The sequence below is a fragment of the Kitasatospora sp. NPDC052868 genome, assembly GCF_044547105.1.
In the GTDB taxonomy this organism is placed as follows: domain Bacteria; phylum Actinomycetota; class Actinomycetes; order Streptomycetales; family Streptomycetaceae; genus Kitasatospora.
On record NZ_JBITZW010000020.1, the window covers coordinates 57370 to 112624 of the forward strand.

Annotated in this window: 50 protein-coding genes (2 of these 50 running past the window's edge); 21 read left to right on the forward strand and 29 right to left on the reverse strand. The window is 73.8% G+C overall.

Annotated elements, in window-relative coordinates; all coding sequences use genetic code 11:
- The 4 genes from ACIGZJ_RS27690 to ACIGZJ_RS27705 form a co-directional block, all read left to right on the forward strand.
- On the forward strand, positions 1 to 260 hold the 3' portion of the coding sequence (locus ACIGZJ_RS27690) for a VOC family protein (protein ID WP_396459773.1). The gene continues 121 nt to the left of window position 1, outside the view; 260 of the gene's 381 nt are visible here — the last part of the coding sequence; its start codon lies beyond the left edge, outside the window; its stop codon occupies positions 258 to 260.
- Between the two features lie 107 nt (positions 261 to 367).
- On the forward strand, positions 368 to 1627 hold the full coding sequence (locus tag ACIGZJ_RS27695; RefSeq protein WP_396459774.1) for an MFS transporter: 1260 nt from the start codon (positions 368 to 370) through the stop codon (positions 1625 to 1627).
- A 289-nt stretch (positions 1628 to 1916) separates the two neighbouring features.
- On the forward strand, positions 1917 to 2879 hold the full coding sequence (locus ACIGZJ_RS27700) for a hypothetical protein (RefSeq protein WP_396459775.1): 963 nt from the start codon (positions 1917 to 1919) through the stop codon (positions 2877 to 2879).
- Between the two features lie 117 nt (positions 2880 to 2996).
- On the forward strand, positions 2997 to 3314 hold the full coding sequence (locus ACIGZJ_RS27705) for a hypothetical protein (protein ID WP_396459776.1): 318 nt from the start codon (positions 2997 to 2999) through the stop codon (positions 3312 to 3314).
- Between the two features lie 93 nt (positions 3315 to 3407).
- On the opposite strand, the gene ACIGZJ_RS27710 is transcribed toward ACIGZJ_RS27705, so the two are convergent.
- The 3 genes from ACIGZJ_RS27710 to ACIGZJ_RS27720 form a co-directional block, all read right to left on the reverse strand.
- Positions 3408 to 3875, reverse strand: coding sequence for a hypothetical protein (locus tag ACIGZJ_RS27710; RefSeq protein WP_392940999.1), 468 nt, complete (start codon positions 3873 to 3875; stop codon positions 3408 to 3410).
- Positions 3876 to 4098: 223 nt separating this feature from the next.
- Complete coding sequence (locus ACIGZJ_RS27715; RefSeq protein WP_396459777.1) at positions 4099 to 5910, reverse strand: protein kinase; 1812 nt, start codon at positions 5908 to 5910, stop codon at positions 4099 to 4101.
- A gap of 343 nt (positions 5911 to 6253) precedes the next feature.
- Positions 6254 to 7501 (reverse strand): PucR family transcriptional regulator, encoded by a 1248-nt coding sequence (locus ACIGZJ_RS27720; protein WP_396459778.1) that lies wholly within the window; start codon positions 7499 to 7501, stop codon positions 6254 to 6256.
- Between the two features lie 282 nt (positions 7502 to 7783).
- Here ACIGZJ_RS27720 and ACIGZJ_RS27725 point away from each other — a divergent pair, with 282 nt between their 5' ends.
- On the forward strand, positions 7784 to 9301 hold the full coding sequence (locus ACIGZJ_RS27725; protein WP_396459779.1) for a sodium:solute symporter: 1518 nt from the start codon (positions 7784 to 7786) through the stop codon (positions 9299 to 9301).
- A 37-nt stretch (positions 9302 to 9338) separates the two neighbouring features.
- Positions 9339 to 10310 carry an agmatinase gene (speB, locus tag ACIGZJ_RS27730; RefSeq protein WP_396459780.1) on the forward strand — a complete coding sequence of 324 codons (972 nt, stop codon included), beginning with the start codon at positions 9339 to 9341 and terminating at the stop codon, positions 10308 to 10310.
- A 141-nt stretch (positions 10311 to 10451) separates the two neighbouring features.
- Here speB and ACIGZJ_RS27735 read toward each other — a convergent pair whose 3' ends face one another.
- Both ACIGZJ_RS27735 and ACIGZJ_RS27740 read right to left on the reverse strand, forming a co-directional pair.
- Entirely contained in the window at positions 10452 to 14039 is a 3588-nt protein-coding gene (locus tag ACIGZJ_RS27735; RefSeq protein ID WP_396459781.1) for a HEAT repeat domain-containing protein, read from the reverse strand.
- A gap of 141 nt (positions 14040 to 14180) precedes the next feature.
- Entirely contained in the window at positions 14181 to 14747 is a 567-nt protein-coding gene (locus ACIGZJ_RS27740) for a hypothetical protein (RefSeq protein ID WP_396459782.1), read from the reverse strand.
- Positions 14748 to 15065: 318 nt separating this feature from the next.
- Here ACIGZJ_RS27740 and ACIGZJ_RS27745 point away from each other — a divergent pair, with 318 nt between their 5' ends.
- Positions 15066 to 16583 (forward strand): MFS transporter, encoded by a 1518-nt coding sequence (locus ACIGZJ_RS27745; protein ID WP_396459783.1) that lies wholly within the window; start codon positions 15066 to 15068, stop codon positions 16581 to 16583.
- 152 nt (positions 16584 to 16735) lie between these two features.
- On the opposite strand, the gene ACIGZJ_RS27750 is transcribed toward ACIGZJ_RS27745, so the two are convergent.
- The 3 genes from ACIGZJ_RS27750 to ACIGZJ_RS27760 are packed head-to-tail and all read right to left on the reverse strand — an operon-like array spanning position 16736 to position 21155.
- Positions 16736 to 18829 (reverse strand): PQQ-dependent sugar dehydrogenase, encoded by a 2094-nt coding sequence (locus tag ACIGZJ_RS27750; RefSeq protein WP_396459784.1) that lies wholly within the window; start codon positions 18827 to 18829, stop codon positions 16736 to 16738.
- Positions 18829 to 20118 (reverse strand): glycosyl hydrolase family 8, encoded by a 1290-nt coding sequence (locus ACIGZJ_RS27755; RefSeq protein WP_396459785.1) that lies wholly within the window; start codon positions 20116 to 20118, stop codon positions 18829 to 18831. Before ACIGZJ_RS27755 ends, ACIGZJ_RS27750 begins: the two co-directional genes overlap by 1 nt.
- An 11-nt stretch (positions 20119 to 20129) precedes the next feature.
- On the reverse strand, positions 20130 to 21155 hold the full coding sequence (locus ACIGZJ_RS27760) for a chitinase (RefSeq protein ID WP_396459786.1): 1026 nt from the start codon (positions 21153 to 21155) through the stop codon (positions 20130 to 20132).
- Between the two features lie 428 nt (positions 21156 to 21583).
- Between ACIGZJ_RS27760 and ACIGZJ_RS27765 the strand changes: the two genes are divergently transcribed.
- On the forward strand, positions 21584 to 22972 hold the full coding sequence (locus ACIGZJ_RS27765; protein ID WP_396459850.1) for an APC family permease: 1389 nt from the start codon (positions 21584 to 21586) through the stop codon (positions 22970 to 22972).
- Between the two features lie 120 nt (positions 22973 to 23092).
- Here ACIGZJ_RS27765 and ACIGZJ_RS27770 read toward each other — a convergent pair whose 3' ends face one another.
- Positions 23093 to 26218 carry an AAA family ATPase gene (locus ACIGZJ_RS27770; RefSeq protein WP_396459787.1) on the reverse strand — a complete coding sequence of 1042 codons (3126 nt, stop codon included), beginning with the start codon at positions 26216 to 26218 and terminating at the stop codon, positions 23093 to 23095.
- A 377-nt stretch (positions 26219 to 26595) separates the two neighbouring features.
- On the opposite strand from ACIGZJ_RS27770, the gene ACIGZJ_RS27775 reads away from it, so the two are divergent.
- A complete protein-coding gene (locus ACIGZJ_RS27775) occupies positions 26596 to 27936 on the forward strand; it encodes a lamin tail domain-containing protein (protein WP_396459788.1) in 1341 nt (446 codons plus the stop codon).
- Between the two features lie 101 nt (positions 27937 to 28037).
- Here ACIGZJ_RS27775 and ACIGZJ_RS27780 read toward each other — a convergent pair whose 3' ends face one another.
- Together ACIGZJ_RS27780 and ACIGZJ_RS27785 are read right to left on the reverse strand one after the other, a co-directional pair.
- Positions 28038 to 29264: an ROK family transcriptional regulator gene (locus tag ACIGZJ_RS27780; protein ID WP_396459789.1), complete on the reverse strand. Its 1227-nt coding sequence runs from the start codon at positions 29262 to 29264 to the stop codon at positions 28038 to 28040.
- Positions 29265 to 29398: 134 nt separating this feature from the next.
- Positions 29399 to 30244 (reverse strand): SDR family oxidoreductase, encoded by an 846-nt coding sequence (locus tag ACIGZJ_RS27785; RefSeq protein WP_396459790.1) that lies wholly within the window; start codon positions 30242 to 30244, stop codon positions 29399 to 29401.
- 89 nt (positions 30245 to 30333) lie between these two features.
- Here ACIGZJ_RS27785 and ACIGZJ_RS27790 point away from each other — a divergent pair, with 89 nt between their 5' ends.
- Positions 30334 to 30807 carry a MarR family winged helix-turn-helix transcriptional regulator gene (locus ACIGZJ_RS27790; RefSeq protein WP_396459791.1) on the forward strand — a complete coding sequence of 158 codons (474 nt, stop codon included), beginning with the start codon at positions 30334 to 30336 and terminating at the stop codon, positions 30805 to 30807.
- A 249-nt stretch (positions 30808 to 31056) separates the two neighbouring features.
- Positions 31057 to 32733: a SpoIIE family protein phosphatase gene (locus ACIGZJ_RS27795; protein ID WP_396459792.1), complete on the forward strand. Its 1677-nt coding sequence runs from the start codon at positions 31057 to 31059 to the stop codon at positions 32731 to 32733.
- A gap of 36 nt (positions 32734 to 32769) precedes the next feature.
- Here the strand turns inward: ACIGZJ_RS27795 and ACIGZJ_RS27800 are convergent, their stop codons facing one another.
- Positions 32770 to 33963 carry a trans-sulfuration enzyme family protein gene (locus tag ACIGZJ_RS27800; protein WP_396459793.1) on the reverse strand — a complete coding sequence of 398 codons (1194 nt, stop codon included), beginning with the start codon at positions 33961 to 33963 and terminating at the stop codon, positions 32770 to 32772.
- Positions 33964 to 34093: 130 nt separating this feature from the next.
- Entirely contained in the window at positions 34094 to 34840 is a 747-nt protein-coding gene (locus tag ACIGZJ_RS27805; RefSeq protein WP_396459794.1) for a hypothetical protein, read from the reverse strand.
- A 152-nt stretch (positions 34841 to 34992) separates the two neighbouring features.
- On the opposite strand from ACIGZJ_RS27805, the gene ACIGZJ_RS27810 reads away from it, so the two are divergent.
- Positions 34993 to 35586 carry a DUF4291 domain-containing protein gene (locus ACIGZJ_RS27810; protein WP_396459795.1) on the forward strand — a complete coding sequence of 198 codons (594 nt, stop codon included), beginning with the start codon at positions 34993 to 34995 and terminating at the stop codon, positions 35584 to 35586.
- 156 nt (positions 35587 to 35742) lie between these two features.
- On the opposite strand, the gene ACIGZJ_RS27815 is transcribed toward ACIGZJ_RS27810, so the two are convergent.
- Positions 35743 to 36504 (reverse strand): hypothetical protein, encoded by a 762-nt coding sequence (locus ACIGZJ_RS27815; RefSeq protein WP_396459796.1) that lies wholly within the window; start codon positions 36502 to 36504, stop codon positions 35743 to 35745.
- 204 nt (positions 36505 to 36708) lie between these two features.
- Positions 36709 to 37557, reverse strand: a complete 849-nt coding sequence (gene lepB / locus ACIGZJ_RS27820) for a signal peptidase I (protein WP_396459797.1) — start codon at positions 37555 to 37557, stop codon at positions 36709 to 36711.
- A 308-nt stretch (positions 37558 to 37865) separates the two neighbouring features.
- On the opposite strand from lepB, the gene ACIGZJ_RS27825 reads away from it, so the two are divergent.
- Complete coding sequence (locus ACIGZJ_RS27825) at positions 37866 to 38195, forward strand: putative quinol monooxygenase (protein ID WP_396459798.1); 330 nt, start codon at positions 37866 to 37868, stop codon at positions 38193 to 38195.
- A 125-nt stretch (positions 38196 to 38320) separates the two neighbouring features.
- Here the strand turns inward: ACIGZJ_RS27825 and ACIGZJ_RS27830 are convergent, their stop codons facing one another.
- The 6 genes from ACIGZJ_RS27830 to ACIGZJ_RS27855 all read right to left on the reverse strand — a co-directional run bounded on the left by ACIGZJ_RS27830 (position 38321) and on the right by ACIGZJ_RS27855 (position 44677).
- A complete protein-coding gene (locus tag ACIGZJ_RS27830; RefSeq protein ID WP_396459799.1) occupies positions 38321 to 39436 on the reverse strand; it encodes a YncE family protein in 1116 nt (371 codons plus the stop codon).
- Positions 39437 to 40271: 835 nt separating this feature from the next.
- The gene (locus ACIGZJ_RS27835; protein WP_396459800.1) at positions 40272 to 40499 is read right to left on the reverse strand and encodes a hypothetical protein; all 228 of its coding nucleotides are present in this window, start codon (positions 40497 to 40499) and stop codon (positions 40272 to 40274) included.
- Positions 40500 to 40583: 84 nt separating this feature from the next.
- Complete coding sequence (locus ACIGZJ_RS27840) at positions 40584 to 41096, reverse strand: hypothetical protein (RefSeq protein ID WP_396459801.1); 513 nt, start codon at positions 41094 to 41096, stop codon at positions 40584 to 40586.
- Between the two features lie 154 nt (positions 41097 to 41250).
- Entirely contained in the window at positions 41251 to 41460 is a 210-nt protein-coding gene (locus ACIGZJ_RS27845; protein ID WP_396459802.1) for a hypothetical protein, read from the reverse strand.
- 96 nt (positions 41461 to 41556) lie between these two features.
- The gene (rho, locus tag ACIGZJ_RS27850; protein ID WP_396459803.1) at positions 41557 to 42978 is read right to left on the reverse strand and encodes a transcription termination factor Rho; all 1422 of its coding nucleotides are present in this window, start codon (positions 42976 to 42978) and stop codon (positions 41557 to 41559) included.
- 628 nt (positions 42979 to 43606) lie between these two features.
- Positions 43607 to 44677, reverse strand: coding sequence for a LuxR C-terminal-related transcriptional regulator (locus ACIGZJ_RS27855; RefSeq protein WP_396459804.1), 1071 nt, complete (start codon positions 44675 to 44677; stop codon positions 43607 to 43609).
- A gap of 89 nt (positions 44678 to 44766) precedes the next feature.
- Here ACIGZJ_RS27855 and ACIGZJ_RS27860 point away from each other — a divergent pair, with 89 nt between their 5' ends.
- On the forward strand, positions 44767 to 45129 hold the full coding sequence (locus tag ACIGZJ_RS27860; protein ID WP_396459805.1) for a hypothetical protein: 363 nt from the start codon (positions 44767 to 44769) through the stop codon (positions 45127 to 45129).
- 70 nt (positions 45130 to 45199) lie between these two features.
- Here the strand turns inward: ACIGZJ_RS27860 and ACIGZJ_RS27865 are convergent, their stop codons facing one another.
- The 3 genes from ACIGZJ_RS27865 to ACIGZJ_RS27875 all read right to left on the reverse strand — a co-directional run bounded on the left by ACIGZJ_RS27865 (position 45200) and on the right by ACIGZJ_RS27875 (position 46755).
- Positions 45200 to 45637 (reverse strand): hypothetical protein, encoded by a 438-nt coding sequence (locus tag ACIGZJ_RS27865; protein WP_396459806.1) that lies wholly within the window; start codon positions 45635 to 45637, stop codon positions 45200 to 45202.
- Positions 45638 to 45937: 300 nt separating this feature from the next.
- Positions 45938 to 46120, reverse strand: coding sequence for a hypothetical protein (locus ACIGZJ_RS27870; protein ID WP_396459807.1), 183 nt, complete (start codon positions 46118 to 46120; stop codon positions 45938 to 45940).
- Positions 46121 to 46314: 194 nt separating this feature from the next.
- Complete coding sequence (locus ACIGZJ_RS27875) at positions 46315 to 46755, reverse strand: hypothetical protein (RefSeq protein ID WP_396459808.1); 441 nt, start codon at positions 46753 to 46755, stop codon at positions 46315 to 46317.
- Positions 46756 to 47139: 384 nt separating this feature from the next.
- Here ACIGZJ_RS27875 and ACIGZJ_RS27880 point away from each other — a divergent pair, with 384 nt between their 5' ends.
- The 4 genes from ACIGZJ_RS27880 (at position 47140) to ACIGZJ_RS27895 (ending at position 49838) form a co-directional block, all read left to right on the forward strand.
- Positions 47140 to 47592, forward strand: a complete 453-nt coding sequence (locus ACIGZJ_RS27880; RefSeq protein ID WP_396459809.1) for a DUF6325 family protein — start codon at positions 47140 to 47142, stop codon at positions 47590 to 47592.
- Positions 47593 to 47725: 133 nt separating this feature from the next.
- Positions 47726 to 48016 carry an SHOCT domain-containing protein gene (locus ACIGZJ_RS27885; protein ID WP_396459810.1) on the forward strand — a complete coding sequence of 97 codons (291 nt, stop codon included), beginning with the start codon at positions 47726 to 47728 and terminating at the stop codon, positions 48014 to 48016.
- Between the two features lie 89 nt (positions 48017 to 48105).
- Positions 48106 to 48864, forward strand: coding sequence for an SOS response-associated peptidase (locus ACIGZJ_RS27890; RefSeq protein WP_396459811.1), 759 nt, complete (start codon positions 48106 to 48108; stop codon positions 48862 to 48864).
- A gap of 191 nt (positions 48865 to 49055) precedes the next feature.
- Positions 49056 to 49838: an alpha/beta fold hydrolase gene (locus ACIGZJ_RS27895; protein WP_396459812.1), complete on the forward strand. Its 783-nt coding sequence runs from the start codon at positions 49056 to 49058 to the stop codon at positions 49836 to 49838.
- A 142-nt stretch (positions 49839 to 49980) separates the two neighbouring features.
- On the opposite strand, the gene ACIGZJ_RS27900 is transcribed toward ACIGZJ_RS27895, so the two are convergent.
- On the reverse strand, positions 49981 to 50829 hold the full coding sequence (locus ACIGZJ_RS27900) for an SDR family NAD(P)-dependent oxidoreductase (RefSeq protein WP_396459813.1): 849 nt from the start codon (positions 50827 to 50829) through the stop codon (positions 49981 to 49983).
- A gap of 104 nt (positions 50830 to 50933) precedes the next feature.
- Between ACIGZJ_RS27900 and ACIGZJ_RS27905 the strand changes: the two genes are divergently transcribed.
- On the forward strand, positions 50934 to 51572 hold the full coding sequence (locus ACIGZJ_RS27905; RefSeq protein ID WP_396459814.1) for a CGNR zinc finger domain-containing protein: 639 nt from the start codon (positions 50934 to 50936) through the stop codon (positions 51570 to 51572).
- Between the two features lie 129 nt (positions 51573 to 51701).
- Here ACIGZJ_RS27905 and ACIGZJ_RS27910 read toward each other — a convergent pair whose 3' ends face one another.
- Positions 51702 to 52154 (reverse strand): MarR family winged helix-turn-helix transcriptional regulator, encoded by a 453-nt coding sequence (locus tag ACIGZJ_RS27910; RefSeq protein WP_396459815.1) that lies wholly within the window; start codon positions 52152 to 52154, stop codon positions 51702 to 51704.
- A gap of 59 nt (positions 52155 to 52213) precedes the next feature.
- On the opposite strand from ACIGZJ_RS27910, the gene ACIGZJ_RS27915 reads away from it, so the two are divergent.
- Entirely contained in the window at positions 52214 to 52672 is a 459-nt protein-coding gene (locus tag ACIGZJ_RS27915; RefSeq protein WP_396459816.1) for a hypothetical protein, read from the forward strand.
- An 18-nt stretch (positions 52673 to 52690) separates the two neighbouring features.
- Here the strand turns inward: ACIGZJ_RS27915 and ACIGZJ_RS27920 are convergent, their stop codons facing one another.
- A complete protein-coding gene (locus ACIGZJ_RS27920) occupies positions 52691 to 53638 on the reverse strand; it encodes a helix-turn-helix domain-containing protein (RefSeq protein WP_396459817.1) in 948 nt (315 codons plus the stop codon).
- Positions 53639 to 53734: 96 nt separating this feature from the next.
- Here ACIGZJ_RS27920 and ACIGZJ_RS27925 point away from each other — a divergent pair, with 96 nt between their 5' ends.
- The gene (locus ACIGZJ_RS27925; protein ID WP_396459818.1) at positions 53735 to 54769 is read left to right on the forward strand and encodes a saccharopine dehydrogenase NADP-binding domain-containing protein; all 1035 of its coding nucleotides are present in this window, start codon (positions 53735 to 53737) and stop codon (positions 54767 to 54769) included.
- A gap of 81 nt (positions 54770 to 54850) precedes the next feature.
- On the opposite strand, the gene ACIGZJ_RS27930 is transcribed toward ACIGZJ_RS27925, so the two are convergent.
- A complete protein-coding gene (locus ACIGZJ_RS27930; RefSeq protein ID WP_396459819.1) occupies positions 54851 to 55096 on the reverse strand; it encodes a hypothetical protein in 246 nt (81 codons plus the stop codon).
- Positions 55097 to 55208: 112 nt separating this feature from the next.
- Positions 55209 to 55255: the 3' end of a CGNR zinc finger domain-containing protein gene (locus ACIGZJ_RS27935; RefSeq protein WP_396459851.1), read on the reverse strand. 151 nt of this gene lie beyond the right edge of the window; the window shows 47 of its 198 coding nt (coding positions 152-198); its start codon lies beyond the right edge, outside the window — the gene reads right to left on this strand; the stop codon is at positions 55209 to 55211.

Genomic DNA, 55255 nt, shown 5'->3' on the forward strand with positions numbered 1-55255 from the left:
TCGGTCCGCGCGAGGGGTTCGGCGGCGCGCAGCCGACGCTCTTCCTCATCCGCCACGACAAGCCGACGGACACGCGCACCCGGCTGCACATCGACGTCAACCCGACCGACCGCGATCAGGACGCCGAGCTCGAGCGCCTCCTGGCCCTCGGAGCCGAGCTCGTCGACGTCGGTCAGCCGGCGGACGCGTCCTGGCACGTCCTCGCCGATCCGGAGGGCAACGAGTTCTGCCTGCTCAAGCGGCGCCTCGACCCGCTCTGACGGTTCTCGCCCACACGGCCGAACCCGACCGGGCGCGACCAGGCCCGACGCGCTGACGGTTTCCGGTCGGGTCGGCAGCCCAGGAAAGGTTCGGGAGCACCCTGCCCATGGCCGATACGTTCACGGCGAAGGCCACCTACGGCCAGGTCTTCGCGGTCACCCAGTTCCGTGCCGTGTTCGCGGGGCGACTGCTCGGCGTCATGTCGGACACGCTGCGGTCCGTCGCACTGGCGGTGCTGGTGTTCGAGCGGACCAGCTCTCCGTTGCTGACGGCGATGGCGATGACGATCGGCTTCCTCCCCCAGGCCGTGGGCGGCCTGTTCCTCGCCGCGATGGCGGACCGGTTCCCGCCGCGGACCCTCATCACCACCGGCTACGCCCTCCAGAGCGCGGTCGGGCTGCTGCTGGCGTCCGGGCGCCTCCCGGTCGCGGCCGGCCTGGTCCTCGTCGCGGGCACGGCCTGTCTGACGCCGGTCACCACCGGGGCCACGGGCCGGGTCCTGGCGGGGATCCTCACCGGCGACACCTACGTGCTCGGGCGTTCGCTGTCCTACCTCGTCGCGGTGTCGGCGCAGCTGGTGGGCATGGCCGCCGGTGGCGCGCTGGTCGTGTGGTTGGGCGTGGACCGGACGATGCTGGTCACCGCCGGGGCGCACCTGATCGCTGCGGTGATCAGCCGTCTGTTCCTGGCGTGCACCGAGACGGTCCGCGCGGGCGGGTCGGTCGTGCCGGGCGGGTCGGCGGTGCCGGTCGGGTCGCCCGTGTCCGGTGGGTCGATAGTGCGGAAGACCCTGCGGGGTAACGCCGCGCTCCTCGCCGCCCCCGGGGTGCTCAAGCTGATCATGGTCCAGTGCCTGCCCGCCGCGTACCTGGCCGCGGCCGGAAGCCTGCTCATCCCGTACTCCGCGCACCGTGCGTTCAGCCCCACCCAGACCGGCATCCTCCTGGCGGCCACGTCGCTCGGCATGCTCGTCGGCGACGTCGTGGTCGGGCGGGCGTTCGCGCCCGCCACCCGCGAACGGCTCGTCCTGCCACTGCTGCTGGTGATGGGCACACCCACGATCACGCTCGTCCTGGACCTGCCGTATCCGGGGGTCGCCGCGGCGTACGCGATCACCGGCGTGGGCTCCGCCTACCTTCTCGGCCTGCAGCGACGCTTCCTGGAGGCGGTCCCGTCCGACCTCCAGGGGCAGGGTTTCGCACTGCTCAACACCACCACCATGACCATCCAGGGCATCGGTCCGCTGGTCTTCGGCGTGTTCGCGGAGTTCCTCCCGGTCGGCCTCGCGATCGCCCTGACCGGGGTGGGCAGCGTGACCACCACGCTCCTCCTGCGCGACGCGATCCGCCCCCGCACGTCCGGCTGACGCCCCTGGGCCTCGGGAGTGCGGACACGACGCCATGATGCCCGCGATCATGACGAGCCCGGCAGCCGGGGTGGAGCGGCGGAACGCCGCCGCCGGCCATCCACGCCTGAGCCTGCGCCTGCGCCCGTGGTGCCCGGGCGGGACCGACCGGGGGATCCTCCCGGCGGCACGGTTCGCCGCCGCCGGGGTGTCCGCGTCCGTTGTGCTCTGCTGACGGAGGACGCCCGCTCGCGGCGTCACCCGAGCGCCCCCTCGGCCCCTTCCGCGCCGTCTCCTGAGGAGTACCCCCATGCCCCGACCGTCCCGCCTCGCCCGGCTGTACGGTGCAGCCCCGGCCGCCTGCTTCGCGCTGGCGCTGCTGGCGGCCACTCCGGCCGTCGCCGTCGAGCCACCGCTCTCGCAGCCCCGGATCGTCGCCCACTTCGACCTGGCCCAGGGCCTCCAGCCCGAGAACATCGCGGTGGAGCCCGACGGCTCGGTGGACCTCACCTTCTCCTTCGCCCGACAGCTCGGCCGGGTCGACCGCGACGGGCACCTCACCGTCCTGGCGACCCTGCCGGCCCCGGCGCATCCGGCCACCCCGCTGCTCGGCGCGGCCGTGGTCTCCGGCCTTGCCCGCGCCCACGACGGCACCCTCTACTTCGCCTACGCCACCGGCACCGAGGACCTGACCGGCGTGTGGCGGCTCTGCCCCGGCGGAGAGCCCGAGCGGATCTCCGCCTTCCCGTCGAACAGCCTGCCCAACGGCCTCGCGCTCGACGAGCAGGCGGGCCTGCTCTACTCCGCCGACTCGGCGCTCGGCCTGGTCCGGACCGTCCCCGTGGACGGCGGCGTCCCGACGGTCTGGTCCGACGACGCCCTGCTGAAGCCCGCCACCGCCTTCGGCGCCAACGGACTCAAGCTGCACGGCGGCGCCGTCTGGGTCGGCAACACCGACACCGGCGCACTGCTGCGCATCCCGATCGGCGCGGACGGCGCCGCCGGCCCGGTCGAGACCCGCGCCACCGGGCTCGGCGGCCTCGACGACTTCGCCTTCCCCGGCCCCGGCGACGAGCTGATCGCCGCCCTGAACCCCGCCAGTGAGGCCGTACTCATCACCGCCGACGGCGGCCACCGCACCGTCCTCACCGCGCAGGACGGCCTGTCCAATCCCACCTCGGTCGGCATCCACGGGAACACGGTGTACGTACCGAGCGCGGCGTTCTTCACCCTGACCGACCCCAACCTGCTGGCCGCGACCCTCGAACGGTAGACCGGGCGGCCCGGCGGGGCGAGCCCGACCGGGCCGCGGAACGCCTCCGGCTGTCGGTGCCGCATGCCATGCTGCCGGGCAGCGGCGGACGGCCACGGGAAGCAGGGGTTGAGCGCGATGGGTTTCGAGGACCAGATCTGGCGGCTGGAACGCCAGGGCGAGTTGGTGGGCGAGATCGTCATCGAGGAGTCCGACTTCCCGTGGCTTCACGGGCGCTTCCTACCAGGACCGGCGTTCCCCGCGATGGAGCCGGTCTTCACCCGGTCACTGGCCCTGTCCGAGGCGGAGGACCGGGATGCCTTCGACACCGCGTACGAGGAGATCGCGAAGACCGTGTCACTGGCCTCCCCCTCGGGTCCGGTCGCCGAGTTCCTGCTGCACATCCAGGGCGGCACCGCCTGGTTCCGATGGAGCGACGACCCGTTCGACGAGTAGGAGCTGTCCGCGGGCAAGCGGTCCGGCTGAGACGGGTAGCCGGGTAGCCGGGTCACGTTGCCGTGACCCGGCCCCAGCTGCCGGAGCGTTGGATCACATCTCCCGCCGGGTGGTTGGCCAGGGGATCTCCTGAAGAACGTCCTCAGGAGTCGGCACCGCGTCCGGGTAGTGCTGACGGATCTCCCGGACTACCGAGGAATCCGCGGTGCAGAGGTCCCAACTCGTGCTGTCGAACTCCCGCAGCACCACCCTCAGCTCATCGCCTGCGTACCCCGCGAAGTCTCCATCAACAAACTGAAGGTCCGGCGCAGCCAGCGCCAGTAGCTCCAGGGTGCCGATCCCGGCGCCGGAGGAAGCCTTCTCGATCTCGGCAAACCTGGCGACCAGTCGAGCATCGTCGATCCGCACCTTCCATGTGAGGCCGAGTCCAAAGCTCCCAAGGCGCACAAGGAGTTCCGCCAGCGTGACGTAGTGCGGATCGGATGGGCGGTCCTGCCCAGGAGGACGGTCCCGCCAGGCCGCGAAGGTGATCGACTGAAATGCGCCAGGGGGCCGTGCCATCGATGCGGGGTCCTTTCGCTTGGGAGGATCGGCGTGCTCTCACATCATGATCTTCATCGACCGCGGCTGCAGATCATTTTGAAACCGTCAGCTCGTCCGCAGGCACTCGCAAGACCTGGTGCGGATACGAGTCGCGCCCCGAAAAGGACGTTTGAGCCGGCATCGGGCTCGGCACGGTGGGGTCGCGTACCGGGCAGCCGGGTTGGGGCTTCGTCGGCGCGGCTCAGGGGATTCGCCACTCCTGGGACTTGTTGCCGGGGGTGCAGGTCTTCATGGTGACCGGGTTGCCCGTGCCGTTGTCGGTCAGGCAGGACTGGCCCATGTAGTCGCGGAGGGTGTAGGAGCCGGGGGTGGTGGCGGCGGTCAGTGTCCAGTTCGTCAGGAAGCTGAAGCCGCCGCTGAGGTCCACCCTTCCGTCGGTCTCCTGGACGAGTTCGGGGGAGCTCATGCTGCACGGGTTGAGGTGGTACCAGCTGCTCGGCTGGGAGCGCACCCAGCCGTAGGCGGTCGCGCCGCCCATGACCGCGGCGTTGCCCCCGGACAGGTTGTTGTTGGCGAGGCCGAGTTTCTGGCCGTCGCCGACGTTGACGATGTAGCCCCAGTTGGTGCCGCCGCAGCCCTGGGGCACGGCGGGGGTCTGCGGCTGGGGGGCGGGGGCCTGGGTGGCCGCGGGTGGGGCCGGGTTGGCGGCGGGCGGGGCCGGGGTGGTGGGTGGCGCCGGGGTCGCCGCCGCTCCGCCCGGGTTGGGTGACTGCTTCACCGGCTGGTTCCCGGTGCTCGCGGCGGCGCCCGGAGTCGGCGGCTGGGTCGGCGGGGGGAGGGTGCCGGCCGGAGGCGGGGTCGGCGCGGCCGTGGGGGTGGGCGCGGCGGCGGCCGGGGCCGAGGTGCCGGTGGGCGGGGGCGTGGCCGGCGGCGGGGTGCCCGCGCCCGCCGTCAGCGTGGCGGCCGGGGCCGGCTGCGGATCGACCGCCTTCGCCTCGGAGCGGAAGGGGGCCTTCTCGATCAACACCGCGGTACCCGCGCCCACCGTGAAGATCACCGGGACGATCACGGGTATCAGGATGCGGCGGCGCCTCCGGCCGGGCACGGTCTGCGCGACGGCGGGTACCGGGGCGGGGGTCGCGGCCTTGCCGGCCTCGGCCGCCACCGGCGCGACGGCGGCAGCAGCCGCGGGAGGAGCGGCGGGCCGCGGTCCGACCGTCGGCCCTTCGCCGATCGCCGCCCGCGCCGCGGCGGCCATCTCCGCCGCGTCGGCGAAGCGCTCCTCGGGGCTCTTGGCCAGGGCGGTGGCGACGAAGTCGCGGACGGCCTGCGGGAGGGACTCCGGGAGGCCGGGCGCGGGCTCCCGGAGGTGCTTGAGCGCGACCTCCAGCACGCTCTCACCGGTGAACGGCGTTTCGCCGGTGAGCAGTTCGTAGCCGACGACACCGATCGAGTAGAGGTCGGAGGCCGGGGTGGTGGCCTTGCCCTCGGCCTGTTCGGGGGCCATGTAGAGGGCGGTGCCGATCACCGCGTGGGAGGCGGTGAGCCTGCTGCTCGCCAGGGCGCGCGCGATGCCGAAGTCGGTCACCGTCACCCGGCCGTCCGCGCGGAGCATCAGGTTGGACGGCTTGAGGTCGCGGTGCACGATGTCCTGCCGGTGGGCGGCGTGCAGCGCGTCCAGCGCGGTGGCGAGGAGGCCGAGGGCCCGTTCGGCGGGCATCGGGCCGTCCTCGGCGAGGACCGTGTTCAGCGGCCGCCCCTCGACGAGTTCCATGACGATGTAGGCGACCTGGTCCTCGGAGTCGTCCTCGCTCTCGCCGTAGTCGTGGACGTCCACGATCCCGGGGTGCTTGAGCGCGGCGAGCAGCTGGGCCTCCCGGCGGAACCGCCGGGCGAAGGTGCCATCCTCCGACAGTCCGGGGTGCAGGATCTTGACCGCGACCTGCCTCGCCAGCACGGAGTCGTCGGCGCGCCAGACGGCTCCCATTCCCCCGCCGCCGATCCGCTCGGTCAGCGTGTAGCGCCCGCCGAGCACGCTCCCGCGACCACTCATGCCCGCCCCCTTGTCATGCCCGCCCCCGCGGGTCGTCACAGCCGCACAGTCTGCCATCGGGCTCCGGGCACCTGGCCCGTGCCGCGGAAGGGCCCTGACGGACCTTCACCCGGCGCCCATCATCCCCGGCACACTGACGAACCCCGGAGGCCGGGGGCCTCTTCGGTCGATCTTGGCTGATCGGCGCCGGTCTGCGCCAGCCCTGACGACCACGAACATCCCGGGCGGACCACGGGCGACCCACCGACGACCCGACAGCGGACCAACGGCGGCCCGACGGCGGACCGGTCGGCCCCGGCTGCCCACGTCCGCGCCCGCGCCCGCGCCGAGCCGTCCGGTCGGCTCACCCCGCGCGGTCCGGATCCGCCGGCAGCCAGCGCAGGGCGAACCACAACTCCATCCGCAGCTCCGCGTCCTGGAGGTCCACGCCCAGCAACTCCCCCACCCGGGCCATGCGCTGGCGCACCGTGTTGCGGTGGAGCTGGAGCGCGGCGGCCGTCCGGTCCCAACTGCCGTGCAGGGAGAGCCAGGTGCGCAGCGTCTCGAGCAGCACCTCGGGGCCCGGCGCGCCGGCCGCGGCCAGCGGGGCGAACCGGGCCCGGGCCAGGTCCGCCGCGTCCTCGGGGGTGACCAGGGCGTGTACGCTCCGCTCGCCCGCCTCCCGGTGCCGGACGGCGGGTTCGCCGGTGGCCAGCGCCCGGCGCAGGGCTCGTTCGGCCTGGAGGTCGGCGGTGCGCAGCGCCGTGCCGGGGGCGGGCGCGCTGTAGCCGAGGGTCCAGCCGAGCCGGGCGGCCGGTTCGGGGTCGGCGGCCGGATCCACCGGGGGCCGACCCGGGATCAGCGCCCGAAGCCGGGCGCCGTCCACGTCCAGGTACGGGGTGCCCAGCGCGGTGCCCAGGGCGGCGAGCTGCACGGCGTCGCCGCCGGGGCGGGCCGTGCCGGTGAGGCGGCCGTGCACCACGACCCAGTGGCCCTCGGACGGCGCGTCGTCGGGCAGCAGGGTCGGGGCCACCTCCGCCGGGTCGGCGCCGAGCAGCAGCCGGACCAGCGCTCCGGCGCTGCGGGCGTCCGCGCCCAGCACGTGGCGGGGGCTGGTGAGCAGCGACAGCAGGACGACGGCGACGCCGGCCACCGAGCGGTGGACCGCGGTCGGCGGCTCGGTGGCCGCGGTGGCCAGGGCGAGCGGCCCGCCGCCGCCGTCCGAACCGGGCAGGGTGCGCAGGGTGAGGTGTCCACCGGCGTGGTGCTGGGCCGCCGCGCCGGGCGGCCGGGTGCGCCCGCCGGTGGTGCGGGCGCGGCCGGTGGTGCGGGCGGCGAGGGCACGCAGCTCGGCCAGGACGGGCTCGGCGGGCCTCGGTCCGGCGCTGAAGAGCTCGCCGCCCCGGGCGTCGAGCAGGACCGTCCACGCCCCGAGGTGGACGGCGAGCTGGTGCAGCACGGCGCGCAGCGCGTCCGGGCGGGCGGCGGCGGAGGCGAGCGCGGACTGCGCCTCGGAGATCTGCCGCAGGCCGAGGGCGCGGTCGGCGAGCAGGTCGGCCGGAGGCACGGCGGGGGTGCCGGGGGCGGGGGCATGGCTCGGGGTGGTCGGCACGTCCGGTCCTCCGGGAGGGGTTCTGCACTTACGGCTCTGCACGCACGGCCCTTCACAGGCAGCCCTGCACGCACGATCCGTCACACCTGGCCCTGTACGCATGGTTTTGCACACCGGCCCTCACGATATTGGACGAAAGCAGCACTTCTGCACCCTCGGCGGCCCGGTTTAGTTTCGTTCCGCCCCCGGGGCCGCCGTCTCCGACCCCGGCCGGTACCCCCACCCACAGCGCCTGGCCCGCACCCGCTCCCACAGCGCGGGCCGGGCCGGATCGGAGGACCCGTGACCGTCGACTACGTGGTGATGATCGGATACCTGCTGGGCATCGTCGGAGTCGGCTGGTGGGGCAGGAGACGCGCCTCCTCCAAGGCCGACTTCCTGGTCGCCGGCCGCCGCCTCGGTCCGCTGATGTACACCGGCACGATGGCCGCCGTCGTCCTGGGCGGCGCCTCCACCATCGGCGGGGTCCGGCTCGGCTACACCTACGGGCTGTCAGGTGCCTGGATGGTGTTCGCGATCGGGCTCGGCCTGCTGGCGCTGAGCGTCCTCTTCTCGGCCCGGATCGCCCGGCTGCGGGTGTACACCGTCGCCGAGATGCTGTCGCTGCGCTACGGCGGCGCGGCGAGCCTCATCTCGGGCGTGGTGATGTGGATCTACACGCTGATGCTCGCGGTGACCTCGACGATCGCCTACGCCAGCGTCTTCGACGTCCTGTTCGACGTGCCGCGCTGGGCCGCCGTGGTGATCGGCGGGACGATCGTGGTCGGCTACTCGGCGCTCGGCGGGATGTGGTCGATCACGCTCACCGACATGGTGCAGTTCGTGGTGAAGAGCATCGGCGTGCTGTTCCTGCTGCTGCCGATCGCCCTGGCGAAGGCCGGCGGCCTCGCCCGGCTGAAGGCCGAACTCCCCTCCGGGTACTTCTCGTTCGGCTCGATCGGCGGCGAGACCATCTTCACCTATGTGCTGATATACACCTTCGGCATGCTGATCGGCCAGGACATCTGGCAGCGGGTGTTCACCGCCCGCACCGACCGGGTGGCCTCGTACGGCGGCACGGTGGCCGGCGTCTACTGCCTGGTGTACGGGCTCGCCGGCGCCCTGATCGGGATGGCCACCAAGGCGCTCTACCCGCAGCTGGCCGGCGCGGACGGCGCGTTCGCGACGATCGTCAAGGGCGCGCTGCCGGCCGGCGTCCGGGGGCTGGTGCTGGCGGCGGCGCTGTCCGCGATGATGTCCACCGCGAGCGGGGCGCTGATCGCCTCGGCGACCGTCGCCAACAACGACATCTGGGCCCGGCTGCGCGGCCTCGGCGGTGGCGGCGCGGCGCTCACGGGCGGCGGTGGCGGCGCGGCGCTCCCGGGCGGCGGCGCCGCGGGGAGCGACCATGACGAGGTGCGCTCGAACCGGATCGCGATCATGCTGCTCGGCGCGGTGTCGATCGGGGTGGCCTGCGCGCTGGACGACGTGATCTCGGCCCTGACGGTCGCCTACAACCTGCTGGTCGGCGGCCTGCTGGTGCCGATCCTCGGCGGGCTGGTCTGGCGGCGCGGGAACGTGCAGGGGGCGCTCGCCTCGATGGTCGCGGGCGGCGTCACCGTGATCACCCTGATGGCCACCCGGGGTGTGCTGGCCAACGAGCCGATCTACTACGGCCTCGCCGTCAGCCTCGGCGCCTACCTGGTGGTCAGCCTCGCCACCCGGCCCACCGACGCCGGGGTGCTGGAGCGGTGGCGCGGCCGGCTCGCCGGGCGCACCGAGGCGCCGGCCAGCCCCGAGCCCGCGACCGCCGCGCTCTGAGCGCCCACGCCGACTGACCGCCTCCCCAGGAGCCCTGATGACCAGCCCCACCCCCGTCGGACCAACCGACTCCTCCCGCATCCCGCGGTACGCCGGGCCCGCCACCTTCGCCCGGCTGCCCCGGATCGACCAGGTCCCCCGGGCCGACGTCGCCGTGGTCGGCGTCCCCTTCGACAGCGGCGTCTCCTACCGTCCCGGCGCCCGCTTCGGCGGCAACGCCATCCGCGAGGCCAGTCGGCTGCTGCGCCCCTACAACCCCGCCCAGGACGCCTCCCCGTTCGACCTCGCCCAGGTCGCCGACGCGGGGGACATCACCGCCAACCCCTTCGACATCCACCAGGCCGTGGAGGCGGTCGAGGCCGCCGCCGGGGAGCTGCTGGACACCGGCGCCCGGCTGATGACCCTCGGCGGCGACCACACCGTCGCCCTGCCGCTGCTGCGCGCCGTCGCCCGCCGGCACGGCCCCGTCGCCCTGCTGCACTTCGACGCCCACCTCGACACCTGGGACACCTACTTCGGCGCCGAGTACACCCACGGCACACCGTTTCGCCGGGCCGTCGAGGAGGGCCTCCTCGACACCGAGGCGCTCTCCCACGTCGGCACCCGCGGCCCGCTCTACGGCCGCCAGGACCTCACCGAGGACGAGCGGCTGGGCTTCGGCATCGTCACCTCCGCCGACGTGATGCGCCGGGGCGTCGACGAGGTCGCCCAGCAGCTGCGCGAGCGGATCGGCGACCGGCCGCTGTACGTCTCCGTCGACATCGACGTGCTCGACCCCGCACACGCGCCCGGCACCGGCACCCCGGAGGCCGGCGGTCTCACCTCCCGCGAACTGCTGGAGATCCTGCGCGCACTGGCCGGCTGCCGGCTGGTCTCCGCCGACGTCGTCGAGGTCGCCCCCGCGTACGACCACGCCGAGATCACCGCCGTCGCCGCCTCGCACACCGCGTACGAGCTGACGACTCTGATGGCCCGTCAGATCGCGGACACCCGCAGGGCGACGGGGTGAGCCGGGCCCGCAGCGGCGGCGACCTGGTCGTCGAGTCCCTGGCCGTCCTCGGCGCGCGCCACGTCTTCGGCCTGCCCGGCCGGCACGCGCTCGGCCTGTTCGACGCGCTGCGCCGGTCCGCTCCCGCCGACGGCCGGGCGGTCAGGCCCGCGTCAGCGCCTCGACCACCACCAGCGCGTGGGAGGCGGCGGCGCGGACCTCGGGGTCCTCGTCCTGCCCGGCCAGGGCGCGGATGGCCTCCACCGCCCTCCGGTCGTCCGGCCACTCCCACGCGAGCATCCGCACGGCGTCGGCGCGGATCGCGGTGTCCGGGCCCGGGGCCACCCAGGGAAGGACCGCCGGCACACCCTCGTCGGCGGCCACCTGCACCCACAGCTGGAAGCAGGGCAGGCTGATCCGCGGCGAGGGGTCGTGGCGGGCCCGGTCGAGAAGCACGTCGGCCAGCTCCTCCCGCCGCCCCCATCGGGCTTCGGCGAGAACGTCCAAGGCCGCGGCGCGCGGACCGGAGTCCGGATCGCGAACCGCACGCTCCGTCAGCACGCGAATCAGCTGCTCCCGGTCCACCCACGAGGACAGGACCTGCAGCGCCTCGGTACGCGGTCCCGGGTGCGGATCATGGACCGCGCGGTCCAGGATCAGGGCGCGCACGTCGTCCCGGTCCGGCCCGACGTCCTGCCCGAGGTTCCGCAGCACGGTGGAACGCGGTTCGGGATCCGGATCCCGGACCGCCCGGTCCAGCAGGAGGAGGTGGACCTCCTCCTGGTGGGCCCACTCGCAGTGCAACTGGTTCAGGGCGCCTGCGCGGGTGAAGGGGTCGGGATCGTGCAGGCCGCGATCCACCATGACGCGCAGAGCGTCCTCCGGCGCCATGCCCGCGCCGACCTGGTTCAGGGCCGCACTTCGCACCTGGGCGTCGGGGTCGTTGACGAGGCGGTCCAGCAGAACGGCGAGCACGCTCTCCCGGTCCGCCCACCGGCGCAGCGCGATCACGGCCTGAATGCGCGTACCGGCGTCGGGGTCGTGCACCGCGCGATCCATCAGGGTGACCAGAAACTCCTCCTGCTCCCCCCAGATGGCCACAGCCGCGACACGCACTCCCGGCTCGGGATCGTGAACGGCGCGCTCGATGGCGAACGCCAGCACGTCCTCCCGCATCTGCCAGGTGCGGAGGGCACGGAGCGCACGGACACGCGGACGGAAATCAGGGTCGTGAACCACCCGCTCCAGGAGGAGGCGCAGGAACTCCTCCCGCTCGCCCCAGGCCTCCAGCACTCCGAGCGCCGCCGTGCGGGCGTCTCGACCGGGGTCGTGGACGGCTCGCTCCATCACCAGGGCGACGACATCCTCCCGATCCCGCCAGTTGCAGGCCTGCAGAGCCTCCAGTGCGGCGGCCCGCGGCCACGGGGAGGGGTCCTCGACCGCACGCTCCAGGAAAACCTGGAATACCTCCTCCTGCTCCGACCACCCGCTCAGCGCCTCCAGGGCGGTGATGCGCACGTCGGAGTCGGGATCGTTCACCGCGCGGTCCAGCAGCAGCTCCAGGACACCGTCCCGCTTCCGCCATCGTGCACCGCCCAGGAGCCGGAGAGCGACCGAGCGGGGCTCGGCTTCCGGATCGTCGACCGCACGCTCCGAAAGCATCCGGAGGACGTCGTGGCTCTCGGGGAACTGCTGGCCCAGAGCGCCCAGGGCCAGACACCGCACATCACAGTCGTCGTGCTGCACCGCAAGTGCGTACACCGGCTCCGGAGACCCGTACATCGCGCAGGCGACCTCCACCACATCCTGGTCGGCGTGGAACTGTCCGATCAGATGGAACCAGCGGAGGTACCTCCTGCGCCCGCTCCAGGCGCTGCCGAAGCCCGCGAGGGCCGGCAGGGCGTCCGTCAGGGAGCTCATCGGCCGGAACATCATGTGCGTGGTCACGGCATCCACCACCGCATCGCTCTCAGCACTCAACAGGCCGATCTTGCGGACCTCCGCCAGGGCGCGGATCGCCAGGACGAGGACCTCCGAGCCCCGCGTCTCGGCCGCGTCGATGGCGAGCAGCCGGTCGATCACCCGGGCCGCGTCCTTCTCGCTCAACTGGCCCACGAGCAGCAGCAGGACCTCGTGCCACGCCGGGTCGCCGACCCGGCCCGCGACGACCTCCTCGATCAGCTCCTCCGGCGTCCACTCCCGCTCCTCCTTGTACCGGTGCGCGATGTCCGCCGCCGCCAGGTACTCCAGGAAGGCCCGGTGGACGAACCCGTACACCTCGCCGCCGTACCGCGCGAGGATGAAGTTGCGCGTCCTGAGCTGCTCGCGCATCGCGCGGGCGGCCATCCGGGCGTCCTTCTCCGCGTGGCCGAACTGCAGCAGGTAGTCGCGGACGACCTCCTCCAGCTCGTCGGCGTGGATGTGGTTGCCCGCGATGCCGCCGTGGCCGTCCTGCATCCGCCGGGCGAGCAGGCGCAGCAGTTCGAGGCGCTCCTTGGGCTCCAGCATCTCCAGGGCCTCGTCGACCGCCGGCGGCAGCTCGGCCTTGAGGTGCTTGGTGTCCCGGTCCCAGTGCGCCACCAGGACCTTCACCGCGTGCTCGTACACCCCCTGCCGGTCCCGGGGCAGCGTCTGGCGGCGGCCGATGATCGCCAGGATCGTCAACAGCAGGGGGTTCCCGGCGAGTTCGCGGACCGGCCGGGAGGCGGCGACGGCGTCGGTGACCCTCCGGACCAGCTGCCCGGCCTGGTCGGCGTCGCCCGGGCAGGCGACCCGGTACCAGGAGGAGGCGAAGGCGTGGATCTGCTCCTCGTCGAGGTCCTCCAGCATGAAGTGGGCGAACCCGGCGCCGTCCAGCACGCCGCGCTGGTAGCCGATGACCCGCGAGGTCACGACGACGCGGGCCTGGTCCCAGCGGGCCGCGAAGGCGGCTATCCGCTCGGCGGCCTCGGTGCGGATCCTCGGGTCGAAGAGCTCGTCCAGGCCGTCGAAGACGACGACCGCCGCTCCGGTGCGCAGCAGGTGCCGCAGGACGGGGGCGGGGACGGACATGCCCTTGGTGGCGTGCAGGTGGTCGAGGAAGTCCTCGAAGGTGCGCTCGCGCCACTGGGCCTCGGCGTACTGGCGCAGTTCGACGACGAGCGGGAGGTGGCCGGCGAGTGCGGCGAGGGGGCCGGTGGCGCAGCCGGGCCGGGTGAGGGTCAGGGCGAGGTAGCGGGCGAGGGTGGACTTTCCGGCGCCCGGGTCCCCGAGGAAGACTGCGCGGGCGCCGCGGGGGCCGGCCAGGACGTCGAGGACGGCCTCGGCGGGGCGCCGGCGGTAGGTGTCGCGCAGTCGCTGGACGGTCTCGGGGGTGATGCCGGGCGGGAGGTCGCGGTCGGCGAGGACCTCGCCGGTGGCGAGGAGGCGCTGGAGGAGTTCGCGGGGCAGTTCGACGGGGGGCGGGTCGGCGCGGACGCGCGGGGCGACGAAGACCTCGCGGAGTTCCACGACGGGGTGCTCGCCCTGTTCCGAGAGCGGGGTGAGCACTTCGAGGTCGAGGCGTGCGTAGGACTCGCGGACCCGCTGGCGGTAGGCGTCGACGGCGGCCGCGTCGTCCGGCTCCCGGGGTCGCTCAAGGTCCGTGCCGAGGTAGGCCGTCCCGATGAACAGGTTGCCGTTGCCGGTCACCACCGTGGCGGCGCTGCCGCCGAGGGCCACCGATCCGTCCCCCGACGCCTCGACGCCCGTGTGCTGCTCGCCCGTCCCCACCGCGTGTCCCCGCCCTTCCCGCGCCGCCTCGGCGGCCCCTCCCGATGGGTCATCACGGTAGGGCACCGGCCGGACACCTCGCGCCGGCGTAACGCAGGGGGGTGCCCGGGGAGCACCCCCGGACACCCCTCGTCGGCAGGATCAGGCCTGCCAGTGCGGCTTGCCGCTGACCATGCGGCAGTAGATCACCCGGCCGCCGGCCTCGTGGGTGCTCTTGCCGAGGTCGTCGTTGCGGCAGAACTGGCCGGCCTTGTAGCAGTTGCCGGCGGCGGAGTGGAGTTCGCAGTCCCCGGCGGGGGCGGCGGTCTCCTTCGGTGCGGGAGCGGGCTCGGGCTCCGGGTCCGCGGCCGGCTTCGCGGTGGTGGCCTTGGGCTGGGGGGCCTTGGTGGTCGCCGGCGGCTTCGGGGCCGCGGCGGGGGGCGCCGGCGGCTGGGGGGCGGGCGGCTGCGGGGCCTCGGGGGCGGCCGCGGGCGGCGGGGCGACCGGGGCCGGCGCGACCGGCTCGGGAGCGGCGGTGGTCGCGGGCGGCGACGGGACGGTCGGTGCGGCGGAGACCGGTGCCGGGGCCGCGGGGGTGGAGGCGACGACGGGAGCTGCGGCGCCGTCACCGGCCGCCGGGTCACACCCGGTCAGGGCGAGGCCGACGGTGAAGACGAGGCCGGCGACGGCGGCCAGGCCGCGGTGACCGGTGCGCGGCCGCGCGGGCATGCGGGAAGGCATAGGTGGAGAACGCTCCGTTCCATGTGAAAAGAGGTTCGTCATTCAACCAGCCCGGCAACACGGGGTGCGCACGGATCCCACACCTGTTGGCAGATCGTGATCTCACAGATACGGAACGCCAGGAGGCCGCCCGGCATGGCGACCGGGAACGACCAGGCCGCGGGTGCTCCAGCGTGGCCATCTCCGCCGGACAGGGCCTAAATACGCCCACCCGGCCGCGCTTGTCCTGGTTTGCTCCGTTTCGGGCCGTACGGTCGGTGCCGTCCCGACCGAGCCCCGGTCGGCGGGCCAAGGAGATCGGCTGCCGTGCAACGCAAGTGGTGGACCCTCATCGCCGTCTCGGTCGCGACGTTCATGCTGCTGCTGGACATCACGGTGGTCAACGTCGCGCTGCCGTCGATCCGCAAGGACCTCGGCGCGAGCTTCACCGACCTCCAGTGGGTGTTCGACGCCTACGCGCTGTCGCTGGCCGCACTGGTCCTGACGGCCGGTTCGCTCGCCGACCGGCTCGGCCGCCGCCGGTCCTTCGCCGCGGGCCTGGTGGTCTTCTCCGCCGCCTCGCTGCTCTGCGCGCTGGCGCCGAACCCGACCTTCCTCAACGTGTCCCGCGCGGTGCAGGGCGTCGGCGGCGCCGTGATGTTCGCGGTGTCCCTGGCCCTGGTCGCGCAGGAGTTCCCGCCCGGCCGCGAGCGCGGCACGGCGATGGGCCTGTACGGGGCGACCATCGGGGTGGCGGTCGCGGTCGGCCCGCTGGTCGGCGGGGCGCTCACCGACTCGCTCGGCTGGGAGTGGATCTTCTACCTCAACATCCCGATCGGCGCGGCCGCCTTGGTCGTCACCTTCCTGAAGCTGGCCGAGAGCCGCGACCCGAACGCCACCCGGATCGACTGGGCCGGGGTGGCCACCTTCAGCAGCGGCCTCTTCCTGCTCGTCCTGGCGCTGGTGCGCGGCAACGCCGAGGGCTGGGGCAGCACGCTGATCGTCTCGCTGTTCGCCGGGGCGGCCGTGGTGCTGGCCGCGTTCGTGGCGGTCGAACTCCGCGTCCCCGAACCGATGCTGCCGCTCGGATTGTTCCGCCGGCACGCCTTCACCGGTGTGCAGCTGGCCGCGTTCGCGGTGTCCAGCTCGCTGTTCGCGCTGTTCCTCTACCTGACGCTGTACCTGCAGAACTACCTCGGGCTCTCGCCGTTCGCGGCGGGCGTGCGCTATCTGCCGATCACCATGCTCAGTTTCCTCGTGGCCCCCGTCTCCGGCCTGCTGCTCTCCCGGGTGCCGGCCCGGCTGCTGCTCTTCGTCGGTCTCCTGGCGGTCGGTGCGGGCCTGCTGCTGATGGGCGACATCCAGCCCGAGGACGACTGGACGGGCCTGCTGGCCGGCTTCCTGGTCGGCGGGGCGGGCGTCGGCCTGATCAACCCGGTGATCGCGGACGTGGCCGTCAGCGTGGTGCCGAAGGAGAACAGCGGGATGGCGGCCGGGATCAACGACACCTTCCGGCAGGTCGGCATCGCGGTGGGGATCGCCGTCTGGGGCGCCGTGTTCGTCGGCCGGGGCGCCGACAAGGTCCGCGAGCTGGCGGCGGGTACGCCGACCGGGGAGGGCGCCCACCCGCGCGAGGTGATCGAGGCCGCCTCCTCCGGCAGTCTCCCGGACCTCCTCGCCGCCCTACCGGAGCCGGCCCGGCAGGCCGCCGCGGACGCCGCCCGCGCGGGCTTCCTCGACGGGCTCAACACCGTGCTGCTGCTCGGCGGGCTGGTCAGCCTGGTCGGCGCGGCGCTCGCGCTCTGGCTCGTCCGGGAGGACGAGATCGACCGCGAGAGCGCGTAGTTCGGGCGGTCGGGGACGTGGGCGGGTCGAGCGCTCGGGGCGGCCGGAGCGCGGACGGCCCGGGCCCGGAGGATGGCGCCTCCGGACCCGGGCCGTGACGGTGCGCGGTGGACGGTGGCCGGGCCGGGCCGGCCGCCTCCGCCCGCCAGGGTCTAGCCGATCGACACCGAGAAGATCCGGTCGGCGCCGTCCGCCTCCCCGCCCTTGTTGTCGGCGTTGGTGGTGGTGAGCCAGAGCCGGTCGGCCCCGGGCACCTTGGACACCGTCCGCAGCCTGCCGTACGCGCCGACGTAGTAGGCGGTCGGCGTGCCGACGTTCTCGGTGTTCCCGTCGATCGGGATGCGCCACATCCGCTCACCGCGCAGCGCGGCCATGTAGACCACGTTGCGGACGATCGCGATGCCGCTCGGCGAGGCCTCGTCGACCGGCCAGCTGGCCTTGGGGTTGGTCATCCCCGCCACCGTGCAGGGCCCCTCGCAGGTCGGCCAGCCGTAGTTGGAGCCGGGCTTGACGAGGTTGAGCTCGTCCCGCTTGGAGTCGCCGAACTCCGCCTCCCAGAGCCGTCCGTTGCGGTCGAAGGCCAGGCCCTGCGGGTTGCGGTGGCCGTAACTGTAGGTGTAGTTGCCGAACGGGTTGCCGGGGGCCGGCCTGCCGTCCGTGGCCAGCCGGAGGATCTTCCCGTTGAGGGAGTTCCGGTCCTGGGCCAGCGAGCCCGTCTGGGCGTCGCCGGTCGACGCGTACAGGTACCCGTCGGGGCCGAACGCCAGGCGTCCGCCGTTGTGGTAGCGGTTCTTCTTGATGCCCTGGAGCAGGACCTTGTAGCCGCCCAGGGTGCTGCCGTCGTACGTCATCCGCACGATCCGGTTGCCCTCGGCGGCGGTGTGCATGAGGTACACGTAGTGGTTGGACGACCAGTTGGGGTCGACGGCGATGCCGAGCAGGCCGCCCTCGCCGTCGGTGGTGACGGCGTTGGGCACGCTGCCGACCGCCGTCCTGGTGCCGCCCGTGGTGAGCCGGAAGACCTTGAAGCTGTCCCGCTCGGTCACCAGCGCGCTCGCGCCGTCCGGCAGCCAGGCGATGCCCCAGGGAACCGTCCACCCGGTGGAGAAGGCGGTCGGGGAGCCCGGGACGCCGCCGTCGGCCGGGCAGGTGCCGGTGGTGAAGGAGACCGTGCCGGACGGCGCCGAGTCGTTGCCCGCGGTGTCCCGGGCGACCACGGACAGGGTGAACGGCGCGTCGCAGGCGAGCCCGGTGACCGCCGCCGTGGTGGCCGGCGGGGTACCGGTGACGGTCTTCACCACGGCGGACCCGCTGCGGATCTCGTACGCCACCACGCCCTTGTCGTCCGTCGCGGCGCCCCAGGTCAGGGTGGCGCCGGTGGCCGTGACCGCCGAGACGGTCGGGGTGCCCGGCGGGCTCGGCGGCGGGTCGGTGCTCGCCGAGGTGGTGCAGTCGACCGCGACGCTGGCCGGCGAGGCGTTGCCGGCGGCGTCCCGGGCGATCACGGTGAGGTTGTAGGTGGTGGCCGGGGTCAGCCCGGTGAGCTGCCAGGACGTCGCGGTGCCCGGCGCCTCGGCGAGCTTGTTGCCGTGCTCGTACAGGTCGTAGGCGGTGACGCCGACGTTGTCGGTGGCGGCTCCCCAGCCGAGCGTGAGGCCGTTCGGCCCGACGGCGGAGCAGCTCGGCGGGCCGGGGCGGCTCGGCGGGGCGGTGTCGGCCGCCGCGCCCACCCGGAGGCGGTCGAGGTTGGGACCGCCGTCGGCGGTGGTGGCGGTCGCCCGGATCCGGTTGGCGCCGGCCGCGAGGGCGACGGTGACGGTCTTCTCCGCCCAGGTGTCCCAGTCGGCGGTGGGCGGGAAGGTGACACCGGCGGCGACGGCCTTCCCGTTGACCGCGATGTCCATCGGGCGGTTCGCGGTACCGGCGTTGGCGTACCGGAAGGCCAGCGCGGCGGAGCCGGCCGCCGTGGCGCTCACCGTGAACTCGACGGCGGAGCCGGTGGTGTTGGTGTAGTCGACGAAACCGGTACCGGTGTAGCCGCTGTGGTTGACGGCCTTCTTCGCCTGCGTGAGCGCGGCGTCCTCGGCCTGGTAGTCGGTGCTCGCCGCGCTCGGCGCGGCCCCGGTCGCGGCGGTCGCCGGGGGCGCCGCCACCGCCCCGAGGACCAGGCCCGCGGCGGCGAGTACCGCACCGCCGGCCCTGACGGCGGCCGTCCGCGCGCGGCGCGGTCGTGCTCCGGCCGCCATTACGGCACCCAGTGGTTGCCGGAGGCCACGATCATCGACTGGAGCTGCACGCTGCTCCCGTAGTACAGCTTCGGGTCCACGGCGGTGCCGGCCAGCTTGCCCCAGAGCGCGTCCAGCCAGGCCTGCGAGCCCGGGTCGGTCATCGCGGTGACCGCGAACGGCGCGGTGAACGCCATGTCGTGCCCGCTGTCGAAGACCGTGCCGTTGAGCTTGTAGCCGGTGACGATGCTCGCCGGGTTGCCGGCCGCCTTGCCCTTGATCCAGGTGTTGATCTTCCGGGCCGAGGCGAGCGAGGCGGCGTCGCCGCTGGTCACGGCGTCCGCGCCGATCCGCCAGGGGTCGCGGCAGGCGTTCCAGGAGTAGTCCCCGTCGTTGGGGCTCTCCAGGACCTCGCCGGGGGCCGGCCTGGCCGTGCCGTTGGTGTTGACCACGAAGTCGGCGAGCAGCCCGGTGTTCGGGGCGTAGCCGCTCTGCTGCTTGGTGATCAGGTTCTGGTGCGCGCTGCGGATGGTGTCCCACCCGGCGTCGCCGGTGGCGGTCCGGAAGGCGCGGAAGTGGTCGATCATCCAGTCCGAGGAGCGGGTGATGTAGTACGTCGAGTCGCCCTTGGTCGACCAGTCGCCGAGCAGCGTCAGGTGCGTGCTCGGGTTGATCTCGCTCGCCTTGATCGCCTTGATGTGCTTCACGGCCAGGTCCTTGTAGTTGTACGTGCCCGTGCTGCCCCACTGTCGGTCGGCGAGCAGCAGCCCGTAGGCGACGTCGAGGTCCCCGTCGGTGGCGGAGTCGGAGCCGTTGACGGACTTGCAGGAGGAGTCCTGCTCGGCCGCCAGCAGGTCGGCGTTGTTGACCGACTTGTGCGCCAGCACGTACTTCACCAGGCCGTCGAAGACGGTCTTCGCGTTGGGGTCGGCGCCGGCCATGGTGGCGGTGACGACCATGCCGTACCCCTGGGCCTCGGCCACGTACGGGTGGTCGGCGTCCGGCGAGATCACCTGGTACCAGCCGTTGCCGCAGTTCTGCTTGACGAACGCGGCCTTCCAGGCGTTGTAGACGGTGACGACCTTCTGGTCGAGGTCGGCCTGGGCGCCGGTGGGCTTGAGGATCCCGGCGGCGTAGGGGTAGCGGTGGCTGCCGAAGGGCACGGCGGGCCCGGCGGCGGCCTGCGGCGAGGCGGCGGCGGACGCGGCGGGGGCGGCGAGCAGTCCGGCCGTCAGGGCGGCGCCCGCGAGGACGGCGGCGGCGGTGCGGCCGGGTCGCGTGGCGGTCGGGTTCGGGATCGGGTTCGACATCGGTGTGCTCCTCAGCCCTGGTACTGGACGACGATCTTGGTGAACTCGTACGGGGACTGCGCGACGCCGCTGCAGGCGTCGGCGTCCGTCCCGGAGCCGCAGGCGCGGTCCCGGTTGACCGACCAGAACGCGAAGCGGGCCAGGTGGTGCTGCTGCGCGTAGCCGAGGATGGTGCGGAAGTCGGCGGTGGTGACGGTCTCGCCGGCCTCGTCGGTCTTCCCGTTCATCGAGGAGACCCCGATGTGCCGGTACGCGGCGTCGTCGCTGTAGCCGTAGGCGCTCTTGACCGCGGCCTTCAGCCCGTTCAGGGCGCTGACCGTGGCCTGGCCCATGGTGCCGCTGTGGCCGCCGAAGTCGAAGGGCATGATCACCCAGCCGTCGTTGGCCAGGCCGGCCGCCGCGCCCCGCTTGATCAGGTCCTTGCCGGTGGCGTCCGGGCCGCTCGGGGTGGTGCCCATGGTGACGTAGGTGACGATGCCGGGGTTCCTGGTCTTGACGATCTTCAGGGCGTCGACCACCCGCTGACGGACCGTCGCGTTCGAGAACTCGGTGTCCTCGATGTCGATGTCCAGCGCCTTGAGCTTGTAGGCGTCGATCACCTTCTGGTAGGCGCCGGCCAGCGCGCTCGCGCTGGAACACTTCTCGCCGAGCTTGTTGCCGCTCCAGCCGCCGACCGAGACCATGACGTCGCCGCCGGCCGCCCGGATGGACTTGATCGCGGCCTCGTCGGAGCCGCCGGCCAGGGCCCGGCTGCCGTCCCACTTCGGGTTGCAGCCGCCGTCGGACAGGATGAACGCCAGGGTGAACCACCTGACGCCGGTGGCCTTCATGACGTCGACGGGCTTCTGCGGGCTGCCCCAGCCGAGGTACTCGTACGGCGCGGCGGCCATCCCGGGGACGGCGGCGGCGGGGGCGGCCGGGACGGCTGCGGGGGCGGCGGCCGAGGCGGTGCCCACGGGGGCGAGCAGCAGGGCGGCCGGCCCGAGGGCGGCGGCCAGCAGCGGGGCCGTGAGGCGGACCCCTATGGTTGTGTGCATGCCAACTCACTTTCGTCGACCCGCCGCTCGGCGGCGGCAGGCCCGGGAGGGAGGACGGGAGGGGAGGGCGGGCGAGGACCCGCGACGGACGGCGGCGACCACAGCAGGCGCCTACAGAATCGGGGCACCGGGCCGCACGGTCAATGGCTTTCGTTAGGAAAGTTTCCCAATGGTCGGCGCCCGCAACCCCGGGAAGTCCGCTTCACCGCAGATCACCTGACGGGAGATCACGCCGCCCGGCGCGCGCCGCCTCGCGCCAGCGCACCACCCCGGAGCGCACGCCCGGCCGATGCCTTGACGAACTAAGTAATGCTCCCTAACTTGAACCTCCGCAACCCGCACGGCACTCCACTCCCCCACGCCCGGAGGCCCCGGTGTCCCCAGGTCTTACCCGAAGGATCGGCCTCTTCCAGGCCACCGCCCTCAACATGAGCCAGATGTGCGGCATCGGACCGTTCGTCACCATCCCGCTGATGGTCGCGGCCTTCGGCGGCCCGCAGGCGGTGATCGGCTGGATCGCCGGCGCCGTCCTCGCCCTGGCCGACGGCCTGGTCTGGGCCGAACTCGGTGCCTCACTCCCCGGCTCCGGCGGCACCTACGTCTACCTCCGCGAGGCCTTCCAGTACCGGAGCGGGCGGCTGATGCCGTTCCTCTTCGTCTGGACGGCGATGCTCTTCATCCCGCTGATCATGTCCACCGGCGTGGTCGGTTTCGTCCAGTACCTCGGCTACCTCTGGCCCGGCATGACGAACGGCCAGGGCGACCTGGTCGGGCTGGCGCTGTGCGCCCTGGCGGTGCTGCTGCTCTGGCGCCGGGTCGAGAGCATCGCCAGGCTCACCACCGCGATGTGGGCGGTGATGATCGTCTCCGTGCTGGCCGTGATCCTCGCCTGCTACACGCACTTCAGCCCGAGCCGCGCCTTCGACTGGCCCGCGCACGCCATCGAGCTGACGCACGGTCAGTTCTGGATCGGCTTCGCGGCTGGCCTGACCATCGGCATCTACGACTACCTCGGCTACAACACCGCCGCCTACCTCGGCGCCGAGGTCCGCCGGCCCGGGCGGGTGCTGCCGCGCGCCATCGTGCTGTCCATCACCGGCATCATGGCCATCTACCTGCTGCTGCAGATCGGCGTGCTGGGCGCGATGGACTGGCACGCGATGCTCGACCCCGACTCGACGGCCTCGAAGTCGGTCGCCTCGGCCGTCCTGGAAGGCACCTGGGGCAAGGGCGCCGCCGACGTCGTCACCGTGCTCATCCTGATCACCGCCTTCGCGTCCGTGCTGGCCGGCCTGCTCGGCGGCTCCCGGGTGCCCTACGACGCGGCCCGCGACGGGGTGTTCTTCCGCGCCTTCGGCCGACTGCACCCGAAGCACGGCTTCCCGGTGCTCGGACTGCTCGCGATGGGCGCGACGACCGCCGCCGGCTTCCTGCTCGGCCGCCACCTCGGCAGCAGCGCCGCCCACCCGCCGCTGACCGTCCTGATCAACCTGCTGACCACCGTGATGGTGATCGTCCAGGCCCTCGCCCAGATCGTCGCCGTCACCGTCCTGCGGCGCCGGCAGCCGGGGCTGGCACGTCCGTACCGGATGTGGCTGTACCCGGCGCCGGGCATCCTCGCGGCCGTCGGCTGGCTGGTCGTCTACGGCTACGCGGACCGCAACGCCCCCGGCTTCCACCCCGTCGAGTGGTCGCTCGTCTGGGTCGCGACCGGCTGCGGCGCGTTCCTGCTCTGGGCCCGGGCGGAACGGACCTGGCCGTTCGGCCCGCGCGAAGTCCGGGAGGAGTACCTGGAGGCGCAGACGGCACCGGTCTGACGCCGACACCTCGGAGAGCCGGGCCCCAACGCCGCACCGCGGGAGGGAGTCCGACGACAGGACCCAGGCCCTGGCCGGTCGGTCTTGGCCGCGCGCCCGCCAAGACCGACCGGACGGGGCCTAAACGCCCAGGGCCTCCGAACCGCGGCGTCCGGCGCGGCGGACCAGGACGGCGAGCAGCAGGTAGCCGGCGAGGCTGACGCAGCTCGGGACGGCCCCGGTGGCATGGAGTTCGCCGCGCATCGCCGACACCGCGTGCAGTGTCGTCACCGGGAGGGCGATGAGCGTCCAGCCGATCTGGAGGAGCAGCTGGGCCGGGCTCGCCACGTCGGCGCCGGCGGCGCTGCGGAAGGAGACGCCGGCCACCAGGGCGAGCACCGCGCTCACTGCGGCGACCGCGGCCGCCGCGGCGCCCCACGGCCCGCCGAACCGCAGGGCCGCCACGGCGGCGGCGGCCAGCAGCACGCCCGCCTCGGCGTAGGCGGTGGACGCGGCCCGGTGGTGTGCGCCCTTCTGGCCCGCCACGCCGCTTGATTCCGGGGCGCCGGACCCGGGCCCCCGGGCGGCGGCGCCCGGCGGGAGGGCGTCGGCGGCAACCGTGGCCGCCACCACCGTGACCGCCGGCAGCGCGGGCCGCTCCGCCCGGGCCGGGTGGACGGCGGCCCGGGGGACGGGCTCCGAGCAGCGCCGCACCGCCGCCCGTGACCGCTTGAAGGCGGCCGCGGCCTCGGCGGGGTGGCCGGAGGCGTTGAGTACGGCGCCGAGCAGGGCCAGCGCCCACACTTCGGCCAGCGGGTCGTTCTCCTCGACGGCGAGGGCCGCCGCCTCGTGCAGCGGGTCGACGGCCGCGAGCGGCCGCCCCGCGTCGTGCAGGGACCGGCCGAGGCCGCTCAGCGCGGCGGCGAGGACGGCCCGCTGCCCGGCCTCGCGGGCCAGGGCGACGGCCTCGGTCGCCGCCTCGACGGCCGCCTCACGGCGCTTCAGGTGTCCGACGCAGGAGGCCAGGGCGATGAGTGCGCGGGCCCGCCCGGCCGGATCCCCGGTGCGGGCGCGGAAGTCGGCGACCGCCCGGTGGAGGTCGGCGGCCTGCTCGTACGCGTCGAGGACGTACAGGACGTCGCCCGCCTCCTCCAGCACGAGGTGGGCGGCGTGTTCGTCCCCCAGGTCGAGCAGCTTCCCGGCCGCCTCGGCCAGGAACCGCAGGCCGCCCTCGCCGCTCGCCCGGCCGACCAGGCCCAGCGCGACGTGGTGGCGCCACTGCTCCCCCGCCTCGTCGAAGGCGTGGGCGGCGAGTGCGAACACCGCACCCGCGGCCGACGGTTCGCCCATCAGATCCAGGCCGGCCAGGCCGAGCTGGACGTGGGCCACGCCGGAGGCGGCGTGGTCGCCGGCCGCCTCGGCCACCCTGACCGCCCGGCTGAGGTCCTTCGTGGCGGCCTTTCCCCGGCCCTTCTCGGCGAGCGCGATCCCGGCGTGCAGGCTCCCCCGGTACTCGGCCTCCGGGTCGCCGCTGGTGCGGGCCGCAATCGCGGCCGCGCGGCGGCCCTCCCGGGCCGCCTCGTCCCACCGGCCGACCGCACGCCAGGCCTCGGCCAGCGCGGCCAGCGCCAGCGCCGCGGCCTCCCAGTGGCGGATACGCCGGGCCCCCTCGGCCGCTGCGCGCAGCACCGTCAGGGCCTCTTCGTGGCGCCCCGCCAGGCAGTGCAGCCGACCGAGGCGCACCTGGGCGGTCAACTGCCCGCCGGCGTCGCCGACTTCCTCGGCCAGCGCGCGGGTGAGGGCGGCGGTGTCGGCGAGTTCGTCGTGGCGGCGCCCGTGCTCCAGGTAGGGGTCGAGGGCCTGCGCGAGCCCGGCCACGGCCGCGGGCCCGCCGGTGGACGCCGCCCGGCGCAGCAGGCCCGCCGACATGGCGTGCTCCGCGTCGAGCCAGGTGAGCGCGGCGGCACGGTCGGCGAAGGCCTGCGGGGCGGCGGCGCGGCCGTGCCGCAGCGGGCTGAGCACCCGGCAGGCGGCCCGGACCTGCTCGGTGCGGCCGCGGACCAGCCGGTCCAGGGCGTCCCTGGCCTCCTCGGCCGGCCGCGGTCCGGCGTCCGGGTCGGCGCCCGGGCTGGCCGGGACGTTCAGCGGCAGGTCGTCGTCGGCGTGCAGCACGGGCCGCCACCGGCCGGGGGTCGAGGCCCGTTCGACCAGCCCGGACGCGTGCAGCTCCGCGAGGTCTGCCTCAACCGAGCCGGCGGCGGTGGAGCCGGCGGCGGCGGGGCCGGCCAGGTGGCGGGCGGTGTCGGTGGAGAAGTCGGCGCCCTGGACGAGGGAGAGCAGCCGCAGCAGGCGGGTCGGTCCGGCCCCCAGCGGGCCGAGGGCGAGGCGGTGGACGGCCGCCAGGGTCTGTGCGGGCCCGTCGAGGCGGGGCAGGCCCGCCCGGAGCCGGTCGAGTTCCTGAACGGTCTCGGCGGCCGTCCGGCCGGTTCGGGCCATGGCGGCGGCCGTCACCAGCAGCGCGGGCGGCAGCCCGCCGCAGGCCTTCGCCAGGCGGCGCAGGTCGAGTCCGTGGCTGGAGTCGGCCGGCACCCGGGCGCCGCGGGCGGCCAGCTCCCGGCGCATCAGGTCGGTCGCGGCCGCGGTGGCGAGCGGGCCCAGTCCGTGGACGGCGCCCGGCACCCCGCGGGGGGTGTGCCGGGCGGTGACCAGGACGCCGGCGGTGCCGGGGTCGGGCAGCAGCGGGACCAGGTCGTCGTCGGCGGCCGGGTCGTCCAGGAGCAGCAGCACCCGGCGGCCCTGGGCCGCGTACCCGGCCAGGATGCGGCGCAGCGTCGCGGCGCGGTCGGCCGGCTCGGACGGGAGGTGCTCGGGCGGCAGGCCCACGGCCCGCAGTGCGGTGTCGAGGGCGCGCCCGGGGCGCATGCGGCGGGTGTGGTCGGATCCGTGGAACTCCACCGCGAGCAGGCCGCCGGGGAAGTGCCCGTCGGCCTGCAGGGCGCGGCCGAGTCGGCGGGCCAGTGCGCTCTTGCCGACGCCCGGCGGGCCGGTGACGACGGCGTACGGCTCGCCGCCGGTGAGCGCGGTGCGCAGCGCGGCCAGCTCGGCGTCGCGGCCTATCAGGTCGGCGTCGGTGCCGGTGCTGTGATCCGGGGCCTGCGACCCGATCACCGCCGGGAGGCGGACTGCGTACGGCCTGCCGTCCGTCCGCCCGTGGCACAGCACGCCTTCGCGTTCCCGGCCGACCCACGACCAGTCCACCGTGTCCATCCAGCCCCTTGAAAGTCCGCCCCTCGGCCGCCCGCCCGCTGCCCCGTCGCGGTCGGCCCCGCTCCCCTGACGCGTTCCACGGGGAGTCCATGACGCTACCTCATATCCACTTTCCTGTAAGGGTTTTGGGCATATCCTGTGTCCTTCGGAGGCGGCCTTCGGCCACCGGCCCGTCCGACGGTTCGCCCACCCGCTCGCCCGGCGGTTCGCCAGGCGTTCACACGGCGCTCGCCCGGCCGCGGGGCCCCGTTGGGCCGGTGCCGGGACGGTGGTGGCGCCCTGTCAGAACGATCCCCGGGACGGACATCGTGACCGAATCGCGCGCACCGCGGTGGCGCCGAAACCTAGCGTTCCTTCTTGTCGCCGTCGCCGGCCCGATGGGAGCGCTCGGCGCCTCACCGGCCCATGCGGCGGCGGCCGACGACATCCGGATCAACGAGGTGGTGACCACCGGGGACGTCGAGGACTCCATCGAGCTCTACAACAAGGGCACCGCGACGGTCGACGTCTCGGGCTGGATCCTCAAGGACGACGACAACGGCTCCAAGTACGCGATCGCCGCGGGGACGACGCTGGCCCCCGGCGCGTTCCGGGCCTTCGACGTGCACGGCAAGTTCGGCCTGGGCTCCGCGGACAAGGCGCGGCTGTACCTGCCGAACGGCAGCACCCTGGTCGACAGCGTCAGCTGGAGCGAGCACTCGGCCCCGTCGTGGTCCCGCTGCCCCGACGGCACCGGCGCGCTCGCCAAGGCCGCGCTCACCCTCGGTGCGGCGAACGCCTGCGGCACCGGCGGCGGCACCTCCCCGGTGGCCTGGCCCGGCAGCGGGTCCGTGGCGACCGCCGACGCCTCCAACGTGTTCGGCTCGGACCTCAGCGGCCTCTACCAGGAGGGCGGTGTGCTGTGGGGCGCGCAGAACTCCGGGAAGCTGTGGCGGCTCGTGCCGAACGGCTCCGGCGGGTGGAAGCCGGACACCGCGAACGGCTGGACCTCCGGCAGGACGCTGCGCTTCCCGGGCGGCGCCGGCAGTCCTGACAGCGAGGGCGTCACGCTCACCGGCGCGGGCTCCGCGGGCGGCGTGTTCGTCTCCAGCGAGCGCAACGGCGACGCGTCCGGCACCAGCCGGCTGTCCGTCCTGCGCTACGACGTGAGCGGCACGGGGTCGTCGCTGACGGCCGCGAAGGAGTGGAACCTGACCTCCGCGCTGCCGGCGGTGGGGTCCAACCTCGGCCTCGAGGGCATCACCTGGATCCCCGACGGCTACCTGACCGGCGCCGGCTTCAAGGACGCGTCGACCGGCGCGGTCTACAACCCGGCCGGGTACGGCGCGCACACGGGCGGGGTGTTCTTCGTGGCCGTCGAGGGCGGCACGGTCTACGGCTTCGTCCTCCAGGACTCCGGGGCGTTCACCCGGGTGGCCACCGTCGCCAGCGGCATGGCCGGGGTCATGGAGCTGCAGTGGGAGCCGCAGGCCTCCCGGCTCTGGGTCGTCTGCGACGACACGTGCAGCGGCCAGCACCGGACGATGCAGGTCGGTGCGGGCGGGGTCTTCACCACCACCGCGGTGTTCAACCGCCCGAGCGGCATGGCCAACCTGAACAACGAGGGCTTCGCCCTCGCGGGCGCCGGGGAGTGCACCGCCGGTTCGAAGCCCGTCTACTGGGCGGACGACGGCAACACGAGCGGGCACGCCCTGCGCAAGGGCAGCATCGCCTGCTGAGCCACCGGAGTGCGCCACGGCCCCGTCCGACCGTCACGGCCGGGCCGCGGCGCACTCCGGTCCGACCGGCCCGCGAGCGAGGCGCACTCCGGTCCGACCGCTCAGAGCGGGGCGCCGAGGTCCACCAGGGCCGAGCGGCGTTCGAAGACCTCGGGGCGGGCGGTCTCCAGGGCGGTCGCGACGGCGCCGAGCAGGACGGCCTCCTCGCCCAGCCCGCTGGGGGCGAGCTTGGGGCGCAGCGGGGTGAGGCCGTGCAAAGCCCGCTCCAGCGGCTCCAGGAGCAGGTCGGCGCTGTTGCCGATCCCGCCGCCGAGCACCACGAGATCCGGGTCGAGCATCGCGGACAGCACAGCGACGGCGTAGGCGAGCTGTTCGGCCTCCCGCTGCACGGCCTCGGCGGCGAGCGGGTCGCCGGCCCGGGCCGCGTCGAAGACCTGCTTGGCCGTCAGCGGGCCGCGCATACCGAGGCCGAGCGCGGTGCGGACCACCGCGTCGGCCGCGGCCGCCTGCTCGATCGTCCCGCCCGGTTCGCCGTCCGGGCGGACGGGCAGCGGGACGAGTCCGACCTCGCCGGCCGCGCCGTGGGCGCCGGAGAGCAGCTCGCCGTCCTTGAGCACGCCGACGCCGACGCCGGTGCCGATCAGCAGGTAGGCGAACATCCGGCTGCCGCGGCCGGCGCCGAGGGTGAACTCGCCGAGGGCGGCGAGGTTGGCGTCGTTGCCGACGGTGACGGCGGTCTCCAGCCCCTCCGCGATCCGGTCGAAGAGTCCGCGCCTGCCCCAGCCGGGCAGGCTGGTGGCGTAGCGGACGCCGCGCCGCCGTTCGTCCCAGACGCCCGGTGTGCCGATCACCGCGTGGACGATCTCGGCGGCCGCCAGCCCGGCCTCGGCGGTGGTCTCGCGGGCGGCCGCCACCACGGCGTCGGCGACGGCGTTCGCCGAGCGGCCCCTGTTGGGCACGTCCCGGCGGGCCACGATCCGCCCGGCCAGGTCCGCCACCGCGACGCGCAGCCGGGCCCGGCCGATGTCCACGCCGAGGACGTGGCCGGCGGTCGGGTCGGGCTCGTACAGCACCGCCGTGCGGCCGCGCTCGGGGACGAACCGGCCGGCCTCGCGGGCCAGTCCGGCCTGCTCCAGCGCGGCCAGGGCGGTGGAGACGGTGGGCTTGGAGAGGCCGGTGTCCCGGGCCAGCTGGGCGCGGGAGGAGGGGCCGCCGGTGCGCAGCAGTTCGAGCAGCAGCCACTCGTTGTTGCTGCGCAGCCGCTGCCGGTTCCACGGCTGCGCCGGCGCCCCGCCCGGCGGAACAGTGGTCGGCAGGTGGCGGGTCATCGGGTCCTCCGGTCGCGGGCGCGTGGCGAGGCGCCCTCGTCGGCGCCTGCGGCCTGGGCTCAGGCACGCCCAAGTATGACCGGTCGTCAACCCGCTCATCGGCCGAAATTCCCGGAGGCCGGGCTCGGCCGGGCTCAGCCCAGCCAGGAGCCGGTGAGGTGCTGCACGGCGGAGCCGTCCAGGTCGGCGAGTTTGGCGCCGACGAAGGCGCGGGCCCGGTCGGAGGTCTGGACCCGGAACGGCGGCTGCTCGGCGGTCAGCGCGTCGATGATCGCCTCGGCGGCCTGCTCGGGGGTCTGGGCCTGGTCGAAGGCGGCCCGGGTGCGCTCGGCGTACGCCTGCAGCGCGGGGGCGTAGGGGCCGGCGGCGGTCAGCAGGGCGGGCAGGTCGATGCCCTGGCTGGCGACGAACTCGCTGGCCACGGCGCCCGGTTCGACCACGGTCACGTGGACGCCGACGGTCGCGGCGACCGGGGCCAGCGACTCCATGAAGCCCTCGACGGCGAACTTGGCGGCACAGTAGGCCTCGTTGAAGGGCTGGCCGATCACGCCGCCGACGCTGGTGACGGTGATGACCCGGCCGCCGGTGGCGCGCAGGTGCGGCAGTGCGGCCCGGGTGACCTCGACGACGCCGAAGAAGTTGACCTCCATGGTGGCCCGGACGGGGTCGAGGCCGTCCTGCTCGATGGTGCCGACGTGGCCGGCGCCGGCGTTGTTGACCACCGCGTCGAGCCGTCCGTGCCGACCGACGACCTCGTCCAGGCAGGCGGCGACGGAGGCCGGGTCGGTGACGTCCAGCCGGGCGACCTCGATCCGGTCGGCGACGCCGGCCGCGGCGGCGGCCGCGGTGAGGGCCCCGGAGCGGCCGGTGTCGCGCATGGTGGCGACGACGTGGTGGCCGGCCCGGGCGGCGGCGACGGCGGCGGCCAGGCCGATGCCGGTGGAGGTGCCGGTGATCAGGACGGTGCGGGTGGTGGTCATGCGGGCGCTCCCGAGGGCTCGGCTTTGTGTGCGTGCACACACACCATAGGGACCTGTGTGCGCACACGCAAACAGGTAGAGTGCCGGGCATGGCGCGCAACGACCTCACTCTCGGCGACCTCACCGCCCGCGACCACGCCTTCTACGGCCTGGTCTGGGCCGGGGCGACCCTCAGCGCCCGGGTGGACCAGGCCCTGGCCAGGGCGCACGACCTGCCCCTCTCCTGGTTCGAGGTGATGCTCTGGCTGCACGCCCAGGACGGGCCGGTCGCCGCCTCCGACCTCGGCGCGAAGACCCTGCTCAGCCGCAGCCAGGTCTCCCGGGTCGCCGACTCCCTGCAGGCGCGCGGCCTGGTCGAGCGCGCACCCTCCCCCACCGACGCCCGCTCGGTGCGGATCACCCTCACCCCGGCCGGGCGGGAGGCCTTCGCCGCCGCCGACGCCACCCGCCGCGCGGCCCTCGCCGAGGCCTTCGACGACCGGCTGGACGACCAGGACATCGCGGCTCTGGAGGGCATCTGGGCCAAGCTAAAGCAGCCGCCGGCCGAGGCGCCGAAGGGCTGAGCCCAGCCCGCCCGTTTGCGGTGCGCACGCGGGGCCGGTACCGAGCGGGTACACACCGAGTACGCGCCACGTACGCGCCGGGTTACAAGACCGCTACCGCCCGGTCAAGCTTTCGCCGAGGGGTGGGCGCGCCCCCGCCGGGCGCGTGATCATGGGCATATGCGCTTCCGGCACGGCAACGGAGGAGAGAGCGCCGCACCGGCGGGTCCAGGACCCGGCGGCGGCCCCCTGGCTGCGGCACGCACGGCGATGGCCACGGAGAGTGACAGTCTCGACCTGCTCCGCGAGGTGCTCGCGACCGCCCCGGTCGGGGTGGCCCTGCTGGACGAGCACTTGCGCTGGCAGTACCTCAACGCGGCGTTCGCCACCGCGACCGCCCTGCGCCGGGCCGACCTGCTCGGCCGCCCGGTCGAGGAAACCCCGTTCGCCGGCGCCGCCGACACGCTGCGCCGGGTGCTCGCCGACGGGCGGACCAGGGAGCGGATCAGCGGCGTGTCCGACGGCCCCGCCGCCCCGGTGCCACCCGGCCTGCGGGTGCGCTACCGGCCGCTGGAACGCGCCGGGCAGGTGGTGGGCGTGGTCGTCGCCGTACTGGACGACCCCGACCCGGACCGGCGGCGGCTGCACGAACTGGAGCGGGCCCGCGCCCGGCTGGCCCTGCTCGACGCGGCCGCCGAGCGGATCGGCACCACCCTGGACGTCGGCACCACCTGCGCCGAGCTCGCCGCCTTCGCCGTCCCCGGCCTGGCCGACCTGGTGACCGTCGACGTGCTGCCGCCCGACGCCACTGTCCGCTCCGGCCGCACCTCGGCACTGCGGCTCGGCCGGACGGCCGTCGACTGCGCCGACGGCCTGCACGCGGCCATCGGCCCGCTCGCCCGCCCCGGCGAGACGGTCCGCTACCGGGAGGGCTCGGCCGCCGCCCGCAGCCTGGCCGCCGGCGCCGCCGTGCTCGCCCTCGGCCTCCCGGACGAGGACCTGGCCGCCGCGGCCCCCGACCCGGCCAGCCTCGCCGCCTACCGGGCGGCCGGGGTCGCCTCGCTGCTGGTGGTACCGCTCGCCTCCCGGGGCCAGGTGATCGGGCTGCTGACCCTGGCCCGGCTCGCCTCCTCGCCGCCCTTCACGTCGGACGAGGCCGTACTGATCGGCGACCTGGCCGCCCGCGCCGCGACCGGCATCGACAACGCCCGCCGCTACACCCGCTCCCAGGGCATCGCCCTGGAACTCCAGCGGGCCCTGCTCAGCGAGCCCGGCAACCCGCACCAGAACCTGGAGCTGGCCTCCCGCTACCTCCCGTCCGGCACCACCTCGGTGGTCGGCGGCGACTGGTACGAGACGGTGCGGCTGCCGTTCGGCCGGACCCTGCTGGTGATGGGCGACGTGATGGGGCACGGCGTCGAGGCGGCCGTCGACATGAGCACCTACCGGTCCACGCTGCGCGACGTCGCGGGCATGGACCTACCCCCGCACCGGATCCTGCGTCAGCTGGACACCGTGATCTCGGCCAACGAGTCGGCCCGCCCGGCGACCTGCCTGCTCGCCCTGGCCGACCCGGGCCGCGGCCGCTGGACGCTGTCCAGCGCCGGCCACCTGCCGCCGGCGCTGATCGCCCCCGACCGGTCCACCGAGCTGCTGCGCATCCCCACCGGCCCGCCGCTCGGCACCGGGTTCGGCGGCTACGAGCAGGTGACCAGGGAGCTGCTGCCCGGGCAGACCCTGCTGCTGTACACCGACGGACTGGTGGAGCGGCGGGACGAGGACATCGACGTCTCGCTGGACCGGCTCGCCGCCCTGCGGCTGCCCGCCGGGGGCGAGTTGGACGAGCTGCTCGACGCCGTGCTGCACGCCCTGGCGCCGGGCGGGCCGTCCGCGCACACCGCCGAGGACGACATCGCCCTGCTGGCGGCCCGGCCGAGGGCCCGGTAGCGGGAGCGACCGGAGCGGCCGGAGGGGTGGGACGGCTCAGAGCTTGGCCAGGGCCTGCTCCAGGTCGGTCCAGAGGTCCTCCGGGTGCTCGATGCCCACCGCGATCCGGACGGTGCCGGCGCCGATGCCCGCCGCGGCCAGCTCCTGGTCGTCGAGTTGGCGGTGCGAGGTGCTGGCCGGGTGGAGGACGAGGGTGTGCACCCCGCCGAGCGAGGGGGCGAGCGAGGCCAGCCGCACCGACTCGGTGAAGGTGCGGGCCGCCTCCCGGCCGCCGGCCAGGTCGAAGGCGAGGACCCCGCCATGGCCCTGCGGCAGCAGCCGGCGGGCGAGCTCGTGGTCCGGGTGGGCGGGCAGGCCCGGGTAGTGGACGGCGGTGACGGCCGGGTGGGCGGCCAGCCGGCCGGCCAGGTCCAGCGCGGTCTCGCAGTGGCGGCGTACCCGCAGCCCCAGGGTCTGCAGGCCGCGGAGCGTCAGCCAGGCGCTGTTCGGGTCGGCCGAGGCACCCAGCTCGATGGCGTACTTCCAGACGGTGTGGTGCAGTTCGGCGTCGGCGAAGACGGCGAGGCCGGCCAGCACGTCGGAGTGGCCGCCGAGGTACTTGGTGGCCGAGTGGACCACGATGTCGGCGCCGTACTCGATCGGCCGGCAGAGCAGCGGGGTGGCAAAGGTGTTGTCCACGACGCTGACCACGCCCGCCTCCTTGGCGACGGCGATCAGGCCGGGGAGGTCGGTGACCCGGGTGGTCGGGTTGGAGATGGTCTCCAGGTGCAGCAGCCGGGTGTTGGGGCGCAGCGCCGCCCGCACCTCGTCCGGGTCGTCGCCCCCGACGTGCGTCACCTCCACGCCCCACCGCCGGGCCAGGTCGGCGAGCATCGCGAAGGTGCCGCCGTAGAGGCTCCGCTGGGCGATCACGTGGTCGCCGGAGCTCAGCAGGGCGAGCAGCACGGTGTTGATCGCGCCCATGCCGGAGGCGGTGGCGATGGCACCCGCGCCGCCCTCCAGCCCGGCGACCGCCTTCTCCAGCGAGCGGACCGTCGGGTTGCCGTAGCGGTTGTAGAAGAACGCCTGGTCCGGTCCGCTGAAGGCGCGGGTCAGCGCTTCGGTGTCCTCGAAGGCGAACAGGTGGCTCTGGTGCAGCGGCACCCCCAGCGGGCGGCTGCCGGTCACCTCCTCGACGGGCGGGTGGACGATCCGGCTCTCGGGGTGCAGCGCGCTGTCGAAGTCGTTCATGCCGCCCATCATCGGCCGCCGGGGGCGGCTCCGACCAGGGCCAATCCCGAGCAAGTGGCCCTACTCCCCCGTCCGGGCCGACTATCCCGTCCGGGCCGCCGTCCCGTCCGGGCCTCCTGGGCGGCCCGGGTCAGGCCTGCTGCAGCGTCCGGGCCAGATCCTCGGCCTCGCGAAGGTGCTCCACGCCCAGTCGTCGCAGACCCCGCAGCAGCAGGGCGCTGTCGGCGACGGCCTCGTCCGGCCGGGGCGGGTCCGGCGGCAGCGGCATTCCGAGGAGCGCCGCCAGGCCGTCGGCGGGCAGGCCCAGCACGACGGCGAAGTCGGCGACCAGATCCGGGGTCAGCGAGGTCTCGCCGGTGGCGATCCGACCGTACGCGTCGGCCATCCAGGAGCGGCCGGTCAGCAGGCGGAAGACCTTCCCCGTCCCGGTCCACCCGAGGTTGCGGGCCGCGACCATCCGCATCAGCAGGTTTCCCGGCGAGCGCGGATCCGGGGCCGAGACGGGCAGTCCCTCGATCCGTCCCGGCTGTCGGACGTGCGGCAACGACTCGACGAGGGAGCGGAGTTCGGCCCGCCGGTCGGCCGGCAGCGCCTTGCCGAACCGCAGGACGGCGACGATCGAGGTGGTGGCCATCCCGCCGGCCGGCGCGAGGTCCTCCGGCAGCGGAAGCGCCGCGATCTCGAACAGGTCGGCGGTGTCGAGGCCGAGTGCGGGCGCGAGACGGCGCAGCAGCGCCTCGCCCGGCGCGGCGCCGTCCAGCACCGCGGCCAGCTCGGCCTCGGCGGTGTCCGCCCGACGGGCCAGGTCGGCGGGCTCCAGGCCTTGGTGGTCCAGCAGTCGGGCCGTCAGGGCCGCGAAGCCGGGTAGCTCTGTCATGGCGCCAGCATAGGGCGGCCCGGCCGGTCCGCCGTACCGCCGCCGAGCTGCGGCGATGCCGCCGCGGCCGCCCCGGGCCCTCCGGCACCGGGGGTCGTCCGCCCGGGGAAATCCGATGGCGCACTGCGCGCCGAACGTCGACGCTGGTCCCCGTGCCAGAACCCAAGCATCAGGTCCGCGCCCTCCACACGGCCTCCACGGTGACCGTCTATCAGGCGTACTCGCCGGAGATCGGCCTGCCCGCGGCACGGGACGGACGCTTCCCGGCGGCCTGGAAGAGGGACCGGATGACGTGGATCAAACCGTCCTTCCTCTGGATGATGTACCGCTGCGGATGGGCGGGCAAGGAGGGCCAGGAGACCGTCCTGGCGGTCGAGATCACCCGCGAGGGCTTCGAATGGGCCCTGCGGAACGCCTGCCTGTCCCACTACGAGCACGGGCTGCACCCCGACCGCGCCACCTGGCAGCGCCGGCTGAAGCGGGCCCCGGCCCGGGTGCAGTGGGATCCCGAACGTGACCTGCACCTGCAGCCGCTTGCGCACCGGTCCCTTCAACTCGGCCTCGCCGGCGAGGCCGCCGCGCGTTACGCGGACGAGTGGATCGTCTCGATCCACGACGTCACTCCCCTCGCACGGGCGGTCCACGCCCGGGTGCGCGGCGGCGACCTGGAGGCCGCCCGCCGGCTCCTCCCCGCCGAGCGCCCCTACCCGTCGGGCGACACGCTCCTGGCCCACCTGAGCAGTTGAGCCGGGGGCGTTCGCAAGCGGAGTCGTCGACGGCGCGCCCGGGGGTGGGGACGGCCGCCCATCTCCTCACCGAGCACGGTCACGCCTGACGCCACCGCTCGTACCACCGGACCGCGCCGAGAACCGGACCGCGCCGAGAACCGGACCGTCGCCCGGCTACTCCGGCGCCTCGTGGAACAGGAAGGCCCGAGGACCCTGCCGCTCCCCCGTCCACAGCAGGTCGGCCCGGTTGGAGGGCAGGGCCAGCGACCGCGAACCGACCGCGTACTCCGGGTCCTGGGCCAGCGCGAGGTAGTGCCCGCCGCTCCAGTGCAGGATCAGCACCCACTCGGTGGGGTCCGCCTCGCCCCAGGCGATCGCCCCGCCCGGCGCGCCGAGATAGCGGCCCGTCACGGTGTTGCGGAAGGTGTAGGCGCCGCTCCCGGTCGCCGTCACCTGCCACCTCCCGTGCTCGGGCCGCTGGGCGCCGAGCCCGCCGACCCGCTGGAGCCTGACCCCCGACTCCAGGGTGGGCCCCATGGTCAGGAAGTACTCGTGGTCGAGGTGGTGAACGACGTGGTACGGGCCGTCGGACAGCCGCTCCGTCGCCGCTCCCGCGGGAGGGTTCACCCCGACGACGGTGAACGAGGAGGCCCGGTCGCCGAAGGCGTTCAGCACATGCGGACAGTCGAACCGGTACCTGTCGCGGTCCCCGTCGCCGTCGTAGTCGTACAGCGCGACCTCGTAGCCCTCGGCCACCCGGAGGGAGGTGATCGCACGGCCGCCGATCGCCTCCCTCAACTGCTCGCCGTAGACGCGGTACTCCGGCCGCCCGCCGTACACCCCCGCCACGAGGTCAGACTTTCTGACGGTCATACTTCTGCCCGAGTAGTCCCGGTCGGCGAACAGTTCGGCGACGACGTCGTCAGGCGATGACACGAAGAACCTCCACGTGGGTGCTGGGGTTTCCCGGCGGGACCATGACGTGATCATGACCAATTCGAGGACGTCATGAGGCCGAACGCCTCGGATCTGGCCGAATCGCGCCCTCGACACCCCTCCGGGCCCAGCCCGACCACCCCGCACCGCACCCGCGCCGGCACCGGCACCGGCTAGTCCGCGCTGCCCGTCGTCGGACTCCCGTCACTCCCGGCGGCGCCGACGGCCCCACAGCACCAGCGGGACGGCGGCGGCCATCGCGGCGGCGTCCAGCGGCGGCGGGGTCTCCAGCGGCTCCGCGGCACCCGGCGGGGTCCGGTCGAAGGTGTCGGGGACGGGCAGGGTGTCCCAGTTCGACAGCGGCCAGGCCACCACGAAGGCCCGGCCGATGACGTTCTCCACCGGGACGAAGCCGCCGCTCGCGTCGTTCACGTGGTAGCGGGAGTCGCGGGAGTTGTTACGGTGGTCGCCCATCACCCAGAGGTGGTCCTTGGGCACCGTGACCGTGCCGACCGGCTCGTTGTCGCAGGGCGTCGCGCCCGGGTAGAGGTACGGCTCCACCAGCGGGACCCCGTTCACCTTCACCGGACTGCCGCTCGTGCACTCCACGGTGTCGCCGCCGACCGCGATCACCCGCTTGATCAGGTCCTTCTCATCCGCCGAGGGCATCAGACCGACCACGCTCAGCGCCTTCTGGACACCGCGCAGCACGGCGTTGCCGGACGGACCGGACGGACCGTCCAACCAGCCGCCCGGGTCACGGAAGACCACCACCTCGCCGCGCTCCGGCTCGGCGCCGAACCACGGGGTGAACTTGTCGACCAGCACCCGGTCGCCCTTCTCCAGGGTGTGCTGCATCGAGCCCGAGGGGATCGAGAAGGCCTGCACGAAGAAGGTCTTGATCGCGAGTGAGAGCAGCAGCGCGACGACCACCAGGACCGGCAGCTCCTTCCAGAACGGCCGCTTGCGCCGCTGCGGCTTCGCCCGCTCCCCCTCCGCCCGCTCACCGCTCCCGGCCGATGCACTGCTCCCGGTCGTCTCCTCGACGCTCACCGCTGGTCCCCTCCGGCCGGCCTGACGGAGGGCCCGAACGACCCCCCGCTGTCAGCTAACGAACAGAGGTTCCCGTCCGGGCCCGGACGCGACCCCGGACGTCCACACCGGACGTCCACGCCGCGTCGACACCGGGCGCCCTCCGACGGCGCCGGGCCAGGCCGTGCGGCGGGGCGGCCCGATAGGGTGGCGGTCTGACCTGGCCGTTCGGCGGGGCCGCCCGACCGGCGCAGCTTCGCCACCCGCACCCGCACCCGCACCTACGCCTGCACGCGGGTCGGGCGGCCCCTAGCGAGGAAAGCACCCCCATGATCCTGATCACCGTCAAGTTCACCGCCCGGCCCGAGTTCAGCGAGAGCTGGATGAGCCAGGTGGCGGAGTTCACCAGGGCCACCCGCGAGGAGCCGGGCAACGTCTTCTTCGAGTGGTCCCGCAGCGTCGAGAACCCCGACCAGTACGTCCTGCTGGAGGCGTTCGAGTCCGCCGACGCCGGAGCCGTCCACGTGAACTCCGACCACTTCAAGGCCGCGATGGCCGCCCTCCCCGCCACGATCGCCACCAAGCCGCAGATCATCTACGTCGACGCGGCCGTGGACGGCTGGTCCGAGATGGCCGAGCTGTCCCCCGCCGCCTCCTGACGACGGCCCACGCGTGGGCGGGTGGGGCCGACCGGCGCCCACCCGCCACGGGGCGGCCCGCTGCGGCCGTCGGTCGGCCAGGCAGTCAGGTCGCCAGGCGGTCAGGCGGTCAGGTCGCCAGGCGGTCAGAGCTGGACGGCCTTCAGGTAGGCGGTGTCACCGCGGACTCCCGCGACGAGGAGCGTGTGGCCGCCGGGGACCACCGCCGCGGCCGACACCCCGTCCAGCGCGAACCCGGTGCGCGTCTCCGCCGGGACGGCGGTGTTGGTCGCGGTGTCGTAGGAGAGCACCGAGGCCTGCGGGGTCCAGCCGTCCTTGAGCAGGTACAGCCGGCCGCCGTCCGGGCTCACCGAGACGCAGTGCAGGTCGACCCAGCCCGAGCCGAAGGTGAACGCGGGCCTGGCGGTGTCGTCGATGACGTTGACCTCGAAGCCGGTGCCGCTGCCGGCCTGCGTGCCCAGGGCGTAGAGGCGCAGGCCGTCCGAGGACACCGCCAGTTCACCGCTCGCGCCGATCCGGGCGACGGCACCCACCACGGCGGGGACGGCGCCGGTGGTGTCCAGGTGGTAGAGGCCCTGGTCGGTGCTGACGTACGCGCCGGCGCCGCCGGCCTGGAGGGCGATGGCGTCCACGGTGTGGCCGCCCACCGGCACCGCGCCGGTGAACGCGCCCTGTTGCGCGCCGAACACCAGGACCCGGCCGGTCCCCACTCCCTCACCGGCGCCCTCCGGTCCGTACTGGTCCAGGTAGACCTTCGACCCGTCAGGGCTGACGGCGAGCCCGGTCAGCCGCCCCTGGCTCCAGCCGGCCGGCCGCGGCTGGTCCGGCGCCGAGGTGCGCGAGACCACGGTGTTGGTGGCGGTGTCGACCGCGACCAGCTGCTCGGACACCACCAGGTAGACCCGTCGGCCGTCCGGGCTGACCACCGGGCTGCCGGCCGTCCCGTCCTCGGCCAGCGTCAGCTGCCCGAGGACGGCACCGGTCGCGGTGTCGACCGTCCTCAGCACCACGGCGGACCGGGCGCCCACCCGGTCGGCGGCCACCACGTACGCCTTGGCCCCCTCCGGACCGACCGCCAGCCCGAGCACCCGCCACCCCACAACGGTCGCGCCCGCCACCGGTCCGACACCCTGCACCGGCTCCGCGGCCGCCACACCGGAAGCACCCGCCCCCGTCAGCAACAGCACCCCCGCCGCCACCAGCGATCCCGCCCAACGAGCCTTTGACGCAAGCGACTTCATATCACCCTCCACAGTCGTTCCACCGCTTCGCGGCGATCGACGGTCAGGCTATGACACGCCCACGGCGGATCGGATCGCCTTACCGGTCTAGACCTATAAGAGAGGTCTAGACCGACCACGACCGGCCACCGAAGCACCGAATCCGGCCGCCCGGGCACCTGCGACCCGCCTCACATGCCGCGGAGGCTCGACCCGGTGGACGACACCTACCGAAGGTCACGAAGGAACGGCACAGGGGCCGCACGACAGGTCCTGGCCGAGTGAGGCGGAGGCGTCCACGCCGGGCCGGCTCGTGTCGGACGCGGTCGAGCATCCGGCCAGGACGGTAAGGATCGCGGCGGCGGCCGCCGCTCGCGTCAGGGGGCGGGCGGGGCTCAAGGAACGGCTCCTTCGGGCTGGCGACGTCGCGCGATCGGCCGGAAAAGGCCTCGGAACTCCCGAACGCTTCCCGGATCCGTCCAAGATGCAGGCCGGTTAAGAGTTTGACGCTACGTCAGCAATTTTCCCCGGCAAAGAGCGGCAGTGGAAGGGGGCGAGGCCGGCACCCCGAGGCATCGAACTCGTCCTCGTCGGTGGCCGGTTCAACCCGATGCGGGGCCTGGAGGAGCGGGGTCATGCTGCCGGTGGTGGCGTGAGTACCGGTGTCTGAACCCCCGTCTTGGGTAGCTTGGAGCCCTAGCCTGGGCTGGTGTCCGAGGACGACGGGCCGGTTGGCGCGCGGTGGTGCGTGATGAGGGCCTGGCAGGCCCGGAGGGAACCGTTCGGCGAACGGTCACAGTGACCGAGCCTCAGCCCTTGCGGCGCTTGGCAATCACACTCAGAACCACCGGGAGAATCAGTTCCTCCCCCGGGCGACGGCAGCAGTCGGCAGGCCTGTCTTCTTGGTGACACTCTCGGCCATAGGCCCCGTGATCTTGTCGATCGCACCCGACATCAGACCGCCGCCCAGGACGAGGATGGTCGAGCTTCCGCAGGCGTTGATCGCAACGTGTACGGGCGCCGCTTCGACCCACCGTTCGCCGAGCCGCCGGGCGCGGACGCCGAGGACCAGCTCTTGGCCCACACCGGCCGCGACCCGGCCTGGTCGGCCGATCGCATCTGAGGCCGCCGCGTTGCCCGTCGACGGCCCCGGGCGGATGCGGAAGGTTCAGAACATGAGGTCGTAGCCGGCGTCCTCGTTGGCGCTGAAGTTGGCGTTGCCGGTGGAATCGGAGAACCGGAGCGTGCCACCGATGACGGAGCCGGTGAACTCCTTGAGCCCGACCCCCTCGTGCGCAACGGACGCGAGCACGGCGATGGCGAGCTCCGAGCCTTCGTCGAACTTGAGCTGGAGCGTGCAGTAGACGTTGTCGGCATCCGTACCGGCGACCATCTTCGTGCAGAGACCGTACGCGGTACCGGGGTCGCTGCCCCTGGCGGCCTTGAAGGTGGCCTTGGTGGCGTAGGGGACACCTACGTCCGGGATCGCGCCGCCCGCCAGCGGCGCCGCCACGCTGTCGATGACGAGGTTGGGAATGACGGCCGACCTGGTCGAACGGTGGGCATCCGCCCGGTCCTGACTATCCGCCAGTGCCGGCACGCCCATCGCGGCAGCCGCGCCGACCACCAGGGCGGCGACAGCCACAGGGAAGGGCTGCTTGAAGGAGAAGGGTCGTCGCACGGGTTGCTCCAGGGTCGTGACGAGATGGGCCTGTTGGCCGATCCGTATCCGAGCGCACCGTTCGTGGGCGGATCGTGCGCCCCGCGCGGACGGACACGGAGTTCCACTCCAACGAACGACGCTCACTCGCCCGATGGGCGCACCAGGGGGCCGGTCAGCGGTCCAGGAGGGCGGAGGCGGAAGCGATGCCGAGGGCGGTGGCCAGCGTAAGGACGCCGAGGTCCAGCAGTAGGTGCGAGGGGGTACTGATCAGGAGCCCGCGCCGGGCGTCGACCTGGTAGCTGAGCGGGTTGGCCAGGCTGACCGCCTGGGCCGGCCCGGTATCAGGCGGACCGCGTAGAGCGGCGTTGGAGCCGGAGAGCAAGGAGCCCCGTTCGAATCTTGGCCCGGGGAAATACTGCCCAGATGCTTAGAAACAGGCTCTGAGCCGGTGTACGGCGCGCGGCAGTGCTGCTTCGGTTCAGGCCGGGCGGGTCGGGGAGTTGGTTGCCACCTGGCGCAGGAGCTCGGCGTTGGTGGCGGTCTGCTTCAGCCGGTCCAGGAGCAGTTCAGCGGCCTGTTGGGTTTCGAGGCCGCCCAGGACGCGGCGCAGGGTCCAGGCCGCGGGCGTGCGGGTGCGGCCGAGGAGGAGTTCCTCGCGGCGGGTTCCGGAGGCCCTGACGTCGACGGAGGGGAAGATGCGCTTGTCGGCGAGGCGGCGGTCGAGGCGGAGTTCCATGTTGCCGGTGCTCTTGAACTCCTCGAAGATCAGGTCGTCCATCCGGGAGCCGGTGTCGACGAGGGCGGTGGCCAGGATGGTCAGCGAGCCTCCGTTCTCGACGTTGCGGGCAGCACCGAAGAGCCTCTTCGGGTGCTGGAGGGCTGTGGCGTCCAGACCGCCGCTGAGGGTCCGTCCGTGAGCGGGGGCAGCGGCGTTGTGGGCACGGGCGAGGCGGGTGACGGAGTCGAGTAGGACCACCACGTCGTGGCCGAGTTCCACGAGGCGCTTGGCGCGTTCGACGGCGAGTTCGGCGAGCGCGATGTGTTCGCGGGCGGGCCGGTCGAAGGTGGAGGCGATGACCTCGCCCTTGACCGAGCGCCGCATGTCGGTGACCTCCTCCGGGCGCTCGTCGACCAGGACGACCATCAGGTGCGCCTCGGGGTGGTTGTGGGCGATCGCCGCCGCGATCGACTGCACGATCATCGTCTTGCCGGCCTTCGGGGGTGCCACGATCAGACCGCGCTGACCCTTGCCGATCGGTGCCACCAGGTCGATGGCCCGGCCGATCAGCTCCCGCGGACCGGTCTCCAGGCGCAACTGCTCCTGGGGGTACAGCGGCGTCAGTTCGTGGAACGCGGGCCTGCGCCGGGCCCCGTCGACGTTGCCGCCGTTGACCGTTTCGATGCGAACAGGCGCCTGGCGGGCGGCGCCGGCCCCGCGCGGAGCGGTCACGCGCGGACCGTTCGCAGCCGGGGCGGTCGCATCCGGGGCGGTCGCGACGGTCAGGACGTCACCGGACCGCAGGCCGAGTGCGCGCACCTGGTCGGCGGGAATGTGCACGTCGGCGGGCCCGGGAAGGTAGCCGGAGGTGCGCAGGACGGCCTTCCCCTCGCGGACGTCCAGCACGCCGATGACCGGGAAGAGGTCGCTGCGGCTGTGGCTTCGCGGTGACGGCAGTACGGGCCGGCCGCCCCGGCCTTCCGTGTCCGCGGTCCGGGGTGCGGCCGTCGGGGCCTGCGGCCGGTCCGTGGAGCGCTTGGCGGTGATCGCCTCGACGAGTTCGCCCTTGCGCAGCCGGGCGGCGCCTGGAATGCCCAGGGCGGAGGCGAGTTGATGGAGGTCGCTCTTCAGCAGGCCGTCCAGCGGTGTGGTGGTCGACGATTCGGTGGTGGTGGTCGTCACGAGAAGGTACTCCTGGAGTGTCGAAGGGTGTACTGGCCGCCGGGCAAGCCAGGGCGCGGAGCGCCCGGCAACGGCAATCGGCACGGCCGGACGGCTGTTCGGAGGTGGAACGCGCTGCGGCCGGCGCGCTCGGAAGGGCGCGGGACAGCTGGGTAGGGGGGCGGCCCCTGCGGGGCGGCGAGGATCCCTACGGATGAAGTGGGTCGTCTTCCGGCGAGGAACCGCCGGGACACTGCCGATGTTCCAGGTAGGAGCACTGGAGGGTGGCAGTCTGCACGCTTCCGGTGCCATTGCGGGCTCTCCGGTGTGCATCGGCACCTGGTCCCCGCACCCCAGAGGGTGGGCATCCAGCACGGCCGACGACCATGATAGCACGATGCCCTGTCGCACTGGTCGGGAACGGAGGGCGACTACGGCCGGGCCTGCGAGGTGATGGAACTCGTTGGCGTCCTCGACCTTCCTGCCCTACTTCGGCAGCGAGGTCGGGGCTCTCGCGGACGGCACCGTTCTCGAACTCGGCCCCGGCCGCTACCGGGTGGACTCGGCGAGCATCGAGCCCGACCACCTGACGTCCTGTCGCGTCCACCGATTCGTCGGGCTGACCAGTCCCGAGGCCGGTGCCGGCGGGTCAGGGGCCGCCGGCGAGCATGATTCGGGCCACCAGTTCGCGTCGGCTGGCCACTCCCGCCTTGGCGAAGACCGACTTCAGGTGGTCCTGGACGGTGTAGGGAGTCATCGCCAGCACCCGGGCGATGTCCCGGGTGTCGCAACCGCGGACCAGCAACAGGGCCACCTCCTGCTCCCGCACGGTCAGCCCGTAGGCGGAGAGGTAGAGCGGCATCGCGTCGGACGGTGAGGCCGGGGATGCCACCACCGTCACCTCGCCGCCCGGCGAGCCCTCCAGCGGCGCGGCGTGCAGGACGAACCAGCGACCCTCCCGGGTCTGCACCCGGATCTTGGCCTCCGATGCCGCCAGCCCGCACGCCGCCCGGCGCGCCTGCTCGGCGGCGATCGCGAAGGCGGTCGGCACCGAGAGCGCCGAGGGCGAGGGGTCGGCCAGCCGGGCCAGCAGCTCCTCGGCCGGACCGGACACCGCCAGCGGCTGGTTCGCGGAGCCGAGTACCAGTACCGCTGGACCTTCTGACGGATCGTCGGACGACTCCCCGGTCTGCGGGAGGTGGCAGGCCCGCAGCGCGTTGCCCAGGTGTCGGGCGGCGGTCTCGGCGAGCTGGCGCTGCCGCCCGAGGTACGGGCCGCGGTCCGGCGCCCGCATGAACGCCGCGCAGCCCCACATCCCGCCGTGCGCGTCGAAGACGGTGCGCAGCTCGTCGCCGAACCCCGCCGGGTCGATCTGCTCGCGGAAGCGCGCGCTGCTCTCGGGCCGCCCCCTGGTCACCCGGCTCAGCGTCTCGGCCCGGACCCCGGAGTTGCGGATCTTGGGGAAGGTCGCGACGTCGTCGACCCAGACCTCGAGCCGGACGGCGTCATGGAACCGGTCGAGGCTGAGGTCGTCACTCAGGACGGAGTTGACCAGTCCGGTCGCCGGATCGGCGGTGTGCCAGCAGACGGCATCGAACTCCAGTACCCCGCGCAGCAGTTCGTCGGCCCTGCGGAAGACCTCGGCCGCCTCCAGACCGCCCCCGGCCAGCTCCCGTAACCCCTCGACCGCCTCGTTCGCCGCCGCCCCACGTGATCCCATGGGCGGAAGCTAACACGGCCGCCGAAGGCCCGCCACAGGCCGAACGGCGGGGGCTGGGCCGCCTTGAATCACACCCTAGGCTGCTTGCCATGAGAGCCGAACTGACCAGGGACAGCGTCGCCATGGGCGACGACGCGGACGCGCCGCACGCCGAGGGGCGGGAGTTCCGGGAGGACCTCACGATCCGTCAGGCGATCGCCTCGGTGGTCTCGGACCACTACCTCGCGGGGATCCACGGCGGCCGGGCCACCTGGATCGCGCAGGCGGAGGACGGTACCGCGCTCGCGGTGGTCGCCCAGCAGTGGGCTGAGCCCCGCATGCTCGTCGCCGGGGAGCGGCCGCTCGCCCGGGTCGCCGACGCGGACGGCCGGGTGCGGCTGCACTTCGCCTACCGGGGCCAGTCGGACCCCGAGGCCGAGTACGCGCGCCTGGCGGCCGGTCCGCCCCGCTGAGGCGGCCGGGGCGGGCGGCGGCCGCCGCCTCCGCCCGCACCGGCCGATCCGGCGGTGTGCCGGGGGCGGGTCAGCAGGCCACGACGGCCGAGACGGTCGCGGTCGACGGCGGCCAGCCCCACTGGCTGACGGCGAAGCTTGCGGTCACCGTCGCGCCGCACGGCGCGGTGGTGGCGATCCCGCCGACGCGGACCCCGCCCGCCGACACCAGGACGCTGGTGCTGACGGGGGCGATCGGGGCGTTGCCGACCACGTTGCCGGCGAGCGTGAAGCCTACCTGCTGGGGCTGCCAGGCCGGGTTGGTGGGGGTGGCCTGGCCGTACAGGTTGACCTGGTTGCCGGTCACCTCGACACAGGCCCTGGTCAGCAGGAAGCCGGGCGCGCCCGGGGTGCCGCAGGTCACGGTGGCGCCCACCGGACCGGCGGGCGCGGCGGCCGCCTCCTGGACTGCGGTCGTCGGCACGGCCAGGGCGGCGGCTGCGGTCAGAACGGCAGCAAGACGCTTCATGAGGTCCCTCCCTCGTCTGTTGCCCTCGGCAAGGGCAATGTGAAATGTCACATAGGTCTTGTCGCATCATGGCAGCCGACGGGGGAAGCGGTGCCGGTTTACGGTGCGGAGGGCGTGCTCTTGCCGATATCGGCCGTCGGATGACCTGAACCGCCTGTCATGATCCCTCCCGCTGGCCCCGTGATCTCGGCCGCAATCCCTCCCGCTGGCCCCGTGATCTCGGCCGCAGGGCCGCCCTGGTGGGGTGCAGCGCAGATCGCCGCACCCCACCGGGGCGGCGCTCCGCCAGGTCGAGCCCGCCTAACGCCGGCGGCCGCCCCACAGGCCGTACTCGTGGACGTAGTCGGCGATAGGGTCGAACCAGTCCGTGAAGAGGAACAGCACCAGGCTGACCGAACCCCCGAGCAACCCGCCGATCGCGACCGCCGCGCCCGCCAGGGCCAGCAGTCGGGCCATCGGCCCGGTGTCCTCGCGTCTCCCCATGCCGCACTCCCCCCACCCGACCGGCTTCCGCCCCCGGTGCACCGAGGATCCGCGAACATCGCCGACTGCGCCAGCCGATCGACCGACAGCGAAGCCGAGTTGTGACGCGGTTCCGGGTGGGCCGACTCCCCCGGTCCCGCTACTCCCGGGCCGGGCCAGGGGGTAGCGGGAGGGGGTTCACCGACCGCCCGGCGTCAGGGTCGGCTTGCGTCTCGAAGCGATCCGGCACACAGGGCCCAGATGATGAAGATGTTCACGGCGATCAGGACGATGGCCCAGAACGGGTAGTAGGGCAGCCAGAGGAAGTTGGCGATCAGGCTCAGGCCGGCGAGGACGACGCCGACGGCGCGCGCCCACACCGCCCCGACGAAGACGGCGCAGCCGGCCAGGACGATGACGATCCCCAGGATCAGGTGGATCCAGCCCCAACTGGTCAGGCTGAACTGGAAGGTGTAGTTCGAGGTTCTGACGAACAGGTCGTCCTTGGCGATGGCGGCGATTCCCTCGAAGATCGCCATGGTCCCACCGAAGATCATCAGCACCGCCGCGAGGACGGTCCAGCCGGTTCTCAGCGGATGCCCGGAGCTCCCCCGGGTGCCGACGCCGGCCGTGGGCTGTTGAGGATTGGCGGCCATAGGGGCCTCCCGTGGTCAGGGGGCCGGTCGGCCTGCCCGAGCGGACCGGTCGGCGGCTCCGTTTCCAGCGTTCCACGGTGCTCTCGATGCCGCGCGCCAGGCGGGCACGGGCCGGGGCGGGGCGGCCGCCACCGCCGCGGGGACACTTCACCCCCCGCCCGCGGCCGACCCGCCTGACGGCGGCCACGTTGACGCCCTGGCCCGGCGGTCCGCGACCGAGATGCGCCCGGCTCCGCCCACTGGTGGAATGACGAAGGGGCGCTGACTCGGCCCGACCCGGGCCCCTCGGCCCTCCAGCCGCGCGGCAGCGCGGCGACGGCGGCGTGCCGAGCGCCGAGCCGGCGGCGGGCCCCGCACCACTGGCCGACCCGATGAGGAGCCGACATGAGCACCGAACCAAGCGAGCTCGACGAACTCGGGCCGATCGACTACCTGGTGGTCGAGTTCCCCGGGAGCCGGATGACCGGCGAGGGACTGCCCCTGCTGATCGACCTGGTCGACCGCGGCATCATCCGGATCCTGGACCTGATCTTCGTCAAGAAGGAACAGGACGGGACGGTCGTGGGCGTGGAACTCGCCGACCTGACCGGGGACCGGCAGCTCGATCTCACCGTCTTCGAGGGCGTCTCCTCGGGCCTGCTCGGTGCGGACGAGATCGACGACGTGAGCGGCATCCTGGAGCCCGGCAGCTCCGCCGGCATCCTGGTCTACGAGAACGTCTGGGCGGGGCCCTTCGCCGCCGCGCTGCGCCGCGCCGGCGGCCGCCTGGTGGCCAACGGCCGCATCCCGGTCCAGGACCTGCTGGCCTCGCTCGACGCCTCCGAGGCCGGTGCCTGAGCAGTCCCGGCCCGGCCACCGCGCACGGCCGGGCAAGCCGGCCGACCGAGCAACGCACGGCCGGCCCGGCCACCGGCCGACCGATCCACATCCGGCCAGGCCACGGCCGGTCGAACCACCGAAGGAGAACACCATGCCGGGTCTACTTCGCGGTGTCGCACGCACCGCCGTCGTCGCCGGGACCGCCACCGCGGTCTCCAACCGGGTCTCCCGGCGCCAGGCCGGCCGCTGGGCCCAGCAGGAGGCCCCCCAACAGGTCGCCCAGCCCGCACCCGTACAGGCCGCACCGGCTCCCGCGGCCGCTCCGGCCGACGACATGAGCACGAGGATCGCCCAGTTGAAGCAACTCGGCGAACTGCGGGACCAAGGCCTGCTCACCGAGGCCGAGTTCGGCACCCAGAAGGCGGCCATCCTCGGCTCGTGAACGCCGGCCACCGCGGGAACCCCGTCTACCGCGGGCCGAAAACCGCGTGTCGGGTGCCACGGCGACCGGCGGGTGGCAGAGTTGCGCCCATGTGCGGCCGATTCGTCTCCACCACAACGCCCCAGGACCTGGTCGAGCTGTTCGGGGTGACCCGCTGGACCCCGGTCGAGACGCTCGCCCCGAGCTGGAACGTGGCACCCACGGACCCGGTGTGGACGGTGATGGAGCGCGTGGACCACGACACCGGTGAACTCACCCGCCGGCTCCGCCCGGTGCGCTGGGGCCTGGTCCCCTCCTGGTCGAAGGACCCGGGGGCGGGGGCCAGGATGATCAACGCCAGGGCCGAGACGGTGCACGAGAAGCCGGCGTTCCGGTCCGCGTTCGCCAAGCGGCGCTGCGTACTCCCGGCCGACGGCTACTACGAGTGGGTCCAGGTGGCCGCCACCGCCGACCGCAAGGCGTACAAGCAGCCGTACTTCCTCCACCCCCGCGAGGGCGGGCCGCTGGTGATGGCCGGGCTCTACGAGTTCTGGCGCGACCGCTCGGTGCCCGAGGACGACCCGGCGGCCTGGCTCACCACCGCCACGATCATCACCACCGACGCCACCGACGCCGCCGGCCGCGTCCACGACCGGATGCCGCTCACCATCGACCCGGGTGACCTGGACGCCTGGCTCGACCCCGAACACACCGACCCGGCCGAACTCCGGCGGCTGCTGCACACCCCGGCCGGCGGGGAACTCGCCGTGCGGTCGGTGTCCACCGCCGTCAACAGCGTCCGCAACAACGGCGCCACCCTCCTCGACGCCGCGCCCGACCCGGTGGGCCATGGCGACACGTCCGGCTAGCCCGATGACCCTTCCAGTACGACAGCCCGGCTAGTACGACCGGTTTGGCTGGTCCGGCCGGTACGACTGATCCGACCACGGGGTGTTTGCAAAGTCGCGTCGGACCCGACAGCACTTTGCAAAGTCCCCAAAACTTTGCAAACACCCCCGGGAACGCCGGAGAAGGCCTCGCACCGAGAGGACCGACACCGATGAGCATGGAATGGGACCTCCTCACCTCAGGACCGGCCGACGCACCGCGCACGGCGCTGCTGCTCCCGGGCGGGCTCAACCGCGCGCGGTCGTACGCCGAGCTGATGGCGCAGCCCGAGCTGGCCGGCATCCGCCTGGTCGCCGCGACGCTTCCGGGCCACTGCGGGACGCCGGCCCCGGAGGGCCACGGCATCGACACCGCGGCCCGGCTCGCCGGGCGGCTGGCCGCCGAGCAGCGCTGCGACGCGGTCGTGGGGTTCAGCATGGGGGCGAGCGTCGCACTGGAGATGGTGGCGTCCGGCGCGTTCGCGGGACCGGTCGTGCTGCTCGGGATCAGCCTGTCGCCCCGGGACGAGCCGCTGTTCTTCAGGACCGTCTGCCGACTGAGCGGCGTCCTGGGCGAGCTTCCGTCCGTCGTCCTGCTGAAGCTCATGGGGTCGGTCACCAGGGATGTCCGGGTGCCTCCCGCGCGCCGGGCCGAGATCCTCGCCGACCTGCGCAGCAACGAACCGCGGGCGATGCGCGGGATCCTCCGCTGCTATCTGCGCCACCTCGGCGAGCACGCCAGGCCGGCCGAGCGGCTGTGCGCCGCCGGGGTGCCGGTCTGGGTCGTGCACGCCGAGAAGGGCGACGGCGGGCTCACCGCGGAGGAGCGGCGCACCCTGGAGGCCTGCCCGCGTGCGAGGGTCGTGACGATTCCCGGCAGCAGCTTCTTCCTGCCCAACGAGGAGCCGCAGCGGATCGCCGGGATCCTCCTTGACGCCCTGGCGCAGGCCTCCTGAGCCGCTCGCCTCCTGGTACTGCACCCGGCCGACCCGGGCGGCCGTCCTGATCGCCTGGGGTGAAGCCGCCGGGCCGGGCGGTGGGGATCGCGTCGCCGCGGGGGTCTCGGCGCCGGACACCGAGGCCCCGCGGGACTTGCGATCACCTGTCGACGGCGGCGGTCACGCGCTTCCACTCGTCCAGGTCGGCGGTGCGGGCCTCCAGTGCGGTGCGCATGCCGGTGGCGCCGGAGGTGCCGAGGGCCAGGCGCAGCGGGGGGTTGGGGCTGGCGACGGCGGTTCGGATGCCTTCGGCGATCCGGGCCGCGGAGGAGAACGCGGACGGGGGCAGTTCTCCGATGCCCTTCTGGACCTCGCGGACGGTCCGGTCGTAGTCGTCGAGGCCGGCGGCGACGTCGAGGTTGGACAGGAAGGGGGTGGCGGTCATTCCGGGCTGGACGATCGTGACCTTGATGCCGAGCGGCGCGACCTCGGCGGCCAGTGCGTCCGACAGTCCCTCGACCGCGTACTTGGTCGCGGCCAGCAGTCCCACGCCGGGGTGGGCGGACTGTCCGTAGACGGACGAGCCCTGGAGGATGTGGCCGGATCGCTGCGAGCGGAGTACCGGCAGCGTCGCGCGGAGCACGTTGAGCACTCCGAAGACGTTGGTGTCGAACACGGCGCGCGCCTGGGTGTCGGTGGCCTCCTCGACGGCTCCAAAGAGCCCGTAGCCGGCGTTGTTGGCCACCACGTCGATGCGGCCGAACCGCGAGAGCGTGTGCTCCACGGCTTCCCGGACGGCCTGCTCGTCGCGCACGTCCGCCCGGACGAGGAGCAGACGGTCGCCGTGCGCTTCGACCAGCTCCTCCAGGGGAGCGGTGTCGCGGGCGATCGCCGAGACGGCATCGCCGTTCTCCAGTGCCTGCAGGGTCAGTTCGCGGCCGATGCCGGAGGTCGCGCCGGTGATGAGCCAGGTGCGGGGGACGGTCGACTGGTTCGTTGTTCCGTTCATGTTGCGACCGTAGAGCGTTAGCTCATAACGCGTCAACCGAAGTGCCGTCTGAAGTTGTCTGTTAGCCGACTTAGTGCCTCTTCCGGCCGATGTAGGATGGGGCGATGAGCAGCACTGCGGCCGGATCCGCGAAGCCCAGCCCGCGCACCGTCGTGCCGATGGTGGAGACCGTGCTCGCGTTCGTGAACACCCGCGCGGACGGGGGCGGCCGGCAGGAGCTGTTCGGGGACGGCCGCTCGTTCGCGGCGTGGCTCGCGGAGCACGGCGAGTTCAGCGGCGTAGACGGTGTTGGCGGTGTTGGCGGCGAGACCGTGGCGACCGATGCGGATGCCGCGGCCGCACGGGAACTGCGGGACGCCCTGGTGACCCTGCTGCTCGCGCATTCGGGCGACGAGGCGAGCCTGGGCGAGCCGCTCCGGCACGCCGAGCAGCACCTGCGGCGCGCGGGTGCGCTCTACCCGCTGGCGACGGTGGTCACGGCCGGTGGCGTCGAGCTGGCGTCGCCGCAGACCGGGGTTCCGAGCGTGTTCGGGACCGTCCTGGCCGCGGTGACGACCTTCGCGCAGACCGGCGACTGGGCGCGCATCAAGGCGTGCCGCAACCCGCCGTGCCATTTCGGCTTCTTCGACCGCACCCGCAACGGAGCGGGGCTCTACTGCAGCACCGGCTGCGGCTCCCAGGTGTCCATGCGCAACTACCGCCGGCGGCAGCGCCGGGAGGGCGAGGCCCCGCCCGAGGCGTGAGGCCGCGGCCCCGCGGGCGGCCCCTCGAAGCCGTGACCACCCCGGCGCCCTCCTCGCGGGCCGCCCTCGCCATCCGGCTCCGCGCACGGCCGGCCGGACAGGACCTCGAGGCGCGGCCGGTCGGTCCGGTCAGTCCCCGGTCGGCAGTCCGGCCTCGACACCGAGTACGCCCAGCGTGCGGCGCAGCGCCTCCCGATCGGGGGCGGTCAGCGAGGCGGTGAGCTCCTCGTCCAGCCGGTGTGCGAGCGCGGTGCAGTCGGCGAGCAGGCTCCGCCCGGTGTCGGTCAGCGCGAGTACCTGGCGGCGCCGGTCGGCCGGGTCGCGCACCCGGTCCACCGCGCCGACCTGCTCCAGGTGGTCGGCCAGCGCGACCACCAGGCTGGGCGCCACCGCCATGGTGCGGGCCAGTTCCAGCTGGGACGGCTGCGCGCCCGAGTCCAGTGCCACCAGTACGCCGACGTGCTTGGGCTTGAGGCCCAGCTCCGCCAGGGCGGTGGTGAACCGTGCCGTGACCAGGCTGCCCAGGGTGCCGAGCCGGAAGACCACGGAGGCGGTCAGCGGCGGGGGGTTGACATTGCTCACGCGAGGAACGCTAGCATGCGGTAACCATTCAGAGATCGAACGATTTGAGGTCTGACTCAATGCTTCGTTCCGCCACCCCGCCCAGCCGGGGCATGCGCGTCCTGGTGATCGCCAATGCGGCCGGCGCCGCCCTGTCCATGGCCTCCAGCGTCGTCGGGCTGCTCTCCCCCGGCCTGGCCCTGCCCGGCGGCACCGACCCGGCCACGCCGCTCACCGACCTGTACGTTCAGGCCTACGCGGCCCGCGCCCTGCCGCTCGGCGCCGTCCTGGTGCACCAGTTGCTGATCAGCCGGACCAGCCGCACCGGCCGCACGCTCGGACCGCTGCTGCTGATCTCCGGCGCGGTACAACTGGCCGACGCGGTCATCGGCGTCTCGGCCCGCAATCCCGGGATGGCCGTCGGTGGCACCGTTCTCGCCGTCCTCCACCTGGGCCTGGCCTCCCGGCTGGCCCGCTCGGACCGTGCGACCCTCGCAGCCCGGGCTACGGGAAGCCTCCCCGCCGCCGAAGGGGCCTGACCGGCCCCGCACCCCTCCTCAGGCGCGATTCGCGCTGCGGAACGCGTGCCGGTATCCGGCCGGCGAGACCCCGACGACCCGTTTGAACTGGCGCCGAAGTGTCGTGGCGGTCCCCATGCCGGTGGCCTGGGCCACCGCCTCCACGCTCTCGTCGGTGGCCTCCAGCAACTCCTGGGCGCGGCGCACCCGCTGGGTCAGCAGCCACTGGAGCGGCGTCTGACCGGTCACCGACCGGAACTGCCGCCCCAGATGGCGCGGGCTCGTGTTCGCCCGCCGCGCCAGGTCCGTCACCGTCAGCGGCCGGTCCAGCCGCTGCTGGGCCCAGGCGAGCAGGTCGGCCAGCACGTGGTCACCCCTGAGCTGCACCGGCGTGGCCACGAACTGGGCCTGGCCACCGGGCCGGTGCGGCGCCATGACGAGGCGGCGAGCCACCGAGTTGGCGATGGCCGCGCCGTGGTCGAGGTGGACCAGGTGGAGGCAGAGGTCCACTGCGGCGGCCTTGCCCGCGGCGGTGAGCACGCTGCCGTTATCGGTGTACAGCACGTCCGGATCGACCACGGCCAGCGGATGACGCGCACTCAACTCGGCGGTGTGCGCCCAGTGCGTGGTGGCGCGCCGGCCGTCCAGCAGGCCGGCCGCGCCGAGCACGAACGCCCCGGTGCAGAGCGAGGCGACCCGGGCACCCGCCTCGTGGGCCGCCCGCACGGCCTCGACCAGCTCCGGCGGGGGCGGGACGTCGACGTCGGCGCAGGCGGGCACGATCACCGTGTCCGCGCCGACCAGGCGCTCCAGCCCGTGGTCGGGTTCGACCACGAACGGGCCGACCTTCACCGGGCCCGTCCCGCAGAGCAGCACGTCGTACCAGCCGTCCGTGGCCTCGCGCGGGGGGTTGCCGAAGATCTCACAGGCCACCCCCAGCTCGAAGTGCAGCAGGTCACCGGCGGCCGGGAGTGCGACAGTTGGCATGTCCGAAAGTGTACGGGTGGTGTCGTTCGGGACACTCACGATCGGGCCCCGCCCGCGGCAAGACTGGAGTCCTCAGCACATCGAGATCGGGGAACCATGAGTACAGCGGCTGCAGTGGTGGTCTACGGCGCGACGGGTCACACCGGTCGCTTCATCGTCGCCGAACTGCAAAGGCGCGGCATCGCCACCATCGTCTCCGGGCGCAGCGCGGCCCCGTTGGCGGCGCTGGCCGCCGAGACCGGCGCCGGCGTCGAGGCGCGGCCCGCCGCCGTGGACGACCCGGACGCGCTGGACCGGGCGCTCGCCGGTGCGGCGGCCGTCATCAACGCCGCCGGACCGTTCGCGGTGACGGCCGGTCCGGTCGTCGAGGCGGCCCTGCGCGCCGGGATCCCGTACCTGGACGTCGCCGCGGAGATCGAGGCGAACGCCTCGACGTTCGCCGACCACGCCGAGGCGGCCCGCAAGGCGGAGACCCTCGTCGTCCCGGCGATGGCGTTCTACGGCGGCCTCGGCGACCTCCTGGTGACGGCGGCCCTCGGGGACTTGACCGCCGCCGACGAGGTGCACGTCGCCTACGGGTTGAACGGCTGGCACCCCACTCCGGGCACCCGGGAGGCCGGCCGGGTCTCGCACGAGCGCCGCGCGGGCCGCCGGGTCCGGTTCGCCGACGGCGGGCTGCAGTACCACGACGACAGGTCGCCGGAGCAGGACTGGGACTTCCCGGAGCCGCTGGGCCGGCGCACGGTGCTCGCCGAGTTCAGCATGGCCGACATCGTCACCGTCCCCAGCCATGTGGACGTGCCCGAGGTCCGCACCTACATGACGCTCGAGGCCGCACGGGACCTCGCCGCGGAGGACACCCCGGCGCCGGAGGCGGTCGACGACCTGGGTCGCTCCGACCAGACGTTCGTCGTCGACGTCCTGGTCCGTGCGGGCGGGGTCGAGCGCCGTGCCACGGCCCGCGGCCAGGACATCTACGCGATCACCGCCCCCCTGGTGGTGGAGGCGGCCCAGCAGGTCCTCGCCGGGAAAACCCGCGCCACGGGCGTGGCGTCGGCCGGTGCGGCGTTCCACGCGGCCGACTTCCTCCGGGCGCTGGCCCCGAACCTGTCGGTCGAACTCCCTGACTGACCGCCAGGGCGGGGCTCCCGGACGGGGGCTCCCGGACGGCAGACGATTCCGACCGCGGGAACGGCGGGAGGCGTGCGCCGGTCAGCCGGCCTCCAGCAGCACCGCGGGCAGTTCGCCCTCGACCACCGCGGCGCGCGGGAGGGCGAGTCCGAAGGAGCGGCCGAGCACGCCCAGGCAGGTGCGGTGGAGGTCGTCGCGCTCGCGCTCCGGGTCGGGCAGCGGCCGGCCGTCCCGCCAGGCGGAGGAGACGCTGTACCCGCCGTACGCGATCGACTGCGGCTCCGCGAGCCAGGTCAGACCGTCCGTCACATCCCTCGCTGTCGTCATGGTGATCATCCTGCCCCAGGGTCGTCCTCCCCTGGGCGCACCGGACGATCCGCCCGGAGGGAGCGCCGTTTGCGCCCGGCCGTTCAGTGACCGGCCGGGCCCGGGGGCCGTCTCAACGGTCCGGTGTCTGCTGCCTCGCGCGGTAGGCGCGCTTCTTGG

Excerpts from the sequence above, each read along its gene's own strand:
- ACIGZJ_RS27695 (WP_396459774.1), top strand. The coding sequence starts at position 368 with ATGGCCGATACGTTCACGGCGAAGGCCACCTACGGCCAGGTCTTCGCG.
- ACIGZJ_RS27700 (WP_396459775.1), top strand. The coding sequence starts at position 1,917 with ATGCCCCGACCGTCCCGCCTCGCCCGGCTGTACGGTGCAGCCCCGGCC.
- ACIGZJ_RS27705 (WP_396459776.1), top strand. The coding sequence starts at position 2,997 with ATGGGTTTCGAGGACCAGATCTGGCGGCTGGAACGCCAGGGCGAGTTG.
- ACIGZJ_RS27710 (WP_392940999.1), bottom strand. The coding sequence starts at position 3,875 with ATGGCACGGCCCCCTGGCGCATTTCAGTCGATCACCTTCGCGGCCTGG.
- ACIGZJ_RS27715 (WP_396459777.1), bottom strand. The coding sequence starts at position 5,910 with ATGAGTGGTCGCGGGAGCGTGCTCGGCGGGCGCTACACGCTGACCGAG.
- speB (WP_396459780.1), top strand. The coding sequence starts at position 9,339 with ATGACCAGCCCCACCCCCGTCGGACCAACCGACTCCTCCCGCATCCCG.
- ACIGZJ_RS27740 (WP_396459782.1), bottom strand. The coding sequence starts at position 14,747 with ATGCCCGCGCGGCCGCGCACCGGTCACCGCGGCCTGGCCGCCGTCGCC.
- ACIGZJ_RS27750 (WP_396459784.1), bottom strand. The coding sequence starts at position 18,829 with ATGGCGGCCGGAGCACGACCGCGCCGCGCGCGGACGGCCGCCGTCAGG.
- ACIGZJ_RS27755 (WP_396459785.1), bottom strand. The coding sequence starts at position 20,118 with ATGTCGAACCCGATCCCGAACCCGACCGCCACGCGACCCGGCCGCACC.
- ACIGZJ_RS27760 (WP_396459786.1), bottom strand. The coding sequence starts at position 21,155 with ATGCACACAACCATAGGGGTCCGCCTCACGGCCCCGCTGCTGGCCGCC.
- ACIGZJ_RS27765 (WP_396459850.1), top strand. The coding sequence starts at position 21,584 with ATGAGCCAGATGTGCGGCATCGGACCGTTCGTCACCATCCCGCTGATG.
- ACIGZJ_RS27770 (WP_396459787.1), bottom strand. The coding sequence starts at position 26,218 with ATGGACACGGTGGACTGGTCGTGGGTCGGCCGGGAACGCGAAGGCGTG.
- ACIGZJ_RS27775 (WP_396459788.1), top strand. The coding sequence starts at position 26,596 with ATGGGAGCGCTCGGCGCCTCACCGGCCCATGCGGCGGCGGCCGACGAC.
- ACIGZJ_RS27780 (WP_396459789.1), bottom strand. The coding sequence starts at position 29,264 with ATGACCCGCCACCTGCCGACCACTGTTCCGCCGGGCGGGGCGCCGGCG.
- ACIGZJ_RS27785 (WP_396459790.1), bottom strand. The coding sequence starts at position 30,244 with ATGACCACCACCCGCACCGTCCTGATCACCGGCACCTCCACCGGCATC.
- ACIGZJ_RS27790 (WP_396459791.1), top strand. The coding sequence starts at position 30,334 with ATGGCGCGCAACGACCTCACTCTCGGCGACCTCACCGCCCGCGACCAC.
- ACIGZJ_RS27795 (WP_396459792.1), top strand. The coding sequence starts at position 31,057 with ATGGCCACGGAGAGTGACAGTCTCGACCTGCTCCGCGAGGTGCTCGCG.
- ACIGZJ_RS27800 (WP_396459793.1), bottom strand. The coding sequence starts at position 33,963 with ATGAACGACTTCGACAGCGCGCTGCACCCCGAGAGCCGGATCGTCCAC.
- ACIGZJ_RS27805 (WP_396459794.1), bottom strand. The coding sequence starts at position 34,840 with ATGACAGAGCTACCCGGCTTCGCGGCCCTGACGGCCCGACTGCTGGAC.
- ACIGZJ_RS27825 (WP_396459798.1), top strand. The coding sequence starts at position 37,866 with ATGATCCTGATCACCGTCAAGTTCACCGCCCGGCCCGAGTTCAGCGAG.
- ACIGZJ_RS27830 (WP_396459799.1), bottom strand. The coding sequence starts at position 39,436 with ATGAAGTCGCTTGCGTCAAAGGCTCGTTGGGCGGGATCGCTGGTGGCG.
- ACIGZJ_RS27855 (WP_396459804.1), bottom strand. The coding sequence starts at position 44,677 with ATGGGATCACGTGGGGCGGCGGCGAACGAGGCGGTCGAGGGGTTACGG.
- ACIGZJ_RS27860 (WP_396459805.1), top strand. The coding sequence starts at position 44,767 with ATGAGAGCCGAACTGACCAGGGACAGCGTCGCCATGGGCGACGACGCG.
- ACIGZJ_RS27865 (WP_396459806.1), bottom strand. The coding sequence starts at position 45,637 with ATGAAGCGTCTTGCTGCCGTTCTGACCGCAGCCGCCGCCCTGGCCGTG.
- ACIGZJ_RS27870 (WP_396459807.1), bottom strand. The coding sequence starts at position 46,120 with ATGGGGAGACGCGAGGACACCGGGCCGATGGCCCGACTGCTGGCCCTG.
- ACIGZJ_RS27875 (WP_396459808.1), bottom strand. The coding sequence starts at position 46,755 with ATGGCCGCCAATCCTCAACAGCCCACGGCCGGCGTCGGCACCCGGGGG.
- ACIGZJ_RS27880 (WP_396459809.1), top strand. The coding sequence starts at position 47,140 with ATGAGCACCGAACCAAGCGAGCTCGACGAACTCGGGCCGATCGACTAC.
- ACIGZJ_RS27885 (WP_396459810.1), top strand. The coding sequence starts at position 47,726 with ATGCCGGGTCTACTTCGCGGTGTCGCACGCACCGCCGTCGTCGCCGGG.
- ACIGZJ_RS27890 (WP_396459811.1), top strand. The coding sequence starts at position 48,106 with ATGTGCGGCCGATTCGTCTCCACCACAACGCCCCAGGACCTGGTCGAG.
- ACIGZJ_RS27895 (WP_396459812.1), top strand. The coding sequence starts at position 49,056 with ATGAGCATGGAATGGGACCTCCTCACCTCAGGACCGGCCGACGCACCG.
- ACIGZJ_RS27900 (WP_396459813.1), bottom strand. The coding sequence starts at position 50,829 with ATGAACGGAACAACGAACCAGTCGACCGTCCCCCGCACCTGGCTCATC.
- ACIGZJ_RS27905 (WP_396459814.1), top strand. The coding sequence starts at position 50,934 with ATGAGCAGCACTGCGGCCGGATCCGCGAAGCCCAGCCCGCGCACCGTC.
- ACIGZJ_RS27915 (WP_396459816.1), top strand. The coding sequence starts at position 52,214 with ATGCTTCGTTCCGCCACCCCGCCCAGCCGGGGCATGCGCGTCCTGGTG.
- ACIGZJ_RS27920 (WP_396459817.1), bottom strand. The coding sequence starts at position 53,638 with ATGCCAACTGTCGCACTCCCGGCCGCCGGTGACCTGCTGCACTTCGAG.
- ACIGZJ_RS27925 (WP_396459818.1), top strand. The coding sequence starts at position 53,735 with ATGAGTACAGCGGCTGCAGTGGTGGTCTACGGCGCGACGGGTCACACC.
- ACIGZJ_RS27930 (WP_396459819.1), bottom strand. The coding sequence starts at position 55,096 with ATGACGACAGCGAGGGATGTGACGGACGGTCTGACCTGGCTCGCGGAG.